Raw genomic sequence first — 57,671 nt, forward strand, 5'->3', positions numbered from 1 at the left:
GCTGTGCTTTTGACAGAAGAAGATGAACAGCATGGCGCGCACATTCAGCGTTCGATGCAAGTATATAAACGCATGAAAAAGGATCATCTCTTTCTTACAAGTACAAATGATTATCCGCTCGCAGTTTTATTAGCAGGACAATCAGAGCATGTAGAAACACTTATGGACCGAGTGGAACGTCTTTATCAGAAACTAGCGACAGCTGGTTTGCGTAAAGGGAATGATCTTCAATTCTTGAGTCATATTCTTTCATTAAAGAAGGAGGTCAGGGAAGAACTATTAGTTGCAAAATGCACAAATATATGGAATTTGTTAAAGCAAGAAAAGGTAAAAGTAAAACAGATGCATTACCCAGCTATCGGGCTACTAGCGTTACTCGAGGACGGAGAAAAAGAGATTCATTCTATTCGAGCATTTATTGAAAAATTGCAGGGGGATAAATTGTTCCGTTGGCATACAGATACAAATATTCTTATTGCTATTCAACTGTTCGTAAGTCAGAAAGGTGAGGAAAGTAAAGCTACCAACACAGGTTTACAAACAATGATAGAAGTCCTCATACAAGCACAACAGGCAGCCATGATGGCAACGATTGCTGCTTCATCTGCAGCAACATCTTCTGCTAGTAGTGGTTCATAATGTGCAACTGCTTATGCTCTTGTAAATTATAACTCCTTTGATAAGGTCGGTTTAAAAAATATTACTAAAAAAAGCCCATCACTCTCTAATGAGTGATGGGCTAATTGATTTTACATAATCAGCATTATCTTTTTGATTCCTTCAAATGTTTGAGCTGCGTGACAATCATAATGCTAATAACAACTAATAAAAACCATGAGCTAATTTTGCTTAAGTGAACGAGGTTCCATGCTTCCCGTTGATTTGGATATTGCCATGCACCGAAAAATGTTGCGATGTTCTCTGCAATCCAAATGAAAAATCCGATAAGGAAAAAGGAGAGAACGAGTGGTATTTTATATGTAACGCCTCGTAATGAAAATTCCACAAATGTCTGAAAGAAAACGATGAATAGAAGTAAAGTTAAGAACCATCTAAAATCGTATAGAAAATGATGCGTAAAAAAATTGAAGTAAATCATTGCTCCTAATGGCACGGTAAAAATAGCTTTCGGCCAATAATGCATTTGTAAATGCAACCTTCTCCACGCTTGGCATATGTAACTTGCGACACTTGCGTACATAAAGCCGCTGTAAAGCGGAACTCCAAAAATCTTTGAATACGCCTCTTCAGGATAACTCCATGAACCGAAATGAACTTTATATATTTCTAGTAAAAGGCCGATGAGGTGAAAGACAGTAATTACTTTTAATTCGTCTTTCGTCTCAAGTCCAGTCTTGTACATAATCCACTGCATAAGAAGACATGCGATGAGTATGAAATCATAGCGATATAACCCTGGAATAGAAACGATTTTTGAAAGGGCTAGTGTTAAGAAAATAACGACTGGGAATAAGCAAGATAATGCTTGCTCGTAAGTGAAGTGTAGTAGTTGTTTTATATAGAACATTGTGTCACCTTCGGAATTTTTATTAGAAAAATCAAAATAATTAATAAGTATACTACAATTTAAAAAATAATTCAGTAGTCTATTTTGCGTGTATTTGTAAGTCTTGGAAGGGAATTGTAATGAGTATTTTAATATTTAGCGAAGTGAAAAAATAGTTTGCTATTTAAAAAAAGTGGGGATATAATATCTAAATGAAAATGATAATTATTATCAATAATAATTACAAATAAAAAATAATTATAAAAAACAACTGAATATAAAGGATGAAATGAAACATGTTACATAAGTCTACTGTACATGCTGGTAGTAACCGCTGGATACATATTAAGTTCATATGTTTCATGAGCTTAACAATTTTATGTTTAATTGGATCTATATTTTTAGCCATTTCATTTGGTGCAAAGGATATTCATTTACAAACGGTGTGGGCAGCGGTTTTGAATTACGATCCGAAATTAACACAGCACCAAATTATTTATGAATTAAGGCTCCCGAGAGTAATTGGAGCAGCAGTTGTAGGGGCAGCTTTTGCGGTTGCTGGTGCTGTTATGCAAGGTGTAACACGAAACCCTTTAGCTGATGCAGGTGTACTCGGAATAAATGCAGGTGCGATGTTTGTAGTAGCACTTAGTTTTGCTTTTTTTCCGCATATGCCGTATTCCTATTTAATGATTGTTTCCTTTATTGGAGCAGTCTTAAGTACAGTACTTATTTTTGTTATTGGATCAGCAACATCAGGTGGGTTAACACCAATGAGGTTAACGATTGCTGGAGCTGTTATGGCAGCGCTTTTACATTCATTAAGTTCAGGTGTTGCGATTTATTATGATTTAAGCCAAGATTTAGCGTTTTGGTATGCTGGTGGTGTTGCAGGGGTTAAGTGGGAACACTTGAAATTTTTAGTCCCTATTATTCTTATAACGATTATTTTTGCAATAGTGTTAGGGAGATCTATTTCACTCATATCAATGGGGGATGATGTTGCTACAAATTTAGGAGTGAAAACGAACCGAACGAGAATACTAGGGATGATTATAGTAGTTATTCTGGCAGGTGTTTCTGTTTCAGCTGTTGGTTCTATTGGATTTGTAGGACTAGTTATCCCGCACATTGCTAGAAAATTAGTTGGTGTTAATTATAGACTCATTATTCCTATGTCAGCATTATTAGGAGCTATGTTATTAGTTGTAGCTGATTTAGGGGCAAGAACAGTAAATCCTCCTAAGGAACTTGCGATAGGGATTATGGTAGCTCTTGTTGGAGTTCCGTTCTTCCTCTATATAGCACGTAAAGTTGGGAGGGAGTTATAAGTGAAAGATCTTTTTAACACGGATAAAAAGAGAGCTATTACTGTAACTACAATCTTCGGATGTATAAGTATCGCTGTAATTTTAATTAGTTTAAATACAGGGACACTGAGTATAGCACCACTTAGAGTAATTGAAACACTTTTGGGTTATGGTGATTTTGAGAGTGCAACCGTGCTATATGATTATCGTATGCCAAGAATAATAATCACGATGTTAGCCGGTATTGGTCTTGGTATTTCCGGTGCGATTTTGCAAGGGTTATCACGTAATACACTTGCAGATCCTGGGATTTTAGGGTTGCATTCAGGTGCATCTTTCGGTCTTATCGTATTTGTTACTCTCTTTCATTCTATTAATGAGAGTGCATCCATTTTAATACCGTTATTTACATTTGGCGGAGGAGTATTAGCTGCATTTCTTATTATTTTACTTGCGAGTGATCGGTCAAAAGGTTTACTTCCCATTAGACTTATTCTCGTTGGTATTGCAGTTTCAGCTGGCTTTAGTGCAATTTCGTTATTTTTCTCTCTCAAGTTAAATGATGAGACGTATACATTCGCTTCTAGATGGCTAGTTGGTAACGTGTGGGGAAGGGATTGGATTCATGTCTTTGCATTATTACCTTGGATTTTCATACTAACCCCTTATGCGTGGCTAAAATCTAAAACGTTAAATGCATTGTCACTAGGTGATAGTGTAGCAGCAGGACTTGGTGTTTCTGTTCAAAAAGAACGGTTATTACTTTTAGCTACAGCGGTTGGATTATCTTGCACAAGTGTATCGATGGCAGGAGGAATTGGTTTTATCGGTTTAGTTGCTCCGCATATCGCAAGGAAGTTAGTAGGTACTACATATCAACACTTTCTTCCTTTAGCTGGCATTATCGGAATGATTATTTTAGTGCTAGCAGATACGATAGGTCGTTCTATATTTGAGCCAAACTCTATTCCGGCTGGTGTAGTAGTGGCAGCTTTAGGAGCACCGTATTTTCTTTATTTACTTACAAAAACAAAATAAATACTTCAAAGAGGAGAACATATGAAAAAGAAACTTACTATTTTATTTAGCATGATGTGTATTTTAGTATTAGCAGCATGTGGTCAAACGAAAGCTAATGAAGAGGCAACGAAAAAAACGGAAAAAAGTAATGATCCAAAAATTGCTTCAATGTCTATTCATTTAACAAATGATTTACTTGCATTAGGAATTACACCAGTAGGTTCTGTTATTGGTGGAGATTTAAAAGATTTCTTACCGCACGCTAAAGAGAAGTTGAAAGATACGAAGAAGCTTGGTGTTGTAACAGATCCGAATATGGAAGCGTTACTTCAATTAAAGCCAACTGACATTTATGTTGATGAAAAATATGCTGGTAAAGATGTAGCGAAATACGAAAAAATTGCAAAAACACATTCTTTCAATTTAGATGAAGGTACGTGGAGAGAGCATTTAAAACAAGTTGGTAAACTTGTAAACCGTGAGAAAGAAGCAGATAAATATATTCAAGATTACGAAGAGCAATCAAAACGAGTAAAAGGTTTAATAGATAAAGAGCTAGGTAATAACGAAAAAGTAATGGCAATTCGCGTTACTGCAAAAGAATTGCGTGTATTTAGTACGAAAAGACCGATGGGACCAATTTTATTCCAAGACTTAGAGTTACAGCCTGCAAATGGTGTAGAGAAAATTGATGGAAACCGCCCTTTCGAAGTCATTTCACAAGAAGTATTACCTGACTTTGATGCAGATGCGATTTTCGTTGTTGTAAATAGAGATGATAAAGCAAAAGCAGCATTTAAACAACTTCAAGAAACGCCAATTTGGAAAGACTTAAAAGCAGTTAAAGGCAAGCATGTATACATTATCAATGATCAACCATGGCTTGACTATTCTGCTTTAGGAAACAAAATGGCAATGGATGAAGCGGAGAAAATGTTTACGAAATAATATAGTTTTGTTATTAGGAAAGGCCCTCTAAATTTGAAGGGCCTTTCTATTATTGTTAGAATAAATAAAAAATTATACAATGAAGTTAATTCAATATGGAGGAGATGTGCCAATGTCAGTGCTTATTGTAAGTATCCCGTTTATGAAACAGTTTATGGAACAAGGGGATAAATAGGCTAAAATAAGTATCCCTGTTATTTAAAAGGGGGAGTTTGAAATGACAATGAATCTTTTTCGAAATAAAACGATTAAATTATCAGCTATGAGAGAAACAGATGCTGAAGTAATGGCTATGTGGCAAGAAGATAGTGAGTATTTAAGAAATGTTGATACAGATGTAGCATTCCCGCAATCTTTAAATGAAATAGCAAGTGATGGGTTATTAAAAGGACGGAGATCGAATAGTGTTTCTTTCATGGTAAGGACAGTTCAAGAAGATCGCTTAATTGGTTTTGTGGCGATTCATGGTATAGAGTGGAATAACAGAACAGGTTTATTAGCCATTGGTATAGGAGATGCGAATGATAGAGGAAAAGGATATGGGAAAGAAGCAATACATCTTATTCTAAAGTATGCTTTCTATGAATTGAATTTACACCGCATCGGTCTCGATGTTATTTCGTATAATAAACCTGCCATTGCATTGTATAAAAAGATGGGTTTTGAAATGGAAGGCTGTATGAGAGAAGCGGTTCAAAGAGATGGGAAGTGTTTTGACCGTATCATTATGGGGATATTGCGGGATGAATGGATAGAGCGGCAAGTTTAGAAAGTACATTCGAAATTATATATGTAGTATGCAGGAGATATAATGGTAATTGGCGAAAATTTACAGTGTGCTGATTGAATTTATAAGGAGTCATGCAAAATGAATTTAGAAAAGGAAAAACCAGTAAATGAAGAGGTCGCCGAATTAAAAGAACTTATTAAAGAGTTACACGGAAGTGTGCACCAACTTCAAAGTGAAGTGCAGCAACTAAGGCACGAAAGACCAGTTGTTGAAGTGAGAAAAGGTGTTCAATTATCACCAACAATTATTGGACAAATTGGTGGTATGATTTTAGGTGGTTTAGCAATTATCGGTATATTTTGGTGATGAAAAAAGGTTTGCAGCACGATGCTGCAAACCTTTTGTATTTGACGATATAATGTCATGCAATACAACTTTTACATTAAATAACGTAAATATATATAAGCATGTGATAACAAGAGTGCAACAATAGTTAATGGTAAACCAATTTTTAAGAAGTCCATATAAGAGAAGCCATGTCCTTCACGTTTTGCAATACCAGCAACGACTACGTTTGCAGATGCTCCGATTAGCGTTCCGTTTCCTCCTAAGCAAGCTCCAAGAGATAACGCCCACCATAGTACTTCGATTTGCGGAGAATCGACAGATAGTCCGAGTCCTGTAGCTAAGTCTTGAATAAGAGGGATCATCGTTGCGACAAATGGGATGTTGTCGATTGTTGCAGATGCGATGCCAGATACCCATAAAATAAGTATAGCCGCGAATCCGATGTCACCGTTTGTTACGTCGATTACTTCTTTTGCAAGTGAAGAGATAAGTCCGATATCAATTAACCCGCCAACGAGAACGAATAGTCCGGCGAAGAAGAAAATGGTTACCCATTCAACGTGGGCAAATACATCTTCAATATCATGTTCTTTCACGCCGATTAACATAAGAAGTGTAGCGCCTGTCATCGCTATAACGGCAGCGTCTACATGAATAATCGAATGAAGTACGAAGCCTAAAATAGTGAGTCCTAAAATCGAAATAGATTTTAAAAGGAGGCTTTGATCTTTAATGTAATCTTTTTCGTTTAATGCCATTAGTTTTTCGATTTGTTCAGGTGTTGTTTTTAGTTTGTTACGATACATGAAGTAAATAATGCCAAGTGTCACGATAGAAATAATAATTACGATTGGAGCTAAGTTAATTAAAAAGGCGTTAAAGTCTAAATGCTTGTTTGCTGATCCAATCATAATATTAGGTGGATCACCGATTAATGTTGCTGTTCCGCCTATATTTGAAAACAGCACTTCTGAAATCAAATAAGGTACAGAATTTACTTTTAAAATACGTGTAATGGATAATGTAACAGGAACGATTAATAAAACAGTCGTTACATTGTCCAAAAATGCTGATCCGACGGCAGTTAATAGGGATAGTAATAATAAAATGCGAATCGGTTTTCCGCCAGCTGCTTTTGCCGCTTTAATGGCCACAAATTCAAAGACGCCTGATTGACTCGTAATATGTACGAGAATCATCATCCCAATTAAAAGGGTAATCGTTTCCCATTGAATATGTGATGTGAAAGCAGTATGTAAATCTACAACTCCAAAAATAATCATAATAGCAGCACCGAATAGTGCGATTACAGCACGATTCAATTTCTCAGAAATAATAAATCCGTACGTGATTAAAAATACGGCAATTGCAAAATAATATTGCCAATTTGCTACTTCATGTGCTGACTGTTCCAATCATGTCACCTTCTTTAAATTATGTATTCAATTGTCGAAATGTATCTCGCTGCAATAATACGGGATAAAATATATTGTAGCAAATTCAAAAAAGAAAGAAAACTATTTAACAAAGTGAAGGAAAAAATGTATTTTTTACATATCATATAAAAAATATAAAAAACACAGTGCAAATTATTAGGAAAAGTGAGCGTTGTCCTCTAATATAGAGATAGCAATTTACATTATTTTTGCGTAAAATGGTTTAAAGAGGTGAATTCCGATGGAAATAGTAAAAGATAGTTCTCTTATTCAAAATGAAATTGAACGTTTTGTAAATAAAGATGTATATATTCATTTAGAAACGACAAACGGAGCGTATGCATCACACATAAATGAAAAGATGATGACAGTTGGTGCTTTCATTCGAAATGCGATTATCCGTTTTGAACGCGGGAAGATAACTGGAACAAATCCATACCGAGTTGGTCTGAAAATGGATCACGGTTGGGTATATGCTGAAGGTATTACGCACTGGGAAGTAGACGATCAAGAGCGTTTATTATTAGCTGGACATGATAATTTAGGTCGTCTAGCAGTTGCACTTGAGTTAAGCTTAACACCATTTAAGTAAGAAGGAGGGAAACTTATGGAGAGACATGTACTTGTTGTATTTCCGCATCCAGATGATGAAGCATATGCTGCGGGAGGAACAATTCGCTTATTAACAGATCAAGGAGTACCTGTAACATATGCATGTGGTACTCTAGGACAAATGGGACGTAACATGGGTAAGAACGTATTCGCTAACCGTGAAACGATTCCACATATCCGTAAGAAAGAATTGAAAGATGCTTGTGAAGCGATGGGTATTAAAGATTTAAGAATGCTTGGCTTCCATGATAAAACGTTAGAATTTGAAGATGTTGATTTCGTTGCTGACAAAATTGAAGCAATCATTCAAGAAGTAAATCCATCTCGAATTATTACATTTTATCCAGAGCACGGTGTACATCCAGATCATAATGCATTTGGCCGCGCTGTCGTTCGCGCTGTATCACGTATGCCAAAAGAAGAGCGCCCAGTTATTCATGCTGTTGCGATTACGAAAAATCGTGAAGCAGTATTAGGAGAACCGGATGTTGTAAATAACATTAGTGAAGTATTTGATCATAAATTAACTGCATTAGGTGCGCACCGTTCACAAACAGAAGCAATGCTTGAAGACACGCATGCAAAAATAAAAAACAAAGATGCAGCAACATTAAAATGGCTGCAACTTGAACAGTTTTGGACTTATAAATGGGAGTAGGCTAGAAGGATACCTTCTAGTTGCTCTTACATAGAAAAAGCGCCGTCACTTGTGATGGCGCTTTTTCTTGTTGAAGACTATACATTTTTTAGGGTGCTTCAAAATTTTTAAATTAACGTGCAGTATAGCCTCCATCAACAAGAAGTGTTGTACCGTTAACAAAACTAGCATCATCACTTGCTAAAAATAAGACAGCTTTAGCGACTTCTTCTGGTGTTCCAAGTCTGCCTTGCGGATGAAGTGAAGCTAAATATTCTTTCTGTTGAGGATTAACACTACCCAGTAAAGGGGTGTCAATATAACCAGGGCACACCGCATTAATACGTATTCCATATTTAGCGTAGGCAGTACATAAATTTTGAGTTAATAGTTTCACACCACCTTTTGCAGAGGAGTATGCTGTTGGGGTAGGTAATGAAACAAAACTATGAATCGAACCAGCGTTAACGATGACACCACCTGTACCTTGTTTAAGAAATTGTTCAATCGAATATTTATCAGAAAGGAATACCCCAGACAAATTAATATCAATAGTTCTTTTCCATTTTTCATAGGATAATTCGTTTGCCGGTGCATCATCAGCAACGCCGGCATTGGCATACATAATATCTAATTTACCGTATGTACTTACTGTCTCATGAATTAGCTGTTTAATATCTGCCTCTTTTGTTACATCAGTTTTAATAAATAACGTATTATATCCATGTGCATTCAATTCATCTGATAGTTCTTTTCCACGTTCAGAAAAGTCAGCAATAACTACTTTTGCACCTTCTTCGATAAAAAGACGAACAGTAGATTCGCCAATTCCACTTGCACCACCAGTTATGATTGCCACTTTGTCTTTTAATTTCATATAAACCTCTCCATTCATCAATGAATTTAAGTCGAATTTTTAAATCTTGTTACTAAACTATTAACCTTAAATAGTAAGTAGATAGAAGAAAAAGCTCGCGTTTACTTAATCGTGAGAGTGCTATTTTTTCTTTATCCCGCTATTTGCCAGGCAGTAAGACCCTCACCTCAAAATTCAGCGGAAGCAAAGACATTAGGTGAGGGCTAATAATCAGTGGGGGGGAACAGAACCCCCACTGATTAAAGTCTCACTTTATTGTACTTTTTGATACAGTGATGGGCGAAAATATTAATTTGGTCAATTTTATCATTAGATTGAATATTTGGTAAAGTATTCTCGAATAGAGTGAGTGCTGAAGCTAAACTACTGACCTACATAGGTATAACGAGGGGGATTTACATATAATTGCTCTTTTTTATTTTAGTAATTAACAAATTTTCAAACTTGCTGATGATGTAGTGGACTTAAATAAGTCACTTGTTTTTAAATTGAATCAAAAATAAAAACAGTAAAAATAAAACGTTTAATAATAATTATTTATTGAAAAACGATAAATAAAATGATATTATCAAATTGAAAATTAGTAAGAGAGGTGCTTTTTATAAAATGTAAAACGAATGTTATGTATTAAAAAGAAATTGATGTAAATTAGGAAAATTATATATTTTAATAGCGAAATAAAAAAAGGGAGTTAGAGCATGATTAATAAAACAGTAAAGAAAGTTATCTTGATTGCAGGTGGTTTGTATATTACATATTTAGTAGGTGTAGTTATTTTAGCGGAATCTATACCGTATCCTACATCTCAACAACTTAAAGAAGCCGAAAGAGTAGTTGAACGCTATGTAGGTGAAAATAATGGAGTGAAAATGATAAATACATCTAGTAGCTTCACGGCTGAGATGTTCGATCGGACAATTCAGATTGAAGGGAATTCAAAAGAGAATCCGGAACAAGTATATCGAATGGATTTAGATCAAGTTTCTAATGAAAGTGAAAAAATAACCGAAAAATCGATAAATACAGTTTGTAAATCAAATGATGGGGGAAAGAATTTTACTTGTGCTGATGCTGAATAGCTAAAAGTAGAATCCGTAGCAGCGGAGTAACAGTTGATAACCATTACTCTAGTTAAATAGGAAAAAGCCTCGCAGGGGGGCGAGGCTTTAAACAGGGTATTAAAAATTATCGATTCATTAAGAATAACTTCTATTGAATAAACTAATTTTAGCATGATAACTCATATATATGTGTTACGAATTTATGAACAAAAAATCAATAATAAGAATGTAGAAAAGATAATAATTTATTTAGAATTTGTATCATTACATAAAGTTTGAGTGGAGAAGAAATTATACTTTTGTATGGTGTAATAAAGATATAGTCCGCCTACAGAAATAGGCGGGCTATTTTTTATAAAGAAAAGACAACTTAAGGTAGAGATCTTGTTAAGAAATAGGATAAAAACAAGAATCTTTAAGAAGAGATAAGGTCGTTCAAAAGATAAAGGTATTGTATTTGAAACACGTTATTATTCGTGGATTAAGTTATATTTTTGATAAAAAATCTTTAAAAAGCATTATAATCCCTAGAAGAGATAAGACTTCAATTGAAAACCAAAATACACTTTTTTGAGGTTTTTTAAACTCCATTATTATGGAGAAAAATAAAAAGATAGCAATGAAAAAAATAATTAAGAGACGAAGTATATCAAACATCAATAGCACTCCTAATAGTTAATTTGTTTCACTATATAGTTATTTCCAATATTACAGAATTTAAGAAGTGACTTGTTAATATTAAAGCAAAAAGTTCTCAGAATCTATGAATTAAAAATAAAAAAATTTCGAACTACTGAGCACAGAGGGATTATATATTAATTAGTTTAGCAATTGAAAGAGTAATTTTTTAATCTTGTAAAAGTCCGATTGGTGAGGGCTGATTAAAGTTTCACTTTATTTGTTTTCTTTTTTATATAAAGCCTTAGAACTGGGATTTAGTAATGGTTTATAAGAAACATATATTTTGAATTATTTAATAGAATAATATATATTTATATTGATTTAGTGATTTTAGTTTGTTAAAAATGGGGAAATCGATATGAAGGTTAAATTTGCCGTAATAAAAGATGAGAGCTTTGATTGTAGTTTATTGGAAACAAAATTATTGAAAACTTTTAAAGAAGTAGATTGTGAAGCAGATATTGTAAAGGTTGAGGATGGAATTTTTGAAAACAATGATATACAAACGTATTTATCAGAAATAACCATTCATGTTACTGGAAAAAATATTGGATATAGATCCGTTTCAGCCAGTATATTTATTGTTCTAGAGAGTTTATCAATACAGCTATTTCGTATTCATATTAGTATACTTTAAGCAGTTCAAAAAGTGGCTTCTTCAGAAAATCATACTGATTATATGGAGTTGTAAATATGAAAACAATAGAAATTATCGTAGGTGCTCCCGAATAGTGGATTGCACCTTGTTTGTTGTTAAATAAACAAGGGATTCCTTTTCTAATTTTAATGTATCTCAGCGCTAATTTATAAATAGAAGAATGGAAACATGTGAGTAATTCAATTAGATTGTACAAAAATTTGGTATGCGGATATACGGAATGTATTCACAGGTAAGAGGGTTGTCTCATAATATATATAGATTTTTCTATTAAGATGAACAGAGGGTGTGAATAAATGGAAGATGTTTACGCTAAAATTGATAGTCTCAAGGCGGAGCAAAAAGAAATTATGAGAGACATTCGTAATTTAGAAACGCGTACCACTATTAATGAGAAAGACATAGCAACAATCAATAAGCAATTAGAAAAAATAAGTACAAACACAACTTGGATTTTGCGAATTATTATTAGTGCGATAATAATGTCAGTTTTAGGATTGATATTAAAAGGGATGATTTAAAAGAAAGAGGGGAGCTCCCTCTTTCTTTTATGTAAATGAGAAACTATAAATTTTCCGTTTCCTTTTCGTCTGCATACTTATCCTCTAAGGAAATTAATAGAGGGATTGATATAGTTACAAGAATGATTAAAGTGGTGATAAAAGATTTAGAAAGAGAAAAAGAACCTTCAATTAAAGGTGATAAAAACTTGAATAAGAGTATACTTGTTATTAAGGAAATTACTAAAAAGCTCAAAAGAGATATATTTTTATTCTTTATAGATGTCTCTATAAGGTCTTTAACACAGGTTATTATGACAAATATAGTTAATATGATAAGAGAAACAAAATAATGTGTTAAATTCGTCATACTAATAGTAGGGTCGTCTATTATGTAAGCAAGTAACTTAGATACTAATATTCCTCCAAACAATAAAATAATAAAAGCAAGTAATCCTTCCAATATATAAGTGCTCAAATTGTCTTTCTTGTTAAAGAGTTTATAGTTTAGAGTAGATTGGGTTATTTGAATTAGGAATAGGCTAATAATCCATACATAATATACAATTGGTAATTCTCCTGAGAATAGAGAAATTAGAAAGTTTACTACTGTCCTTAAAATTTCAATCATTACGAAAGTCCTCCTGTTTGTAAGCTTGTGACATTAAAATATGCTAGTCTATCGTTTAATAATTAAACTTACGAATTCAAACTATTTCTAATTATTTCATAAAAAGGTGGCTGCATCAAGTTATCTTTTTAACAATCCTCCAAGGCCGAGCGCTAGTAAAAGAAACGCAATATGTAATATAATTGAAAAAGTATATTTAAAAATCAATGTTAATATTACCCTCCTATAAGTATTAACATACGTAATTGAGGTGTTTTCTTTGTTGTTTTATGACCGGATTTCTATAATGGCCCCTCCTGTTCCGTAGCTAAGGAAAGTCTTTTTATTTCTGAGATTTTCAAAGTTATAGGAGGGTATGAAAAATGAAAAAAGTCTCAGTACCATCACTTTTGTTAATGATTATTCTTGTTGCATTTCCGCAAATTAGTGAAACGATTTACACACCGTCTTTACCGGACATTTCAAAGGCGTTACATGTAAGTAATAATGAGGTGCAGTTAACACTTAGTGTGTATTTTGCTGGATTTGCGTTAGGTGTATTTTTTATTGGGTGGTTATCAGATATAATTGGTCGTCGCCGAGCGATGTTACTTGGAATTGTCATATATGGCGCTGGGAGTTTCTTATGCTATATTGCAAATTCCATTGAAGTTTTATTGGTAAGTCGTTTTATTCAAGCGTTTGGAGCAAGTGCAGGATCCGTGGTTACACAAACGATTCTTCGTGAAAGTGTAGAAGGGCATAAGCGGCATGTTATGTTCGCTCAAATCTCGGCAGTCATTGCTTTTACACCAGCGATAGGACCGTTAATTGGGGGCTTTCTTGATCAAATGTTTGGTTTTAAAATAGTATTTTTAAGTTTAGTAGTTATGAGTGTCGGAATTTTTCTGTATACGTTTGTTTCTCTTCCCGAAACAAAGACGGGATCAGTAACGAATAAAATAAATGTGTTTTCAGTCTTGAAGAGGCTAATTACAAATCCGAAAGTGGTAACATATGGGCTATTAATTGGAGGAGCAAATGGTGTTTTATTTAGCTATTATGCAGAAGCGCCGTTTATCTTTATTGAATACTTTCAATTATCGCCTAGTATGTATGGATTTCTAGGAATTGTTGTTGCATCTGCTTCTATTGTTGGAGCGAAAATTTCAAAACGTTTACTTGCTACTTATAAACCAGAGAAAATTATATATATCGGTTGTCTCGTGATGACAGGGGGAGCTATCCTTTTATCTGTTATTACGTTTATTGGATCAAATCCGAATGTAATATATATGGTTGTATTTTTAATAGCAATGTTTATATTGTTATTAGGGATTGGAGTAGCGTTACCTAACTGTTTAAGTTTAGCGTTAGTAGATTTTCAAGATGTTATTGGTACAGCCGGAGCATTGTTTAGCTTAGGATACTATGTAATTGTAACGATGACAATTTTGGGGATGAGTCAGCTGCATACGGGCTCGTTACTGGTGATGCCACTTTATTTTCTGGCTATAGTAGTTATCATGATGGTGTTTACTAAAGTATTTATTCTAGGTAAACAAACTTCAAAAATGATTTAAATATGAAATGGTAAAAGGGTCTCATTTTTAATGAGACTCTTTTATATTTTGGCTGGGGTAAAGAAGTTAGTAGTTTATTAATATATTAAATTTCTCATTGGTATATAAATCGAATGTGTGGGAAATTACGTTATCAACTATAAAGGTTGAAGTATTTGACATATGAAACCGAGAAAGAAATGCTCTCCTCTGTTATTTATATTGTAATAATATACATGCCGGAATCATATTGAATAGATGTATTTTATTGTTAATTTAGTTAAAAATTAATCAGACTTATGTATAATAATTTATTGAAAAAATAATTGAATTTTTCAGATTAATGAATTAATATAAGGTAAGTAATTTTAAGATTTATAGAATATTGGAAGATGAAAGGTTTTGAGAATTTTATTAGGAGCACAAAACGATTTTAGGATAGCTTTAAAGCTAGTGTAAAATGACGTTTGCTTCATCATTTTCAGGGCCGAAAGGAATTAGGGGAAAGCATCTTGTGTTAAAATGCGGCTATGAATCATCTAAGAGGGGGAAGTGAAGTGGCAAACAAAGAATTGAAAAGAGGTTTAGAAGCACGTCATATTCAAATGATTGCTTTAGGCGGAACGATTGGTGTTGGTTTGTTTATGGGGTCAGCCAGCACAATTAAATGGACAGGTCCGTCAGTAATGCTTGCTTATGCAATTGCAGGTATTTTCATCTTCTTCATCATGCGTGCCATGGGAGAAATGTTGTATATGGAGCCAAGTACAGGCTCATTTGCGACATTCGGTCATAAGTATATTCATCCACTAGCTGGTTATATGACAGCGTGGAGTAACTGGTTCCAGTGGGTTATCGTTGGGATGTCAGAAATTATCGCGGTTGGAGCGTATATGCAATATTGGTTCCCAGATTTACCAGCTTGGATACCAGGTATAATTGCAATGGTTATTCTTGGTGCAGCTAACTTAATTTCTGTTAAGTCATTTGGTGAATTTGAATTTTGGTTTGCGATGATAAAAATCGTTACGATTCTATTAATGATTATTGCGGGATTTGGACTTATTTTCTTTGGAATTGGTAACGGCGGAGAAGCGATTGGTATATCAAATCTTTGGTCAAATGGCGGTTTCTTTACAGGTGGTTTTTCAGGATTCTTCTTTGCTTTATCACTTGTAGTTGGTGCATATCAAGGTGTGGAATTAATCGGTATTACTGCTGGTGAAGCGAAGGATCCGAAGAAGACACTTACAAGAGCGATTCAAAGTACAATTTGGCGTATTTTAATTTTCTATATTGGTGCTATTTTCGTTATTGTAACTGTGTATCCGTGGGATCAATTAAGTACAATTGGTAGTCCGTTCGTAGCAACTTTTGCGAAGGTTGGTATTACGGCAGCAGCTGGACTTATTAACTTTGTTGTTATTACAGCAGCAATGTCTGGTTGTAATAGTGGTATTTATAGTGCTGGTCGTATGCTTTATACGTTAGGTGTAAATGGACAAGCACCGAAATATTTTACGAAACTTTCTGGAAATGGTGTACCTTTATTTGGTACAGTTGGCGTAATTATCGGTCTGGCGGTTGGTGTTGTTTTAAGTTACATCGCACCGAAAAACTTATTCGTATATGTATATAGTGCGAGTGTACTTCCTGGTATGGTACCATGGTTTGTCATTTTAATTAGTCAAATTAATTTTAGAAAAGAAAAGGGAGCAGAGATGAAAGATCATCCGTTCAAAATGCCATTTGCTCCTGTAACAAACTATTTAACGATTGCCTTTTTAATTATGGTATTAATCGGAATGTGGTTTAACGATGATACTCGTATTTCATTAGTTGTAGGTATTATTTTCTTAGCTATCGTTACAATTAGTTTCTATGCTTTCGGAATAGGAAAGCGAGCTCCGTTAGACGTTCAAAATAATAAAGAGATTTCAAGTAAATAAAGAAAAGGCTGTTCATCTGGAACAGCCTTTTCTTATTGTTGTTATTTGTCGATAAATCGATATAATTTGATTTGTGATAGATATATTTGAAAAATCGTTGATATATTGTACGTTATGATAGATATATTTGAAAAATCGTTGATATATTGTACGTTATGATAGATATATTCGAAAAATCGTTAATATAATTTTACATACTATCTGTCACTATCATGATTAAAATTTCTCTAATACGATTTTCCCAATGGTGTGCCCGGTTTCAAGTAGTGCATGTACTTTCTTTAAGTTTTCAGCGTTAATCGGTGTTAATGTTTCATTTTTATGTAAGCTGTACTGATAGTCTAGAAGGAGTTTATTTCTAAAAAGAAGAATTTTTTACTGTATTACTTTATCTCAAACTAAATGTAAAGGTGGATACATAATGACAGTAAAGAAACTTTATTTCATCTCAGCAGGTCGTTGTATGTTGGATCATTCGTCTGTTAACAGTACGTTAACACCGGGAAAATTATTAAACTTGCCGGTATGGTGTTATCTTTTGGAGACAGAAGAAGGTCCTATTTTAGTAGATACAGGTATGCCAGAAAGTGCAGTTAATAATGAAGGGCTTTTTAACGGTACATTTGTTGAAGGGCAGATTTTACCGAAAATGACTGAAGAAGATAGGATCGTGAATATATTAAAGCGTGTAGGGTATGAGCCGGACGACCTTTTATATATTATTAGCTCTCACTTACATTTTGATCATGCAGGAGGAAACGGTGTTTTTACAAATACACCGATTATTGTGCAGCGAACGGAATATGAGGCAGCACTTCATAGAGAAGAATATATGAAAGAATGTATATTACCGCATTTGAACTACAAAATTATTGAAGGGGATTATGAAGTGGTACCAGGTGTTCAATTATTGTATACGCCAGGTCATTCTCCAGGCCATCAGTCGCTATTCATTGAGACGGAGCAATCCGGTTCAGTTTTATTAACGATTGATGCATCGTACACGAAAGAGAATTTTGAAGATGAAGTGCCGTTCGCAGGATTTGATCCAGAATTAGCTTTATCTTCAATTAAACGTTTAAAAGGAGTTGTGGCGAAAGAGAAACCAATTGTTTTCTTTGGTCATGATATAGAGCAGGAAAAGGGTTGTAGAGTGTTCCCTGAGTATATATAGTGCAAAAAGTCATGAGTTTGCGTGCTCATGACTTTTTCGTTTAAATAATTTTTTTAAATAAATTATAAACTTTTTTTGAACTATCTTCGTTTAACTGATAGTACGTAAGGTTTACATCATCAGGAGTATCTTGCTGAGCAATCATCACTTCGCTGCTGTGATGATCAACTATCCATATGAAATATTTTTTATAAGTTCCATCCTCGAAAGTAATCCACATATCACAATCTATTAAATCTGATCCTTCTTCATCCAATGTTAATTTGCCTTTTTTTGCGGTATTCATACTGTTAATAAATGTTTTTAATTCATCTGTTTTTGTGAGAAAGATATCCTGTTTTGTTTTAATTGATTCGACATGTATATCTTTTATTTCCTGTTTACCTAAAAAAACAGGAGGCTCATTTGGATCTCGCGAGCTTGAAATAATAGTAGCTTTCTTTTTCGGTTTATTTGCAGTATAGAGATCTTGAATAGATTTTCCCGAGTTTATAAACCATACAATTCCACAAATAATCAATACACTACCTAGCAATAAAATAATTTTTTTAATAAGATTTTCTCCTCTCTATTACTTCGTGTGAAGAGCTTTTCTATTAATATATGATAGGTAAGCGTAAAGTATTATAGTTGAACTTGGTTATGCTTCACAGTTTTTATCGGGCGATCTATGAGTAAATTGTAAGTGAGCCCAATTAATACGAAAATGCCACCGATAACTTTACCAATTGAGAGTTCATTTGTTAGGAAGAAATCAATAATAGTCCCCGCAAATAATTGTCCGATAAAGATGAGTAATGTTAAATAAAAGGCTGATATTTTAGGAGTAATATAGTTGGATAATGAAATAACGATAACGCCTACTAATCCGCCTAAGTATACGGCGATAGGAATAGATTGCAATTTATGAATAGGGATATACAATGAATCTGAACTGAAAATTAAAAATAACATAGAGAAAAATAATCCAGTAATATAATTGAAAAACGTGCCTTCCCAGTTTCCAATTTCCTTTGCTAAATTCGCGTTAATAATTCTAGCAATGACGATAGAAACACCAGCTAAAATAGCAATTGTAATATATAACATTTTCTTGCCCCCATTAATAAATTGTCATGATTATAATTCCAGAAGAGATGAAACATAATCCAATTAGTTTTTTCTTTTCAAACTTTGCAACTTTCATTCCTAATAAGCCGAAATGATCAATAACGATGGAAGCAATAGATTGACCGAGTAAACTTAATGCGATCGTAATAGAAGCACCAAGGACGGAGAAACTTATATTGTTAAAAAGAACAGTGAATACTCCAATCGCTCCAGCGCCATATAAAAAAAGTGGAATACTTTTATCGAAACGAATTTTATTTTTGTTTATGATTAAAATGAAGATAACTGCAATTAAACCGACAAGGTGAATGACCACGCTTGCTGTATACTTGCCAATTAACTCAGATAAAATCCCATTCAGTGGAAGCATAACGGCGATGAGCACACCAATAAACACAGAAAGAAAGTTATACAATGTAATATCCCCTTTGTATTTCATATTTGTAATGACTGTATCATGCTGAAATTGTGTATTACTATGACATATGTCATAGTGGAAGAAGAAAATTTTGATTACAATGGGGATGAGTTGTAAAGGTGGGGAACTATGAAGAAAGTATGTAATTCTATTAAATTAGCAGAGTATATGAAGAAAAATAATATTGATTCATTTTTTAGTCATGATATGAAGCCATATATGGAACTTATATTTTTTAAAAAGAATGAGTTTATTTGTAGAGAAAATGAAGAGATAGATTATTTATATTTCTTTGTTGAAGGAAAAGCGAAAGCGTTTAACACATTAAGTAACGGGAAATCCGTATTACTGTGTTTTTATGATAGTTTGCAGTTACTTGGAGATGTGGAGTTAATTCATTCCCAAAGGATTACTTCAAATGTACAAGTAATGGCAGATTCATATTGTGTTGGTTTACCATTAGGAAAAGTGAGAAATCAGCTATTTCATGATGCGAAATTTTTAAGATGTATTTGTGGATCGTTAGCACATAAGTTAAATCGACTTTCAAAAAATAGTACAATTAATTTATTGTATCCGCTTGAAAATAGACTTGCGAGTTACATGTTAGCAGCAGGGGAACGAGCAGTTCAGCATGAAAATAGAATTGTGTTTAGTGGGAATTTAACGGAAATAGCGGAATTGTTAGGAACGAGTTATCGACATTTATTACGTACTTTGAATCTCTTTTGTGATAAAAATATAATCAAGAAAAACAATGGTTGTTTTGAAGTAGTAAATGTAGAAGTTTTGAGGGAATTGGCTGCGGATGTTTATAAATAGGAGGAGAGTATAAATGATAACACCTATATTTAGAATTTTTGATATTGAAAAAGCAAAACTATTTTACTTAGGTTTTTTAGGATTTAAACTGGATTGGGAACATCGGTATGAGGAAAATATGCCATTATATTTGCAAATTTCGTTACAGGATGCTGTGATACATTTATCAGAACATCATGGTGATGCCTCACCAGGTGGTGCGATTCGAATCAAAATAGATGATGTAAAGGATTATCATTCTATATTATTAAGTAAAGAATATGCTTATTCGAAGCCGAATATAGAAAAAACACCTTGGGGTACAATTGAATTAACTGTAATTGATCCGTTTTCAAATAGAATTACACTGTACGAGGAAAAATTGTAGAAATGGAATGAAGAGTAGTTCATAGAGCAGTGAACTGCTCTTTTTTATTTTGAGTAGATATTGAATCATATAAAAAGAAAATGTTATGATTATGGAAACGTATGAATATATGAACAAGTATTCATATGTTTAAGAAGAGGAGGGATTAGAATGAAAGACCTAATTATTATTGGGGCGGGTCAAGCTGGATTAACAATGGGATATTACTTGAAGCAAGAAGGGTATAATTTTTTATTACTTGAGGCAGGAAAACAAGTTGGTGATTCATGGAGAAATCGATATGATTCTTTGCAGCTTTTTACCCCAAGGTCTTACAGTAGCTTGCCGGGTATGACGTTAATAGGTGAAAAAAATGAATTTCCATGTAAAGATGAAATTGCAACTTATTTAGAAGAATATGCCAGACATTTTCAATTACCGGTACAATTACAAACGGAAGTTCTAAAAATAAAGAAAGAAAAAGAAATATTTGAATTACATACTCCTACAGAAATTTTACAAACGAAAAAAGTTATTATCGCATCAGGTGGTTTTCAGCAACCATTTATTCCCTCAGTTTCAGCAAATCTATCATCACATATTTTGCAAATACATTCATCACAATATAAATCACCATCACAAATTCCTAAGGGAAAAGTACTAGTAGTAGGTGGTGGGAATTCAGGAATGCAAATTGCAGTAGAACTGGCAAAGACTCATGAAGTTACGGTGTCTATTAGTCATCCTTTAACGTTTTTACCGTTACAACTTTTTGGAAAAAGTATTTTTAATCTGCTAGAAAAAGTGGGTTTATTGTACGCTGAAATGAATACAAAGAGGGGAAGATGGTTTCAGAAAAGAAAGGACCCTATTTTCGGTTTTGAAGGTAAGAAACTTATTCGTAATGGAGCAATTAAACTGCAAGAAAAAGTAGTAAGTGCATCAGGAAATAACATTATGTTTCAGAATGGTGATACTTATAGTGCAGAAAGCGTTATATGGTCAACTGGTTTTGTACAAAATTATAATTGGATTGAAATTGAACAGGCAGTGAATGAGAAAGGATTTCCTAATCATATAAAGGGAATCAGTCCAGTAAAAGGATTGTATTATATCGGTTTACCATGGCAATCTCAAAGGGGTTCCGCACTTATTTGTGGTGTAGGAAAGGATGCAGCGTATGTACTTTCTGAAATCAAAAAAATAGATCAGTAGCAATAACTACTGATCATCCATATGTACATGAATTAGGAGAGGTCAAACATTTATTAACTTTATTATAATAGATTTTCATAGAATTAAAAACTGAAAATTCAAATTTCATGTTGAGAAAGTTTTTTGTATCGAAATATATGAAAAAATAGGGATTTTTATTAAAACAGAAAAAGATATTTCTATTTTAGTAAATTATGATATAGTCTAAATAATCGTGTTTTTCCATAAATGTAATTATTTTCATTTTAGTTTTGTTTATATGAGGGAAGGAGAAGTAATTATGAAGTTTGATGATCAACGCTTACTAGGAGTACGATTAGGTTCTGTGCTTGTGACAGAGGAAAATCAATATTTAGTAATTAAGAAAAAAGATCATTATGCACTATTAAATATACATAATTTAGAATGCACACATGTTGAAGTGCAGTTAGAACATTTGGAAGAAATGTTGCGGGAAGATTTCCAAGAAAGTATAACGGAGATTATCGCACCAGAACATATAAAAATTGTTGCGAAAAATGTTATATAAATAAAGAAGCTGGAAGGAACAGCTTCTTTATTTTCATTATAAGGATAACGTTTTTACAACCTCACCAATGATCCCTTCCATTTGATGAACACCTAAATCGGAATTAGTCATAATAACAGCACCATTCCCGCAGTATGGATAACAAACCATCATACATTGAAATCCAACGCCCCATCCAAGTGAATATATTTGTAAGTCTTCATTTGAATCATCTAGAAAAACACCTAATCCAGTCCATTTTGAGCAACCTTGAGAAGAAATCATGTCTATTACTAATTTTTGAGAAAGTTTTAGTTTGCCCTTTCCTTGTAAGGAATGAATGATTTCAATAACTAAAGCTGATAAGTCAGTTGGTGTTGTCCAAATACCTGAAGCAGCTGCAAATGGATAAAATGGATACTTCTCATTTGTTACAGTTCTATCTTTATTATGTCCGCAAGCAAAAACGTCGGTTTTATCTATGTCTTGTGGAGAGAAAAGTGTACTGTTTTTCATTTGTAGTGGCTGGAAGATGTGTTCTTCTAATAACTGACTAAATAATCTTCCTGTAATATCTTCAAGTAGTAGTTCGGTTATACAAAAGCTTGCGTCTGAGTAGTGAAATCCACTTTCTGGTTTATAAGTTACCTCTATAGGTACGGGACAATATAGTGTTTTACCAGAAAGGAGCTCAGACATATTAGGTAATCCTTTTGCAGGTGTATAATGTTCAAAACTATTAGGTGGATCAATGAGTCCAGATTGATGGCTTAATAAGTTTCTCAAAGTGATGCTTTTTTGTGAAGTAAATAGATTAGTAGGAATGTTCCAAGATGTGAGTTTATCATTTACGTCTTCATCTAAATGCACGATACCATGCTCTGATAATGTTAGTACGAGCATTGTAGTGATGAATTTGCTGATAGAACAAGAATTAAAGAGAGAATTTGTAGTAACAGCTCTAGTTGTTCCAGCTTCAAGTGTTCCAAAGGCAGTCGCTTCATCTAGTTTGCCATTACGTATAACAGCGAGGCTTAAACTTGCAACGGAATATTGATTCATTTTCTCGTATATATTGCTACTTTTTAAGTTCATGGTGACTCCTTTCTTTAAAGACAGAATATTATTTTTATTATACAGTAGTAAAAAAAAGAAAACACTTCTTCATTCACCAATGAAGTGTTTTCTTTTTTTGTTAGTTTGAAGTGAACTTTTGAAAAGATTTGTCTCGGTACATGTACATAACCGATGAGATTGTTATTAAAGAAATAATGATTTGTTTGTTTTTAATTGGTGCATTGAAAACAAGCCAACCAACTATATCAAATAATAAATGTAGCAAGATTGAAAGAACTACAAATTGAAGTAACGTATTTAAAAATCTTTTCATAAAGTGTCCCCCTAAAATAATAGGTTTTATTAACAGTTTGATATAGTGGCATTATACAGTAAATGTTTCATGTGGTAAAATTTACATAAGTTAGTGAAATAAAACAAATGAAAGTTAGTAAAGGGGAACATTTATGGAATTCTGGATGGTTATACTGATATTAGCCTTTGGTTTCATTTATATCGCTGAAAAATTAGCTACAATTGAAAAGAAAAATGATGCGCGTTTAAAGAGAATTGAAGATAGATTACAATTAATTACGAAAGAAATGGGAATTGTAGAAAGAGAACCTGAAATTAATAAAGAACTACGCCAGCTTGTAGAAGAAGGAAAAAAAGTTACAGCAGTTAAGAGAGTAAGAGAAGCTTTTGGTTTTTCCTTACTAGAAGCGAAGCAATATGTTGATAAATTATAAAAAAGATCATCCATTTGGGTGATCTTTTTCACTGCACCATGCGTGCATTTACATAAGCCGCGATTATAAAGTGTCCAATTATATGGAACAAACATTTGAGATAAATTGTCTAATATAGGTAATAACTATTTAGCTTGAAAGAAAGGGTTGATGACATGAAAAAGAATACGTTGTTAAAAGTAGGATTATGTGTAGGTTTACTAGGAACAATTCAATTTGTTAGCACAATTTCTTCTGTACAAGCATCACAAAAGGTAGAGAAAACAGTAATAAAAAATGAGACGGGAGCCATTTCAATATCTCAGTTAAACAAGAATGTATGGGTTCATACGGAGTTAGGTTATTTTAATGGAGAAGCAGTTCCTTCGAACGGTCTAGTTCTTAATACTGCTAAAGGACTAGTGCTTGTTGATTCTTCTTGGGATGACAAATTAACGAAGGAACTAATAGAAATGGTAGAAAAGAAATTTCAGAAGCGCGTAACGGATGTCATTATTACACATGCGCACGCCGATCGAATTGGCGGAATAAAAACGTTGAAAGAAAGAGGAATTAAAGCGCATAGTACAGCATTAACCGCAGAACTAGCAAAGAAAAGTGGATATGAAGAGCCACTTGGAGATTTACAAACAGTTACGAATTTGAAGTTTGGCAATACAAAAGTAGAAACGTTCTATCCAGGGAAAGGACATACAGAAGATAATATTGTTGTTTGGTTGCCACAATATCAAATTTTAGCTGGAGGCTGTTTAGTAAAATCTGCGGAAGCTAAAGATTTAGGAAATGTTGCGGATGCGTATGTAAATGAATGGTCTACATCGATTGAGAATGTGCTGAAGCGATATGGAAATATAAATTCGGTAGTACCTGGTCATGGAGAAGTAGGAGGCAAGGGATTACTTTTACATACATTGGATTTATTAAAATAAGAAATTGTAGAAATACAAAAGAGAGGAGAAATAATTTTCTCCTCTCTTTCTTCTAACTATATTTAAATGCTGAATCTGTCGATTACGTCAGCATATATTACTGAGATTTTAATTCCAAGTATACAAATACTAGTACTGTCATAATTGCAATAACAACGTAAGTAGCATCAAGCATTATAAGTGTTTTTAAAGTTTCAGTCATCGTAATTCACCCCTGTTATAAAAATATAACATGATCTTTTTATTGATTGGATAAGAGATCATAAAGATAAAATGTATATGAAATTTCTTAAGTAGCTTCTATATAAATATATCATATAAATAATGTAAGTAATGTTAAGATAATGTAAATGTATTGTAAATAAAGAGGTTTACAATGAAGGCTTTAATAAAAAAATGATAGTTCCTTAAAATAAAAAATACGCTATTTTCATATGAGATGAATTGCAATTATTTGTATAAGGGATTCAAAAAAATTTTTTCGGTGTATATATTTCTCCAAATTAATTATTTAGCTATTTAAAAGTATCGAAAGATGTGTGCACACTAATGTATATTTTTTGGATGTCAATAAAAGTATTATGTCAACAATATGAACTGTCACAAATCTTTATATATTATTGTGATTGATATCACATCACTTTTTTTCAATGGGTATTATGCTTAAGGTGTAATGAATGATTGGGAGAGGGTGGGATGATATGTTTTGTTATCAATGTGAACAAACGCCAACAGGCGGATGTAAAGTAATGGGTGTTTGTGGCAAGAATGAAACGATTGCGAGTTTACAAGATACGATTGTGTTTGGGCTAAAAGGAATTGCAGCTTATCGCACACATGCTGCTCAGCTAGGGTATACGGATGCATTTGTAGATGCTACAACACAAGAAGCTTTATATATGACATTAACAAATTCTAACTTTAACGAACAAGAGCATATTGATATGGCTATGAAAGTTGGGAAATCAGCTTTACGGGTGATGGAGTTATTGGATGAGGCACATACGAATCATTTTGGTGTGCCAGAGCCTGTACAAATTACACAAAATCGTGTAGAAGGTAAAGCAATTGTAGTTACGGGCCATAATTTATTTGCATTAGAAGAACTATTAAAGCAAACAGAAGGAAAAGACATTAATATTTATACGCATTCTGAAATGCTACCAGCACACGGATACCCGCAGCTGAAAAAATATAAACATTTAAAAGGAAACATCGGTAAGGCATGGTATGATCAAAGACGCCTTTTTGAAAAATTTACTGGTGCCATATTAGCTACAACGAACTGTGTTATGCCAATTAAAGGCTCGTACTCTGATCGATTCTTTTCATATGAAATTGCAGGTTTAGAAGGTGTACAAAAAATTGAAAATGATGATTTTACACCATTGATTCAAAAAGCGCTAGAACTTCCAGAAGTACATATGGAGTCGGATGAACAGTTAGTGACAGGGTTTCATCATAATACAGTATTATCATTAGCTCCAGAAATTATTGATGCAGTAAAAGAGGGGAAGATAAAGCGTTTCTTTGTTATCGCCGGTTGTGATGCACCGGGAAAAGGCGGAGAATATTATCGTGAATTAGCAACGTCACTTCCGCCAGAAACGGTTATTTTAACAACTTCTTGCGGGAAATTCCGCTTTAATGATGTGGATTACGGTGTTGTACCTGGTACGGAAATTCCGCGTTACATTGATTTAGGACAGTGCAATAATTCAATTTCTACAGTGAAAATAGCGGCTGCTTTAGCTGATGCTTTTCAATGTGAAGTGAATGAATTGCCAGTAAGTATTGTACTATCATGGTTTGAACAAAAAGCGGTTGCCATTTTACTCGGGCTATTTAGTCTTGGGATTCAAGATATTCGCATTGGTCCAAAGGCTCCTGAATTTATTTCACCTGGCGTGCTTGATGTATTACAAGAAACATTTGGTTTAAAACTAGTTACAAATGCAGCAGAAGACATGGCTATGATGTTATCGTAACGGAAAAGATGTTTTCACTTAATTGTGGTTTTATAAATCATTTGTATGTGTGTGAGTAAACGCACATACAAATGATTATTAATAAAGAAAATCGCTATATCTATAAATTTTATAGAGCTTTTAAAGTGTAACACCACATGCCCATCACCTTAAGATTTTAAGTATCCCCAAAACGAAATTTCTACATGAATATCTATAATTTTACCTCTTTTTCATTTGATTTGAAAATAAGCTTTCTATTTTTAAAAACCAACGATACCACCTCAAATTATAGGAATAAAATCCATTCATTTATTAGGAAAATGGATTGAAAATAATAAGGTAGACTAAAAAGTAAAATATTATTTATGATAATCATTCTTTTATAAAATTTAAATTGGAAATAGCCCTACTCATTTTGATTGCGCATTTTCAAAATGGAGGGGCTTTTTTTACTGTAAAATCAATAACTGCATCTTATTTTTGTTGAAAAAATTCTCATTCTTATTTTGAAAGTGATATGGGTACATTTACATGCACATCAATCTTTTATTATGAAGTGGCCCTTGAATATATTGTTTTTTATTGACAGACATAAAAATGATTTATTTGCTGTATTGATAATTTGTAGACGTTATAATAAAATGTTTATGTATATGTAAACTTAATTTATTTTTGTTTGGTTTTATTGTGAGGTTAGGCAGTGTTAATAACAATAAAATAATGAATATATCACCTGTAAAAAGAATGAAACCAATACGGAGAAGATGATTTTGTTAAAAATTCGAAAAATAAGCGTTATTAGCTCTTGAAGAAAAATGACTAGAAAAATTACAAGCATATGGAAAATAGGGTTATACAAAAAGTCCTAAAGGGGGACGGAATTATGGAGAAAAGAAAGTATTCAGTAACACCACAAGATCGAATGAATTATGTATTAGGTCTTTATTCTGCAGATCAACAAATTAATGCAGTTCTTTATTTTCCTGTAGGTATATCTAAGGAAATACTTGAAGAATCAGTAAGGATAACGTTGCAATTGCAACCAGTTTTGAACAGCCGGTTTGTAGAAAATGATATTCCTTACTGGGAGGAACATTCATCTGACACTAACTCATCTATTTGCTTTTTTGCAGAAGGAAATAATCAAGAACTTGAAATAATGGCAATAGATTTTATTAAGGAACCTGGTGATCGTATTCAGGGGCCTATGGTTCAAACGAAATTATTACGGGGCACTACAATAGATATGTTAGTTGTGAAATTGTCTCATCTATGTTCAGATGGTGCAGGAGTCAAGGAATATATAAAATTGCTTGGAACAATATATACTCACCTTTCATTGGGACGGTCTAAGAAGCAAATTATAAAGGAATTTGATGAGGGAAATGAGAGTTGTCGAGATCAATCACATGTATTCAAATACGCTGGAATATCGGACATAAAAAGTGCGTATCGTCCTAACCAAGAACAACAGGCATCGTTATGGTCTTTTCCATCTCAACCTAACAAAAATAAATTTCCCCAAATGTCCGTACGGCGATTGAGCCATAAGCAAACTCTACGTTTAACCCAATGGACAAAAGCACAACAGGTTACCTTGAATGATGTAATCATGACTGCTTACTTCCGAGTTTTATCACATTTCACTGTGTATGCAGAACCTCGCACTGCAGAAAAAATGATTGGTTTGACAATTGATTTACGTCGATATCTGCCTAATAATACAACCTGTGCTATTTGCAACTTATCCGGTATGGAAATGCCAGTGATTAAAATGGAAGACGATGAAACATTTAAGCAGACTCTTGTTCGAGTTAAACAATCAATGGATAAAATAAAGTCTCAAAATCCAGGTCTTTCTTCAGCAGCAGGAATGGAGTTACTGGCAGAAATGAAGCTATCTACAGTGAAGGAAATGTATAATCAGCAATATGAACAGGCTGTACAGATGGGGATGGCGTTGCCATTACTGACAAATTTGGGAGTGATTGCTGAGGAACCTATTCAGTTTGGTCAAATTCAAGCTGAGGACGGGTATATGGCATCACCTATTATGTATGCACCATTCTTTTCAATGGGAGCAAGCTCTTATAATGGAAGGCTTACATTTACGATCGGTTATCATGCGCCGGATACATCAAAAGAAAAGGTAGAAAAATTTTTAGATAGTGTTGCTAATCAACTATCAGAAATAAAATAAAAGAGAATATAGAGAACAGATTTCTAACAGAATTGTATTTTAGGGGCTCGTATCATGTACGGATAATCTCTGGAAATTTTCTCTGACCGCACTTGCCTTTATGCTTTATATGCAATGGGAATGGTAGTGAGAAACAATTTGTATCGTGAAAAAACAAGATATATCGGTATAAAAACAATAAAACAGAGCTGATTTAAATTACACTTTGAATCAGTTCTGTTTTGCTAGTGTGATGGTCCTTACAACAAAAAAGTAGGCTGTATCCGATTAGGGTAAAGCGGATTTTTAATTTTTTTGAAAATAAAGTTGACATCCATAACTACTTAGTCATACAATGTAGATGTAATAAGTGATACTGAATAGTTCGGATTCACAAAAACTGTTCAGTAAAAAATTCGCCTTAGTACTCTGTGATACTGAATATAAGTCAGACAGAATAGGGGGTAAAGGAGGATCAGGACATGGAAAATTTAACTGAAATGCTGAAAGGTTCACTGGAAGGGTGTGTACTGGAAATCATTAGTCGCCGTGAAACGTATGGCTATGAGATTACCCGCCACCTGAATGATCTTGGGTTTACCGAAGTTGTGGAAGGTACGGTGTATACCATCCTCGTACGATTAGAGAAGAAAAAGCTTGTGAATATTGAAAAGAAACCATCAGATATGGGACCGCCTCGTAAGTTTTATTCATTAAATGAAGAAGGCCGCCAGGAGCTTGAATTGTTTTGGGAAAAATGGGATTTTGTATCGTCAAAAATTAACGTCTTGAAGTCAAAATAGGTTCATAAGATAAAATGTTCCGGCCGATACTTTGGGAATTTCTTGTTCGGTTTTATAAAAAAGGAGGAAAATAAGATGTTAGAAATGTTCAAAAAGTTAATTGGTGATAAAAAAGAGTACAAAATGATGATGGCACGAGTTGAGGATCTGCCAGAGGACTACCAATTTGTATTTAAGAAAATTCAAAACTACATGTGGAATTTTTCAGCGGGTAACGGGATGGATATGTTACACATACAGTATGAATTAATCGATTTGTTCGAAGCGGGTGCAGCGGAAGGAAGACAAGTGCTTGACATTACTGGGGATGACGTGGCTTCCTTTGCTGACGAACTAGTGGCAAATGCTAAAACTTACGTCTCCAAGTATCGTGAAGATTTGAATGAAAGTATTATGAAGAAATTGAGAAAAAAATAAATGGAATAAGTAGTACCGACTGATTAGCTGGTTACACATATGAATTGCCATCATAGCTATTCAGTTATATTTTTAACTCGGTACTAAGTAATACAGAATATCAGTGATACTAAATAGATAGAGGTAAATAAATAGTCTTCGCAAAACATTTTTATAGGGAGGAAAAAAGTATGAGTCATGCAGCGATTTCTGTAAAAGGCTTGAAAAAATCCTTTAAAGATAAGGAAGTTTTAAAAGGGGTAGATTTTGAGGTGCAGCGTGGAGAAATTTTCGCGCTGCTAGGCTCAAATGGAGCGGGAAAGACGACAACGGTCAACATCCTTTCGACACTAATGAAGCAAGATAGCGGTGAAGTAAGTATTTGTGGATTTGATGTACAGAGTCAATCAGATCATGTTCGTCAAAGTATCAGTTTGACAGGGCAGTTCGCAGCTTTAGACGGTATGCTGACTGGGAGGGAAAACTTGATAATGATCGCCAAATTACGTGGTGTTTCCAATCCTGCTCAAGTTGCTGACAATCTACTTGCAAGATTTAGCCTGACTGATGCGGCAAACCAAAGGGCAGATCAGTATTCAGGCGGGATGAAGCGCCGGCTTGATATCGCGATGAGTTTGATTGGGGCGCCAGCAGTTATTTTTCTTGACGAACCAACGACTGGACTTGATCCTGAAGCGCGAATCGAAGTGTGGGATACAGTCAAGGAACTTGCTGGTAGCGGTACAACTATTTTGCTTACGACTCAGTATTTGGAGGAAGCAGAACAACTGGCAGACCGTATCGCTATTTTGCATGGCGGAAAAATTATTACGACAGGTACTCTTGCTGAACTAAAAGAGATGTTCCCGCCAGCAAAAGTGGAGTATATCGAGAAGCAACCGACATTGGAAGAAATATTCCTTGCGATCATTGGAAAAAAGGAGGAGATGTAAATGAAAAGTAAAACAGGTGTATTACTAGGTCGTTTAATGCGTAACATTATGCGCAGTCCGGATACAATTATTACAGTGGCGATTACACCGATTATGATGATGCTATTATTTGTCTACGTGTTTGGCGGCGCAATAAAAACTGGAACGGAAAACTACGTTAATTATTTATTGCCGGGAATTTTGCTAATGGCTATCGCATCCGGTGTAGCTTACACTTCCGTTCGACTATTTACGGATGTAAAGAGTGGGCTGATGGCACGTTTCATTACGATGCCTATTAAGCGCTCATCGATATTGTGGGCTCACGTTCTAACCTCTCTGGTTGCTAATGTACTTACTATCGTGGTGGTTATTCTTGTTGCACTCTTAATGGGTTTCCGTTCCAGTGCTAATATTCTAGATTGGCTCGCGGTAGCTGGGATACTTGGGATGTTTACGCTGGCGCTAACATGGCTAGCTATCATTCCAGGATTGAAAGCGAGGTCTATGGAAGGGGCGACTGCTTACTCGTACCCGCTAGTTTTTCTTCCATTTATTAGTTCGGCCTTTGTGCCTACCGAAACGATGCCAAAAATTGTTCGTGCGTTTGCAGAGAATCAGCCTGTAACTTCAATCGTGAATGCGATTCGTGCTCTTTTATATGAAGGAACTGTTGGAAACGATATTTGGATTGCGCTCGCTTGGTGCGTAGGTATAATGGTCATCTCTTACTTTTTCGCCAGTAAAGCATTTAAACGTCAGTTAGGGTAAGAAACGTGATAAACGAAACCTTCAGGAATAATATATATTTAGAAAAGCACGGGAGATTTTCCGTGCTTTTATTATTTATCATGCTCTCATTGTAGTAAATGAAATGGTATTTAAAAATAGGATAATTATCCAGTGATAAAGCTTAATATTTGAGGCTCACTGCTTATGGAATGTATAAGCACACTCGTTTTTGTAAATCTGCTAATACTTCATCGGGTATTTCTTTGATTTTAATATCCTTCCCTAGAAAAAGCAGCCAATTTATTATTTCCGTCACTTCATCGGGATTGTTAACATTGATAAAAGTTTTTAAAATGGCTGTGGATTGGTAAGGATTAGTATAAGATATTGAAATTTTTAAAGGATGGTATTTTTTGAACTGGGCAATTGCTTTTGGTCCAAGTTCAAGTACCAAGTTGATTATTTCGTCCTTCTTACTTAGTTTTTCTAAAATCTTTTTCTTATTTAGCCTTTTGTTCGTCGTGTATGGTTCGATATTAATGAGATCATCGACAGGAAACATCATCTTCTTTTCTTTTTTTAAGTCAAACCCTTCAATGATCCAATGGCTTTTTTCTTGATAAAGGTGCAATAGATAAATTGGATAAGTCTTGATTTCTTCATCTTCTTTAATGGTAATCAATAAATGGTTATCCAAAAGAAGGATTTGAATGAGTTTTTCTAACATAGGATGGGGGAGATCAGAAAGCTCAAGTAGATCGGGATTATGAGGGTTAGTCCCTTGGAAAAGCAAGAGTTGATTTAAAAGAACGAGATCATCTTGCTGGGTTTCTGAGATGAGTCCTAGTAGTTTTTCGGCTAAAGATTGACGACTCTTTAGGTAGGGAAGTTGTTGATTCCTCGTAGCCATAAAGGCAATAAAAAGAGCTTTTACTTCATTATCAGTAAAGCGAACAACGGGCAGGATAGAGTTGTGCATAACAAAATATCCCCCGGTCCTCCCAACTTCAGCGACAAGTGGCATTCCCATAGCTTCAATTTCTCTAATGTCTCTAATAGCTGTCGACCGTGATATGTTAAATTCTTGTATAATTTCAGAAATTGTAAAGTGAGAGCGGTTGTTGATATACCGCATAATTGTATTAATCCGTTCAACTTTTTTCATTTTAGTCTCCTAAACAGTATCATTTTTTGATATGGTTTAAAGGTATTATAAACGTATCAGATGAAAAGATAAATCGTTTGATTAATAAAAAAAGAGGCAGGTTTTGAATATGAAAAATTATACGATAGAAGAAAAAGATAGCTTTATTGTGTTAGGTATTGGAACTGAAATTAAGAGTGCATACACAGACTTTGCTGGAATAAATAAAGAAAAGGAAGAATTTTGGTCGGCTGTTAAAGAAGATGGAAGGCTGGACACTTTAAAAGCTTTAGCTACAAATGAATACATTTTTTCCGTGAGCGAAGCGGTGAATAACAAAATGATGTATTATGCGGGTGTCATGACAGAAGCACAAATAGAAGAAGAATCTAGAGTAATCCAGTTTCCGAGGGGAGAATACTTAGTAGTGAAAGGGGAGGGCAAAACGGCTGAAGAGCTAAGTAATAAGTTGACTGGTATCGCCTTCGGTCAAGCTTTACCAGATGCAAATGAGTTTGCTTATGTTGGTGGACCAAATACGACGGTTGAGATGGGGAAAAGAAACGGCTTAGTGTTTGGTGAAATGTGGATTCCAGTTGTTAGGAAGTAAAGTGATAAAAGGTACGAATATGGGAAGTAGAGGCTAACAATCTTGGATTGTTGGCCTTTTTAACATGAATATAATATTCATATGTCTATTGTATTTTTTGCGGCAAGATTAAATAGCTTTTTTGTTACTTTACAATAAAGTATACTTAATATCAGTAATTCATGTAATTAGGGGTGGTTTCTATATTTAGAGAAAATACAAAAAGGATACTTCTGTCATTAGTAACAAATCCAATACTAATAATTGTATATGGGATTTTTTGTTATGAGTTGGCCTTATACTGTAAGTACGGAAGAATGAATTATAATATTTACATTTTGTTATTATGTATAGTACTTTTTATATCCATAACTACATTTACTACAATGCGGGGGATAAAAAATAGAGAATATGAATCTAAAAAATTAACAAATTCAATAGCATGGAGATCCATTTCTATTATCATTATTGTTGCAATTACATCATTTTATGGGATGCAGATTTATAAAAGTGCAATAAATTACAATGGTAAATTGGCATGGTTTATAGAAAAGTTAAAACATGAAAGGTCAGTTAAACTTAAACATAATAATATATATAAGTCTGGAGTAGAAGGTATTTTTGAAGATATAAATAAAAAATATCCTTTGCCAAAGAAATTGTATATGGCAACTGATTTTGATCTTACATTTCATTCAGATGGAACAATCACAGCGTTTGATACATTTGTTTATGGGAAAAATGATGATGGGAAAGAAGAAACTTATTTAATCTCTTATAATAAGAAGAAGTCAGAAGATATTACTATAATACGAGACGGATACGCAAAGCCTGATTATAATGATGATAAATTAGTAGAACCTTTAATTGAAACGGTTAAGGCGATTCCAGTTAAGCAAACGGTTAGAAAATGGAATGAAAGTAAGTATGGGTTGATTTATTATGGAAAAAGAAATTGGGGATCCAATACAGAGGGAATTATTAATATTACTGAGGATGGTAAGGGGCAGAGTCTTAAAAAAGCAGTTTCTGATATCATTGGATATACTGTATCTATATTTGTCCCTGGAAAAGAGCAAGAGCTAGTCCCTGCTAGATATAATTTAATAAGTGACGCAAGTTGGAGTAAATCAAAGACGCCTCCAAAAGAAGATATGCTTAAAGAGAAGAAACAACAAGATTTAAAGAATGAAAAAGAACAGTTTTTCCTATCGAAAGAAGTTGGTTATAAACTAAATATGACAGATAAAGCATTAGGGAGCGCCTTTTATTCATTAAGCAAGACTAGTGATGAAGGGAAAACATGGGAGGTTATCAATCCAGACCCATTTAATGGGGGGATTGGTAGTGTATCAGGAATCACTTTTATAAATGATAAACTTGGGTTTTTAGGAGCAATTAGGCCTTCTGGTAATGAAGGAGAGTTATATCGCACAGATGATGGGGGAGTATCTTTCAAAAAGGTAGAATATCCGCCGCATGAAGTGAAATTAGATCATACACAGTCCACAATAAGTCCTTTTGATTCACCTAGTATGCCATATGAGAAAGATGGGGTTTTTAATATGTTAGTTGGACAAGGGGCAGATGGAGACTACAATGGCGATAGTAGTGCACTTTATCAATCAAAAGATAACGGAGAGACATGGGAATTTGTAGAAGAAGTGAAAAAGAAATAATCAGAATTTTTTTTTGGAAAATAAGGTAACTACTTAGCTATACATTTCATGACGGACAGGAAGAATTTACGAGTGAAATAATTAAAGTTCTTTCTCATGCTGGAGATTGGTTAATATGGTCTACTATTCTTGCATCTTCCATCATGTATACTGTTACTTTATATAAGAATCATCCAGATATCAGAAAAATTATACATGCTCGTTTTGAAGAAATAAAGCAACGAATAAAATATTAATGTAACTAATAAAAAACGTTATTCTTTCTAGTAATTTTGCTTATTTAGAAAGAATAACGTTTTTGTTTTTTAATACTCAAGTAATAGTTTACCTGCAGTTCCTATCATATAATTTATTGAATTTTAATATACGTTATGTATAACAGATATTTACCTTATAAAATAAGGGGGGAATATTATGACTGAGACAAACGAATCTTTAGAAGTTAATTTGAAAAAAGATGTGAAGTTTTCTATTATAATTCCTGCGCATAATGAAGAAAAGTACATTAGAAAATGTTTAGATTCAATTGCAAAGGCATCAGAGGCATATAAAGAGCAAACGGAAGTTATAGTTGTTTTAAATCGTTGCACAGATCAAACAGAGGAAATAGCAAAATCTTATAATTGTGTTACATTGAAAAATAACGATAAAAACTTATCTAAAATTCGAAATGCAGGGGCTAAAATAGCTAATGGAGAAATAATCGTCACTATAGACGCTGATACCATAATGACAGAGTCTATGTTGTCTAATGTAGATAAATATTTAGCTTCAGGTAAATACATTGGTGGTGGGGTAAATGGGAAGTTTGAAAGAATATCTTTAGGAATATTTCTCTCCGCAATGTTAATCATAATCCCCTTACTTTTTAAGTACGGAGCTATATCTGTAGGGATTTTTTGGTGCTATAGAAAAGATTTTATGGCAATCAACGGATTTAATGAAAACATGCTTATGGCAGAAGATGCAGATTTCGCTAAACGTTTAAAAGAGTGGGGAAAGAAAAATAATAAGAAATTCGGTACTATTAAAAATGGAATGATAACTTCATGCAGAAGATTTGATACATATGGAGACTGGACTTTACTTAAAAATCCAAAAGTAATTTTAGCTTATCTAAAAGGAAATGATAGAAAATACGCAGATAAGACATATTATGATAACCAAGAAAGATGAAAATGGAGAAAATCTGCAGGGGAGAGCTAGTACTTTTTTAGATATAATGAGAATCCAACTTAATTTAATAGATATTATAAGAAAACCATCAATTTGATTACCCTTTTTCAAATTGATGGTTTTTATTTTTGAAATAAATATGTATTTTTTTATAAAAATATTTTTTGACCCCCATAAAACTTTGTACTCCTCCGAATATGTATAGTGAAAAAAATAAATAGAAGAAAAATGACTATGAAAGAATATAGAAGTATTAATAAAATTACTAGATTAAGTGGCATCCAAAACGGAAGGATGAAATTACCAATTATATAGAGAAGAGTTATTCAAGGATTGCAGATAAAATAGAAAATGAATAAGCAAAACGAACGGTAGAAAATAAGAAAGTAGATAAAAATACAAACTTAACTTTAGTGCCGAGAGAAAAGGAAAAATCATTAAGAAAACGTTAGACTCTAAAAATATAACTAACAGCAAGAAAACAAGACCGAAGAAAAGTACCAAGAAAATCTGGTTAAATGGTCACTTGTGTAGTGGCCATTTTGCTATTTGAAGGAGGCTGGGAGATTACAAGTGTTGAGTTTAGTAATGAAGATCTTAAGAAAACCGAAAATAGAAGATATCGTATGTAACATACAAAACAACGAAGCAGATAAAGAAGCATTTATCGTACAGTATCAGCCTTTTATTAGAAAATCAATTTCATCTGTCTGCCGCCGATATATTACAGAACAGGATGATGAATATAGCATTGGATTGTTTGCGTTTAACGAAGCAATTGAACAGTATTCCTATACAAAAGGAAAATCCTTTTTAGCGTTTGCTGATCTTCTTATAAAAAGAGATGTAATTGACTATATACGTAAGGAATCTAAACATAACTTTGTCTTTTTAAAAGAAGATGAGCAAGAGGAAATGTTAGAAATGCAAGTGTCGCTTACGGAGTATATGAAAGAGATGGAAAATAGTAACCGTAAGGAGGAAATTCTTCATTTTCAAAGTGTGCTAGCTGAGTTTAAAATCACATTCTCAGAGCTTGCTAAAGAATCTCCTAAGCATCGTGATACGCGTGAGCACTTAATAGAAATTGTAAAAATTATTATAAAAGAAGAGGAAATGATGGAAGAGCTGTTCCGAAAGAAAAAGTTACCGCTTAAACATATTGAACCGCGTGTTAGGGTAAGTCGTAAAACGTTGGAACGACATAGAAAATACATTATTGCAATGTGTATTATTTTTGCAAACAACTATACATATATTCTGGATTACATAAGAGGGGAAAAGCATGATGAATAAAGGAATTGTGATGGATATAAAAAAGCATAGCGTAGTTGTTTTAACACCAAATGGAGAGTTTATTACGTGTAAAAGAAAGGGGGATTCTTGCATAATTGGGGAGGAAATCTCATTTGATGAGCAAGAACAAAAAGCATCGCATTTTTCGATTCCTTCCTTTTTAAAGCCTGCATCAATACTTGTTGCTTGTTTTCTATTTGCAGTGTTGTTTTTCTACAACCAACCAGAAGAAAAAGTATTTGCTTACGTCTCAGTTGATATAAATCCAAGTTTAGAGGTGAGCGTAACAAAGGATTTTCGTGTTATAGATTTGCAGGCTTGTAATGATGATGGAAGGCGTATTTTAAAAGAATTGAAGCAATGGGAAAATAAACAATTGCAAGAAGTAATACGTACTATTATAAAGCAAAGTCAAGAGGATAAGTATTTAACGAAAGATAAGCAAGTTATGCTAACAGCTGTTGCAAAGGACAAGGCACTAGAACCACTTTTGGAAAAGGCAATGAAAGAATTAAAGAAAGAATATGAGCTAAAACATATTACAGTTGAATATCAAAGTAGCACAATGCAAGTACGAGAGAATGCTAGAAAAGCTGGAATTGGCACAGGTGTCTATATAAAGCAAGAGAATGAGAAGAACAAATCACTTACGCCTCCTGCCACCCCGTCTAATCCGGTGGAAAACGAAGAAGAGGTGCAATCACAACCGGAGTTATCTCCTGATGCATCACTGGATTTGTCTCCTGTAAAAGAAAAAAAATATGAAAAGCAAGAGCAGAAAGAACAAAAGAAAACAGAGGAACAGCCATCGAAGCAAATAAAAGAAAACAATGGAAGAGGATCTCAGCAAGAAAATAGAGGGAATCAACAGGAGAATAACAGTAGAGAATCTCAACAAGGAAATAATGGGAATCAGCAAGGGAATAACGGAAGAGAATCACAACAAGGAAATAATGGAAATGGGCAAGGGAACAACGGAAGAGAATCACAACAAGGAAATAATGGGAACGAGCAAGGAAACAACGGAAGAGGGTCTCAACAAGGGAATAATGGAAATGGGCAAGGGAACAATGGAAGAGGATCCCAGAAAGAAAATGGTGGAAACGAGCAAGGGAACAATGGTAGGGGGTCTCAACAAGAAAATAGAGGTCACCAGCAAGGGAATGAAAAGAAGAATCAATAGAATATGGAAGTGAGAGATTCATTTCAAAGCTAAAAGGATTTCTCTCCCTATTGTGGGCAGTAAAACTCCCATCTCAAAATTTGGCTGGAGCAAAGAAGTTAGGTGGGAGTTGGGCTGCTTGTAAATGCCCAATTGGTGAGGGCTGATTAAAGTTACACTTTATTATTTTATAGTTCTATTAAGAAGGAGTATGTGAAAAATATAATGGAGAAAAACATTCAACAAGAGAAAGATAAAGAAAAACCTGTTTTTTATGATCCGAAAGGAAGAAGAAACATAGCCTTTATTTCGTTTCTATGTATCTCAATAGTTAGTGTAGGTGTTGTATTTTATTTTTTCTTTCAAAGTATTTTTTCAACACCAGAAATTCCAAATATGAATACCGCTGTACAACAAGATAATAAACTTGTACCAATTAATCAAAAACTTAGTGATCAGCAGTTAAAGAAGGAAGAATTTAACCCAAATACCGAAACGAAGGATAATAAAAATTTGGTGAATCCGCCGAAGGATAGTAAACAACCTAAAGAAGTGTATGGTTTTTACGTAAACTGGGATGAAAATAGTACCGCTTCTTTAAAAGAAAATATCGATTCCTTAACTACGTTAGTACCAGAGTGGTATCATTTAAAAGCAGATTTAACGATTAGAAGTGAGATCAAACCTGAGATAGTAAAGTTGGCAGAAAAAAATCAAGTGAAGATTATGCCTTTGCTTACTAACTATACTGAGGAAGCTTCTGGTCCTGATAGTGGGCTAATTCATAAGTTACTGAATTCCTCAAATGATGTAAAGACAAAGTTTATTAATGATTTAGTAAGCCAAGTTAAAAAGAATCATTTTTCAGGAATTAATATTGACTTTGAGGCCGTACCTGAAAGTGATAGAGAAAACTTAACAAATTTTATGAAAGAACTTACTACGGAATTTCATGAACATGATTTGCTCGTTACACAAGATGTTCCAGCTAATGATAAGGCTTTTGATTATAGTGCGTTAGCAAAAATAATAGATCGAATGATTGTAATGATGTACGATGAGCACTATGGAGCCGGGGAACCAGGACCAATTGCTTCAAATAAATGGTTCCAACATACATTGAAAGAACTGAATATTCCGTCTAATAAGCTTATAGTTGCTTTCGGTAACTATGGATATGATTGGGAAGTAAATAGTAAAGAAGCTGCGAAATCATTAACTTTTTCAGAAGTTATGGCAATGGCTCAAGGTTCAAATATGAAAATTCAATGGGATAAGAGTAGTGGAAATCCTTATTTTAGATATAAAACAGGAGAGAAAGAACATACTGCTTGGTTCTTAGACAGTGTTACTCTCTATAATCAAGTGAAAATTGCAATGGAGAACAATGCAAAGGGCTTTGCATTATGGAGACTAGGAGCAGAAGACCCTACAATATGGAAAGTTTTAAAAAATCCTATTGAGGTACAAAAAAATCCTAATGTATTACATAAAATCAATAGTTTAGATGAAGTAAATTATTCTGGACAAGGTGAAATTTTACAGATTGAGAATGAAAGAAAAAATGGATTGAGAGATTTTAAAGTAGGCAAAGATGGTTATATTACAGATGAAGTATATCAATCCTTACCATCTGCATATGAAGTGCAACGATATGGAAAACCAAATGGGAAACAAGTAGTATTAACATTTGATGATGGACCAGACCCGAAATATACGCCAGAAATTTTAGATATATTAAAAGAGAATCAAATAAAAGCTGCTTTTTTTGTACTTGGTGAAAACGCACAACTAAATACTAGTATTGTAAAAAGAATATACGATGAAGGGCATGAAATTGGGAATCATACTTTCAAGCATCCTAACATAGCTGATACGTCTTTACTACGAACGAAAGTAGAACTTAATACGACGCAACGTTTAATTCAGGAAGTAACTGGACATTCTACGGTTTTATTTAGACCGCCATATGAAGCGGATGCTAACCCGGATTCATCAAATGAAATATTGCCTATTTTACGTGCACAAAATATGAACTATACAATGGTAGCGGAAAAAGTTGATCCCGAAGACTGGGCAACACCATCAACAAATGAATTAGTAAGACGTGCTCTTAATCCTATTTATAAGGGAGAGGGAAATATTATTCTTCTCCATGATGCGGGAGGGGATCGTACCCATACAGTAGAGGCGCTCCCAATCATTATTAAAGACTTAAAAAAGCATGGATATAGTTTTGTAACAATTTCAGATTTAATGAATAAAGAACGAGATGAAATTATGCCTCCTGTTTCTTCTGAGGGGAAGCAATATTTACTTTACAATAAAGCTGTCTTTTCAGGAGCTGGATATTTTAAGCATATATTAACAACTATTTTTTATATTGCTATTGGATTAGGGATTTTTCGATTTTTATTCTTAATTTATTTTGCATGGAAGCAGAAAAGAAAAACGTTATCTCGCTATATTAATTTGTCTTATCAACCTTTTGTTAGTGTTGTCATAGCGGCATATAATGAAGAAAAGGTGATAGCCAAGACGATTCACTCAATTTTGAATAGTAATTATAGAGAATTTGAAGTTATTGTTGTGGATGACGGATCGACAGATGGTACGTCAAAAGTAATGAAAGAAACATTTTATAAACACCCTAAAGTTCGTTTCATTCAGAAAGAAAACGGCGGGAAATCATCGGCAATGAACCTAGGGTTTCAACAATCGCGAGGAGAAATCATTGTCACTTTAGATGCGGATACTATTATTGCGCAAGATGCTATTTCTTTAATGGTTAGACACTTTGAAGATCAGAATGTAGCTGCAGTTTCAGGTAATGTCAAAGTGGGGAATAGACGGAATTTGTTAACTACTTGGCAACATGTTGAGTATATTACAGGGTTTAATTTAGAACGTAGAGCTTTTGATGAGTTAAATTGTATTACAGTCGTTCCAGGAGCTATTGGGGCGTGGCGCAAGAAGAATGTAGTTGAATCTGGATATTTAAGCGAAGATACATTAGCAGAAGATACGGATCTTACTATTACATTTTTACGTCAAGGGCATAGAATTGTATATGAAGAAAAAGCGCATGCTTTTACGGAATCACCTGAGGATGTGAAAAGTCTCATTAAACAGCGATATCGTTGGTCATATGGTACACTTCAATGTCTTTGGAAACATCGAAAAGCGTTGTGTAATTCAAAACATAAAACATTAGGGTTTATTGCACTGCCTAATATGTGGTTATTCCAATATGTTCTGCAATTCATTGCTCCTTTTGCAGATATATTAATGATTATAGGACTATTTAGTAGTAATCCGCTAAAAGTTTTAGGGTTTTATCTTGTATTCTTTTTAATGGATCTTCTCGCTTCTCTGTTCGCATTTAAATTAGAGGAAGAGAACCCAAAACCATTGGCATGGTTAATTTTACAACGTTTTATTTATCGTCAATTTATGACTTATGTTGTCATTAAATCTATATTCTCATCGCTTCGAGGAGTAGCGGTAGGGTGGAATAAACTAAAGAGACTGGGGAGTGTTAAACATTCCACGGAACATAAGGAGGCATCATAAAAGAGCAGACTATTTGCTCTTTTTTCATTGATTTTAGTTAGTTGAATGTAGAGTTGTAGCATAAAAACTGCTGCTTCTATAATGAGATTCCTATTCCTCATTAATGGTGAGACATTATGTTAAGCTAATCCTTTAGTTTCGGATTAAATTTTTTTTATATTTTTTTAAAATGACGGACACAAAAACGCATATACCTTCGAATTATATATATGGATAACATAAATATGTATATAAAAGGGGAGAAATAAGATGAAAGAAAAAAAAGAAATGTTTCAAGAAATCGCTGAGGTGTTAAAGGTATTGGCGCATCCAGTTCGTCTATCTTTAGTAAAAATAATGCTTGCAAAAGGTCCTACTAATGTAACAACAATGTATGGGGATTTACAAATGCCTCAAAGTACAATTAGTCAACATTTATCTAAACTAAAAGCTGCTAAAATGGTTACAGGTACTCGGAAAGGATTAGAAATTTATTATGAGGTAACTGACAATCGCACAAAATCAATATTAGCATGTTTAGTTTAAATAATGACTTCTATTTCAAAATAAAAAACGCTATTCTTTTCTATGATTTTACAGAGAGAATAGCGTTTTTTATTTTGAAGGAGTATCTTTTTATTAGCTTGATGGTGATATGGTATTATCTCTAAAATACAAAAATATTGATTTCGCTTTTATTCTTTCTCAGGAGTTTGAGCTCAAAAGGCCGACTATCACTTTGTTTCCAATGAACTGGACAGTGGAAGAACTTATATTTTTGAATAGAGGGCATTCTATGTTTTTGATATATTAATAGTTGGGGAACAAAAATAAGGGGGGATATAGAAATGGAATTATTTGATTACTATAAGCGAAAAGGAAAGATGAAACTGTTAATTGGGACGGGTATTTTTATTCTTGCTTTATGCGCTGTATATGAAGATTGGGGACATATTAATTGGGGGCAGTTTATCTTTTTTGTTATCGCTGCTTCTATCTTTTTTGGAATTGGATTTTGGCAGTTAAGAAAAGGAAAGTTGATACAAAAGAATATGATAAAAAGTAATGCAACATTTTGGGATGTTGATACTTTAGTTGTATTAGAATTACCTAAACGAAACAAGCAATTTGGTTTATATCATCCTGATGGTAAGTATATAGCAGGAACAAAGGTGGTTTCATCAAATATTCTTTTTTCAGTAATACCTTTTTTACATAATAAAGATGTTTACGGATTAGAAACGAGTAGCGGGGAAATTCTAGCTTATTTTCATACTGAAGTGGACGGATATGATTGGGTAATTTATGACTCGAATTATAACCAAATTGGTATGTTTAAAGAAAAAATGATACAAGGATTTACTATGATACGAGGTACTTTGATGACAGATAAAGCCACAAAATTGTCAGATGTAGAAGTTGAGTTTGATTTTATTCAAAGTACTCTCCGTACAATAGATGGACGTACATTAGCAATTGGTAAGCAGGGATATATGCCTATAGAATGGAGTGAAAGGTTTATGGGTTTAAATGTACCTACTATTACCTTAGGTTCTAATGCGTCTAATAATGAAAAAATTCTCGGTTTAGGGGTGCTTCTTTATAGCTTACGTACAATTGAGATTAGAAAAAGTAGAGCGAGCGTTTAATGAGGCGGAAGTAGTGTTTATATGCGAAACTTTATAGAAATCTCATTTTTCTAATTGTATCTTTTTAGATTGATGGATGTGGGGTCACGTCCATCAATCTAAGAAAACAAGTTAGCTAAAAAATGATGAAAATAAACTTTATAAAAATAAAAAATATGAATGTAGAGGATTAAACAAAGTATATAGTGCTTTTTTAGTCATGTAATCTTTTAATCTGATGATCTTTTCCCCATTCAAACAGATCATTCATTATTTGCATTAAAGATTTTCCGTATTCACTTATGGTGTACTCAACCTTTGGTGGTACTTCTTGATATACGGTACGATAGATAATCCCATCAGCTTCAAGTTGCCGAAGTTGTTGTGTAAGAACCTTTTGTGTAATGTTTGGGATTTCTCGTTTAATTTCATTTGTTCGCATTTTTCCATCCGATAAAATACATAAAATATGAACTTTCCATTTTCCACCGATTACATCGAGTGTTGTTGCAATTGGGCAATCATCATTTTGATTCATATAACACCTCCAAAGGTACTTCAAGGTTCCTATAGTACCTGAAAGTACGTACTTTTCAATTATATGTAACTCATTCATACTAATACGTAAAGGATTGATTAATTTATAAAGGGGCTGGAAAATGATGAGAACACTTGTAATTGTAGCACACCCTCATATTGAAAAATCAAAAATTAATAAAAGATGGATAGAAGAACTTGAGAAACATTCAGATGAAATTACGGTGCATGAATTATATAAGGTGGCACCCGATTGGGAGTTTAATATTGAAGAAGAGCAAAAGTTATTAGTAGAACATGACAGATATATATTTCAATTTCCGCTTTACTGGTACAGCACACCACCATTATTAAAAAAATGGTTCGATGATGTATTAACATATGGATTTGCGTACGGATCACAAGGAGATAAAGTGAAGGGGAAAGAATTTGGTGTAGCTATTTCTATAGGTGGATTAGAAAAAGACTATGAAAATAGTGGGATTACAATGGATGAGTTGACGAAACCATTCCAAGCTACATGCCTATATACAGGTATGGAATTTATACCTTCCTTTTATTTATATGGTGCAGAATATAAACTAAGTGATGAAGAGATTGATAAAAGTGCACCTGAGTATGTGCAATATGTAATGAACAAGAAGTATTCTAATATATAATGAAAAATAGCCATTTACTTGTGAAGTAAATGGCTATTTTATATTCTTCTTATATTCACTAAGTGTAATCTTTAGTAAATTAATAATTAATCTGGTAAAATAAAAAATCTAACATATATAAAGGGGAGTTTTACTTGAGAACGATGCGACAATTATTACAAAAGAGAGCAATGCAGTCACCAAATTTGGAAGCGCTTGTAGGAGGGAAGAAAAGATATTCGTTTCAGCAATATAATGAACGAGTAAATCAGCTTGCACATTATTTGTTACATAATGGTGTGCAAAGAGGAGATCGTATAGGAATACTATGCAAAAATAATCACCCATTTCCAAGCGTTATGATGGCAAGTTTAAAAATTGGAGCGGTATTTATTCCGCTAAATCATCAGCTTACTGTATATGAATTAGAAACGATTGTAAAAGAAGCGAAATTAAAAGTGTTAGTTATTGATGAAGAATTTAGTGAAGTGTTATTAAATGTTGATGCTGTTAAAGAAATTCCTTATGTAATTCAAACGACAAAAGAAGGTTTTGGTTCATTTGAATTAGAGCTGCAAAAACAGCCAACGACAGAACCGAACGTAGAAGTTCATGAAGAAGACGACGCCATTTACTTATTTACTTCAGGAACGACTGGACAGGCGAAAGCATGTGTAATTGGACATAAAAACTTACATCATTATTTTGCTGAAATTGCGGGACAAAGAGAAATCCCAGCAGGTGAACGCTTTTTATCTGTGCATCCATTGTTCCATATGAGTGGCGTGCTTTCTATTTTAAATTGTATTTATCATGGCGTTACGATGATTTTCTTAGCTGATTCGAATCCTACTCTTATTTGGGATAAGATTGAAGAAGAGAAAATTACTACGATGCTTGCGTTCCCTGCTGTTTATAGTTACATGCTTGATGAATTAAATAAAAAAGAACGTAATATTTCAACCTTTAAAGTAGCACAAAGCGGTGGTACAAAAGTGCCAGAAACACTCATTCAAAAATATATGGAAAAAGGAATATATATGGTGCAAGGTTATGGTAGTACAGAAGGTTGGGTTGTAACCTCATGGCATCCAATGATGGGAAAAGAAAAGATGTCTTCTGTAGGAAAGACCTTGAAAAATGTAGAGGTGAAAATTGTTCATCCGGAAACAGGACATGAACTAACAACAAATGAAGTTGGAGAGATTCATGTGAAAAGTCCATACATGTTTAAAGGATATTGGAATAATGAAAAGGCGACAAAGAAGGTAGTAAAAGATAATTGGTTTAACATGGGTGATGCTGGCATGATAGATGATGATGGATTCCTGCATATTATGGGAAGATATAAAGATGTTATTATACGCGGTGGTGACAACGTATATCCAGATCAGGTAGAAGATGTTATTCATGAAATACATGGTGTTTTAGAAGTTGCAGTAGTTGGAGTTCCGGATGATTTTTGGGGTGAGGTTCCAAGAGCTTATCTTGTGAAGGATGGCGAAACAACATTAACAGAAGAAAGTATTACTCAGTATTGTAAAGAGAAATTAGCAAGTTATAAAATACCAGAAGTAGTATTCATAGATGAGTTACCGAAAAACGCTTTAGGAAAAGTGTTGAAGAGGGAATTACGAGATGCAGTTCTTGTGAAATAGAAAATTATGAAACGATGGAGAACCCAGTTATGTATAAGGCATGACTGGGTTTTTATGTATCAAAAACATAATGATTTACTAGATTTTGTATTTTGTGTAATATAATAAAGAATATTCAAAAAACAATTGAGGGAAGAGATATAAATGAAGCTACCGCTATTACAGGTAGAGACAGAGAGACTGATGATCCGTCCGTTCCAAAATGATGATTATGAAAGTTGGTTAGATCAATTTTCTTATTGATTATAAAAATAAAGAAATGGACAAATAAGGGGAAAAGAAAATGAAGACTATAAACGTATTTCATTACGACGCATTTACGAATAAACCAAATAAGGGAAATCCAGCAGGTATTGTATTAGAAGCAGATGGATTAACGGAAGAGGAAATGCAAATTATTGCTGAAAAAGTTGGATATAACGAAACAACTTTTGTTCTTTCCTCAGAAGTAGGAGATATAAGAATGCGCTATTTTACACCTGGTTTTGAAATGGATTTATGTGGTCATGGGACAGTAGGGACGATATATGCCTTGCGCGAAAAAGGTTTATTAGAAGAGAAAAGTAACCTTACGATTGAAACGAAGGCTGGGATTTTACCGATACAAATAGGTGTAAATAAAAATGGAGAACCCTTTATTAAAATGAGACAGGCAGCACCTCAGTTTAAAGAATTTACAGGTTCAAAAGAAGAATTAGCTCATAGTATCGGTTTAGAAGTAAATGATTTAGATGTAAGTTTACCGATTGTATATGGAAGTACTGGTAATTGGACTGTAATTGTACCGATTAAAAATCTTAATGCATGTGAGAGAATGAAACCTAATAATGCTGCATTTCCATCAGTATTAAAAGAAATACCTAATGCTTCTATTCACCCAATTTGTCTAGAAACTTATGATGAACTAGCACAAATGCACGGCCGTCATTTTTCATCAGCTTACGCTGGGACGATTGAAGATCCAGTGACAGGAACAGCTTCAGGTGTAATGGGAGCGTATTATGCGGAGTATTTAGAGAAAGATTTTGAACATGAATTGGGTTTAATCGTTGAGCAAGGACAGGAAATAAATAAAGATGGTCGTGTAACTGTTTATGTAACGAAAGGGATAGAAAACGAAAAGTTACAAATAGATATTGCTGGAACAGCGGTGTATGTGAAAGAGTTTGAAATTTCGATATAAAGTGAAATTTTAATCAGTGGGGCTCTTACTGCCCAGTGAATAGCGGGATAAAAAGAAAGCCCGGAATACATCCGGACTTTTATTATCTGTTCAATACTTCAATGTACGAAGCATTTCCAGTTGTTCTTAAAGCGGAGCGGAAATTATTATTTTCTAACGCCACAGCAACTTGTTGTAATTGCTGTGCATCATCATGATGAATAAGTAAGCTGTCAGCACCGCTTTCTTCTATATGAATGTGTTCAATATTTCCAATGGCATCATGTACAGCTTTTAAAAATTCAGGTTTCATATGTGTCCTCCTATATGTATGTAACGTTGTAATTTAGTATTTCCTTATTTATGAAATATAAAAGTAAATGAAGGGAGAAATAAAATGAATATAAAGCAGTTTAACGAACATATAACATCACTATTTGGAGAGGACCTTCATAAATACGGCGATGATGAATATGGTTTTACTCATATAAGTAAAGATGAATTTCACAAAATCGGTTACACAACAAATTTGACATTAGAGACGATTGAAGAAGCGTATAAAAATGGAGTCGATATGATAGTTACACATCATGCACCATGGAGTTTTTTATTTGGTATGGAAGAGGCTTGTATTGAGAAATTGAAGCAATATGAAATGAATCATTTTTGGATTCACTTGCCGTTAGATTTTGTAAAGTTTGGCACGTGTACATCGTTATTTAACGGAATTGGGATAGATAAAATACTGGAATATTCCACGTATGAGGAAGAAGAACTACCGGGAATAGGAGAATATAAAGAAGCGATTCCTTTTTCAAACTTAGTTGGAAAACTTGAAGAAAAAATGGAAGAGAAAGTGAAGAGCTGGAGAAATCACGATAAACCAGTAAAACGGATTGCGATTTTAACCGGTGCAGGAAACAATACAAATTTGATTGAACGTGCATTAGAAAAAGGGTGTGACACGTACATAACAGGTGAAAAAACATTATATACAGTGCAACATGCGAAATTTAAAGGGATTAATTTAATTGTAGGCAGTCATACGTTTACAGAAGTGTTTGGTGTAGAAAGTTTGGCTCATAAATTACAAGACATAGACCCTGCAATAGAAATTATTAGAGTATATGAAGAGCATTTAGAGTGATAAAATCACGTTATCATAAATGAGATATGGAAGAAAGCCATTGTAATAAAATAAAATTGTTGTTTGTTATATTAGGATGGTTGGGAGGATTTCCCTTGCGTTTGTCAAATAATAGTAAAGTTGTCTTTTGAATTAAGGGAATCTTCCGAATTAAAGGGTGAGAGAATGGACATTTCAATAATCACTGCACAACTAGTTAAGGAAAAAGTTATTTCACATTATCCAAATAGCGTAAAAGCATTAAACGGGGGAACGGCAAGTACTATATATTTGTTAGATGAACAATACGTTGTAAAGTTGAATGAATCGGATGTCATACGTGAAGAAGCTTATTTTCTTCAGTTTTATAAAAAGGACGAATTATTTCCAAAGCTTTTATATAAGGAACCTTTAAATCGCTATATTGTTTACTCATTCCTTGAGGGCACAACTTCTTGCAAACTAGGCTATAAACGGAGTGTTCTTTGTAAACTTGTAAAAGAAGTTATCAATGAGTATGAAGTAGCTACAGAGGTTGATGGCTGGGGATGGAAAGAAAATCTCGTTCAATCTTGGAGTGAATTTTTAACAACAAATGTGATAGAAGCTCATGAAAATGTAAGGCGTTACATAAGTGAAGAAGAGTATAGAACGGTTCTTAAGTTAGCGAATAGGGACGCTGGAATAAATCAGCCATTTTTATTGCATGGTGATTTCGGATTTCATAATTTTATATTTCAAGAGAATAAACTGCACGGTGTAATTGATCCTTTACCAGTGTTAGGAGATCCTATATACGATTTAATTTACGCGTTTTGTTCGACTCCAGAAGATTTAACAAAAGAAACAATTCATTATGCGATGAAACAATGTGTATTTCATAAGAAAGCCCGTGATTTATATGAAGAAATAGTCATAGGCTTATATTTGCGTATAGATACATGTTTACGGCACCACCCGAAAGATTTAGAAGGTTACTTAGCAGCTTGGCGTTATTGGATGGGCGAAGTTAAGACGACTATATAGCACTAATATTTTTAGGGGAGATGGTGAGATGAATGTTGCAGAAGCGAAAAAGGATTTAGCAATAAAAACGAAGAGAGGCCTACCGATTATATTAGCCGGCGTTTTATTTTGGGTAGTTATGAGTATAACGGGATTTGTTCTTTCTGAAAAACAAGTAGTGTGGGTATATTTAATCGGTATGGGCTGTGTGTTTCCTTTTGGCTTAATGATAGCTGCTATATTGAAAATTGATATGTTTGCGAAAGGAAATCCGTTAGGGATTTTGGCTGGATTAATTGGTGGGATAAATGTATTGAATATTCCACTTGTATTACTTGCCTATTTTCAATTTCCAGAATGGTTACCTTTTGTAGTAGCAATGTTAATAGGTGTTCATTTTATCCCGTACGTATGGATTTATGAAAGTAAAAGTTATGGTTTATTGTCGGTAGGGACTGTATTTGTAACGTCAGTTTGCGGGATTCTTTTTGCAGAAAAAGTATTTACTGTAATTCCATTATCGGTTACAGTTGTCTATTTACTTACTTTTATAAGTTTAATGATTGAAAATAAAAAAGCAGATCATTATCAACAAAAGTCAGCTTAATAAAAATATAGGGATAGGGGAAATTATGATGAAAAATTTCGTTTGTACAACGTGTGGCGTGCAGTATGCAGCGAGTGTAGAAGAACCGGTGAGTTGTCATATTTGTGATGAAGAGAGGCAATATGTGAATCCAAAAGGACAATCTTGGACGACACTAGAAAGCTTACAAATTGGTGATACATATAAAAATGAAATAATCGAAGAGGAAAATGGACTTTATAGTATTACGACAAAACCAGGATTTGCGATCGGTCAAACGGCATTTGTAGTGAAAACAGAGTCATATCGTTTACTGTGGGACTGTATTACGTATTTAGATGAAACGACAATTATGAAAATAAAAGAGCTTGGCGAATTAGATGCGATTGCATTGTCTCATCCTCATTATTATTCAACGCAAGTAGAATGGGCAGAGACATTTGATGTACCAATTTATATACATGAAGATGATAAAGAGTGGGTGATGCGTCCGAGTAGTCGTATTATTTATTGGTCTGGTGAGTCTTTACAATTAGCTGATGGATTAGTCATTCATCGTTTAGGGGGACATTTTAAAGGTGGATCTGTCTTACATTGGGAAGAAGGTAATGACGGAAAAGGAATTTTGTTAACAGGTGATATTATTCAAGTTGTAGCAGATGAGCGGTGGGTAAGCTTCATGTACAGCTATCCAAACTTAATTCCACTACCAGCGAGAAAAGTGGAAGAAATGGTGAATCGAGTGAAGCCGTTACAGTTTAATCGTTTATACAACGCTTTTCATCGAGTAGTAAAAGAAAATGCAAATGAAGCAGTTGAACGTTCTGCTGAAAGATATATTGGAGCATTAGAAGGTAAATTATTTCATACGTAAAAAGGGGAGCAAGCCTAATGAAAACGTTAGTATGTTTTGGCGATAGCATTACAGCTGATGAGACGTTTTTTGATGGAACACCGAGATTAACGCCAAGGTTACAAGCAATGTTTCCAAATTGGAAAGTAGTGAATGCAGGTGTTCCAGGGGATAATACATTTGATGCGTTAAATAGGATTGAAGAAGATGTAATATCATATAAACCAGATTTCGTAACAGTTTTTCTTGGTACGAATGATGCAGTTTCTTTTTCTCAAGTGTCATTACAAGCATATAAAGAAAACTTAGAGAAGATTGTGAACCAGGTTTCCTCAGATAAAATACTACTTATTAGTCCTGCACCAGTTGATGAAGAAAGACAGTACAATAGAACCAATAAAGTGCTCGGTCAGTATACAGACGTAGTAGAGGAAGTGGCGAGGGAAACAGGAAGTTATTTTCTAAATGTATATGCTGAAATGATTCAAGAACGGGATTATAAAAGGTTTGTAGAAAATGATGAAAAAGATGGGTTACACTTTGGGCCAGAAGGTTATGAGTATGTAGCGAAGTTAATTGGTGAAAAGTTAAAAGGGATTTTATAAGGAGCAAAGCACTTAGTGCTTTGCTTTTTCGTATTTCTTTCGCAGTCCATAAACTTAATGATCGCTGTAATTTGGACAGATATTTTGCGTTTTTATCCCGCATTAACTGTCCGTAAACGCCCCATTAGTGAGGGCTAATAATCAGTGGGGGATGAACAAAAACCCCACTGATTAAAGTTTCACTTTATGTGCTTAAAAGGCGAGTTCTGTTTTAAAGTAATATAAATTTATTTTTAAAAATTTATATTTCGTAGTTGAAAATCAATAAAGGTGTAACTATAATAGTTACAGTGAGTTTGTTATTTTGAAATGTACACATTGAATTACAAGAATGAAGGGAGTTTTTATGTAAATCAAAAAGTTATAAAAATCTATTAATTTTTATAATAAGATAAAATGCTTTTCGGTTCATACACATTATGAAATATGTTATTTCTAATAGAAAACTAGAGGTGGAAAAATGAAAAATTTTAAAGGTATGTTGATATCATCACTTGCAATTACAACTTTTGCTGGGGTAGGTACGACATTTGTAACAAATACAGTACATGCTGCTAATGACGATTCTAGTAAAATACAAGTTCGTTCTAATAAGAGTATAAATACAACAACTGGCTCGAGATTCCCTGTATTATCATCAGTCAATCCTTATGATGAACCTAGATTTTCGAGACAGGGATATCTTGAAGAGGCACCTTTAGGAATTAATGCTCCTTATGCTTGGGGAATTAAAGGAGGGAATGGTCAGGGGGCAACTTTTGTAGATTTGGAAGAAGGCTGGTTATTAAATCATGAAGATTTAGTCGGTCAAAATATTGAATTTATGTCTGGAAAAATGAGTAATGATCTTTCTCATGGTACTTCAGTTCTAGGTGTTGTTTCTGCAGCTGACAATGGGATTGGGAACATTGGAATTGCACCAAAAGCAAAGGCAAAAGTAATTTCAGTGATCCGAGACAATGGGAGAATTGATGTAAGAGATGCTATTTTAAGTGCCGTAGATTCTTTACAGGCTGGAGATGTTTTATTAATAGAAGAATCCTTTAAATATGATGGATATGGAGATGACCCTTTACCAGTAGAAGTATACCCGAGTATATTTAACGCAATTCGCAAAGGTACAGATAAAGGCATTATTATTGTAGAAGCAGCTGGTAATGGTGGGATTGATTTAGATGAATTTAAAGACCGTAATGGTAAACAGATTTTAAATCGAAACAGTCAAGACTTTAAAGATTCAGGAGCTATTATAGTGGGAGCATCTACTGCAAGAGTTCCTCATAAACGTTTAGCTTTCTCTAACTATGGTAGTAGAATTGATGTATATGGTTGGGGAGAGTATGTTGATACATTAGATACATATCAAAATCAAAATAGTAAAGGACAAAAAGTTACAGATCAGAACATAACTAATCGTTATACTTCTAATTTCCGTGGTACTTCTAGCGCTTCGCCTATAATTGCTGGGGCTGCTGTATCGATTCAAGGGATTGCTAAAGAACATTTAGGTAAGGCATATACACCAAAAGAATTGAGAGCAATTTTAAGTAATCCTAATACAGGCACAAAGTCTAATAACCCATCATCTGATAAAATAGGGGTTTTACCAGATTTAAAAGCAATTTTGTCTAACCTTGGATTTCATAGTGATTTGACTACCAATGATCCTATGGTATTTCCAGATAACGTAGAAAAAAATGAAGGAAAAGAAAATTCAACTTTCGTATTTCCAGGTGAAGAAACAAAAAGAACAGGTGATAAAAATTCAACTGTAACCTTCCCAGAAGAAGATTTAAAACAGGAGGAAAAAGAAGAGGGATTAATTGTTTTTCCTGATTAATAAAAAAATACTACCTTCCATTTGGAGGTAGTATTTTTTATTTCTTGTCATTAACAAGCAGGCATGAAATTTGTATTTGTTTATCTTTTATAATGGATTTAACTAAAAAAATCGAATATTTGACTGTTAATTTACTTTTTTGTCTCAATCAATTACATGAATCAATCTAGAAATGCTTGCTGTAATGCTTTCAGTCCATCGCTGTAAATACCATGAAACAGATTTATTGCCTCTTCATCACTAACCTCAACAGGAGTGAACGTACCAGACCACTCTACTAACGATGTGTTACTTTCAGTACCTTCTTTAACCTGGATTGTAGATAAATAATTAGTGACTGGGAACGGTGCATTCATGATTGAATACGTGTAGTAGCGCTCTTTATCATTGAATACTTCTAATCGTTCTATAATTGTATCGCCATCTGGATTAGCTAGATGACGTACACGACCGCCTTCAGTTAATTTACTGCTAGGTATATAAGGTAACCAGTCTGGAAGGGAGTTGAAACCTCCGATTAATTGCCATACTTGTTCAGGTGAAGAAAAAATTTCCATAGATGTAGTAGTATGTGCCATGTTCATTACGCTCCTTTTTATCTCGATATTTGCGAGCAAATAATCAGTGGGGATGACCCCACTCATTAAGGTTTCAAATTATTTTACGTTGATTGGTAGTGGTGCATTAGGTGCTACTAGTTTTTGTTCGCGCATTTCTTCCCAGAATGCTGCTGGAATTACTGTATTTAAGGCATTTTGGTCTTCTACAATGCGTTCCGGTTTACTTGCACCAGGAACAACAGCAGCAACTGCTGGATTGGCTAGTGAAAATTGTAATGCAGCAGCTTTGATGCTGATTTCGTGACGATCTGCAAGAGCTTTGATTTTCTCAACTTTTGCAATAATTTCTGGCGATGCTTTTTGATATTCGAAGTGAGCGCCTCCAGCAAGAATACCTGAGCTATATGGGCCACCAACAACAATATCCATATTATGCTTTACAGATGCAGGCATTACTCGTTGCAATGCACGTTCGTGGTCTAATAATGAATAGCGACCAGCTAATAAGGATATATTTGGTTTCGCTTCTTCTAAATCAAGCATAAGTTCAATTGATTCTACTTTGTTTACTCCAAGCCCCCAGCCTTTAATGACTCCTTCTTCACGTAAACGTGTTAGCGCACGGAATGCTCCTGTTCGAGCAATTTCAAATTGTGAAATCCACGCATCACCATAAAAGTCTTGTGCTAAATCATGAATGAAAACAAAGTCTAGACGATCTGTTTTTAAACGTTTCAAACTTTGCTCGATAGAACGAAGTGTTGCATCTGCGCTATAGTCATTGATCATTTTATTTTTGCGACCAAATTCGAAAAGTCCGCCTTTTTCACCTAAATCACGTGCAGATGGATCTTCTAATTCATCCGAAATAGTTCGACCTACTTTCGTACTTAAAAAGTAATCATCACGATTTCTTTTTGATAGTGCTTCACCAAGACGAATCTCCGCTAAGCCAGATCCATAAAGTGGAGCTGTATCAAAGTAACGAACGCCATTCTCCCAAGCAGCATCCACTGTAGCGATTGCTTCTTCTTCAGGAATATTACGGTACATGTTTCCTAGTGGTGCTGTACCAAAACCGATTTTTTCTTTTAGTAATTTACTCATTATAGATATCCTCCTAAAATGTATTTAAAAATGAATTCATCATTGTAAATGGATGTGAAAATGAAAACATGTCATTTCATCGTCTGACAAAATGTATGATAAAAATACTCACTTTAAAGTACGGGTACCAAAAGGTTATTTCTAATACTGCATGACTTACTCAACTCTTACAAATGCTATTATGAAATGTATTTTACATAATGAAAAGTACGTACTTTAAAGTGATATAGATACTAAAAAGTAATACAGGTACTTTTTGGTGCCGTACTACTCATCTGCTGTTTACGTATGCTATTATGAAACATGTTTAATACAATAAAAAGTACGTACTTTAAGGTGCTATAGATACTTAAAAGTAATATTTAAATATTTTAGCTTATTTGTCTTATAAAATTATTAAAGGAGATTTTTATATGAAAACATACAATATTCCTGTAGAGGCAACTTTAGAGGTTATCGGTGGAAAGTGGAAAGTAGTTATCCTTTGTCATTTAAAGAAAGACAAAAAGAGAACGTGCGAATTAAAACAATTAATGTCTGGTATTACACAAAAGATGTTAACGCAACAATTACGTGAATTAGAAGAAGATGGTGTAATCGAGAGAAAAGTGTATAACCAAGTGCCGCCAAAAGTAGAGTATTCGTTAACCGAATACGGTCATTCTTTAGATGCTATACTCGATTCTCTTTGTAACTGGGGAGAAAATCATCTTGAAAAGAATGGTAACACGTCTATGCTTATAACAGCAGCTAAATAAAGAAAGAAAAAACGAACGAGAATATGTTCGTTTTTTCTTTTTGTATAGAGGGAGATTTTTAAGCAGCATAATTACTTTTTTGTAATATAGGTACTTTTTTGTGCTGTAGGAACTAAAATGTGCCGTATAGAAAATTATTTATTTTTACGTAACAATAGAGAAGGAATTTATAAAAAAGGAGAGGAGATCGCGTGAAACAATATAATATACCTATAGAAGCAACTTTAGAAATTATCGGGGGAAAGTGGAAGGTCGTTATTTTATGTCACTTAACAAAAGGGAAGAAGCGAACGAGTGAGTTACAACGTTTGATGCCTGAAATTTCTGTTAGAATGTTAACGCAGCAACTACGTGAGCTGGAAGAAGATGGTGTGATTACACGTGAAATTTACAAAGAAATTCCCCCTCGAGTAGAATACTCCCTAACCGATTATGGGTGGTCTTTACAAAATGTATTAAATCAATTAACCGCGTGGGGAGAACGATGCATAGATAGAAAAAACACAGAAGTTAAGTGAAATCTCTATATGTAATATTGAAAACACCACCTAATGACGAGGTGGTGTTTTTCGTTTTAAAACTTTAGAAAGTTGTTATGATGAAAAGTAAAATTTTTGAGGACCTGTTTCAGTCATAGGTACTTAAAAGTGCCTACATCACTTTAAAGTACGTACTATGCTTCATAATATAACCGTTTTATAATGACACTCGTAGCAAGAAGTCATAAAGATTTTAAGCTATGTTCAAAAAGACTTATTAACTAGTATAGTTTTTTGTTCAATTTTTTAGTAGGAGATGTTTTTATGGTTGAAGAACTTTTTTATAAAAAAATACTCAAAAATCTTTTTTCAGATCCAGTTCAAATTACACTTTGGAATGGAGAAACAATACAATATGGCGAAGGGGAACCTCAATTTCATCTAACATTCCATAAGCCACTTTCAAAAAAAGAAATCGCTAAGGATCCTTCTATTGCATTCGGTGAAGCATATATGAATGGGGATCTTGAAATAGAGGGTAACCTTGAAAAAGCAATTCAATCTATTTATAAAAGGCAGGATAGCTTTTTAGGTGATAGTAAGTTGCAATATTTCAAAAGTAAATGGAATTTCTCAAAACAAAAAAATAAAGATGATATTGCTCATCATTATGATATTGGGAACGATTTCTATAAATTATGGCTTGATGAAACAATGACATATTCTTGTGCATATTTCCAAAATGA

At 33.8% G+C, this 57,671-nt stretch carries 60 protein-coding genes and 2 pseudogenes (2 of these 62 cut by a window edge); 48 read left to right on the plus strand and 14 right to left on the minus strand.

The window, feature by feature from the left end:
• Nucleotides 1-639: the 3' portion of a DUF4003 domain-containing protein gene (locus DN404_RS06810; RefSeq protein ID WP_139849032.1), read on the plus strand. 399 nt of this gene lie to the left of the window's left edge; only the last 639 of its 1,038 coding nucleotides appear in the window; its start codon lies off the left edge, out of view; it ends in the stop codon at nt 637-639.
• A gap of 124 nt (nt 640-763) precedes the next feature.
• Here DN404_RS06810 and DN404_RS06815 read toward each other — a convergent pair whose 3' ends face one another.
• Nucleotides 764-1,528, minus strand: coding sequence for a DUF817 domain-containing protein (locus tag DN404_RS06815; protein WP_000499387.1), 765 nt, complete (start codon nt 1,526-1,528; stop codon nt 764-766).
• 275 nt (nt 1,529-1,803) lie between these two features.
• Between DN404_RS06815 and DN404_RS06820 the strand changes: the two genes are divergently transcribed.
• The 5 genes from DN404_RS06820 to DN404_RS06840 all read left to right on the plus strand — a co-directional run bounded on the left by DN404_RS06820 (nt 1,804) and on the right by DN404_RS06840 (nt 5,881).
• On the plus strand, nt 1,804-2,838 hold the full coding sequence (locus DN404_RS06820; protein ID WP_088361995.1) for a FecCD family ABC transporter permease: 1,035 nt from the start codon (nt 1,804-1,806) through the stop codon (nt 2,836-2,838).
• Nucleotides 2,839-3,855: a FecCD family ABC transporter permease gene (locus tag DN404_RS06825; protein WP_049107846.1), complete on the plus strand. Its 1,017-nt coding sequence runs from the start codon at nt 2,839-2,841 to the stop codon at nt 3,853-3,855.
• 21 nt (nt 3,856-3,876) lie between these two features.
• Nucleotides 3,877-4,785: an iron-hydroxamate ABC transporter substrate-binding protein gene (locus tag DN404_RS06830; protein ID WP_000728217.1), complete on the plus strand. Its 909-nt coding sequence runs from the start codon at nt 3,877-3,879 to the stop codon at nt 4,783-4,785.
• Between the two features lie 217 nt (nt 4,786-5,002).
• Nucleotides 5,003-5,554 (plus strand): GNAT family N-acetyltransferase, encoded by a 552-nt coding sequence (locus tag DN404_RS06835; protein WP_000178508.1) that lies wholly within the window; start codon nt 5,003-5,005, stop codon nt 5,552-5,554.
• A 99-nt stretch (nt 5,555-5,653) separates the two neighbouring features.
• Entirely contained in the window at nt 5,654-5,881 is a 228-nt protein-coding gene (locus DN404_RS06840; protein ID WP_001047311.1) for a coiled-coil domain-containing protein, read from the plus strand.
• A gap of 71 nt (nt 5,882-5,952) precedes the next feature.
• On the opposite strand, the gene DN404_RS06845 is transcribed toward DN404_RS06840, so the two are convergent.
• Complete coding sequence (locus tag DN404_RS06845) at nt 5,953-7,278, minus strand: ArsB/NhaD family transporter (RefSeq protein WP_102956730.1); 1,326 nt, start codon at nt 7,276-7,278, stop codon at nt 5,953-5,955.
• Nucleotides 7,279-7,540: 262 nt separating this feature from the next.
• On the opposite strand from DN404_RS06845, the gene DN404_RS06850 reads away from it, so the two are divergent.
• Complete coding sequence (locus DN404_RS06850) at nt 7,541-7,891, plus strand: YojF family protein (protein WP_000407045.1); 351 nt, start codon at nt 7,541-7,543, stop codon at nt 7,889-7,891.
• A 15-nt stretch (nt 7,892-7,906) separates the two neighbouring features.
• Complete coding sequence (gene bshB2 / locus DN404_RS06855) at nt 7,907-8,569, plus strand: bacillithiol biosynthesis deacetylase BshB2 (protein ID WP_000439483.1); 663 nt, start codon at nt 7,907-7,909, stop codon at nt 8,567-8,569.
• A gap of 112 nt (nt 8,570-8,681) precedes the next feature.
• Here bshB2 and DN404_RS06860 read toward each other — a convergent pair whose 3' ends face one another.
• Nucleotides 8,682-9,425, minus strand: coding sequence for an SDR family NAD(P)-dependent oxidoreductase (locus DN404_RS06860; RefSeq protein WP_000768018.1), 744 nt, complete (start codon nt 9,423-9,425; stop codon nt 8,682-8,684).
• 698 nt (nt 9,426-10,123) lie between these two features.
• On the opposite strand from DN404_RS06860, the gene DN404_RS06865 reads away from it, so the two are divergent.
• The 3 genes from DN404_RS06865 to DN404_RS06880 all read left to right on the plus strand — a co-directional run bounded on the left by DN404_RS06865 (nt 10,124) and on the right by DN404_RS06880 (nt 12,346).
• Nucleotides 10,124-10,504, plus strand: a complete 381-nt coding sequence (locus tag DN404_RS06865) for a hypothetical protein (RefSeq protein ID WP_006925339.1) — start codon at nt 10,124-10,126, stop codon at nt 10,502-10,504.
• Between the two features lie 1,021 nt (nt 10,505-11,525).
• Entirely contained in the window at nt 11,526-11,804 is a 279-nt protein-coding gene (locus tag DN404_RS06875) for a hypothetical protein (protein WP_000865019.1), read from the plus strand.
• Nucleotides 11,805-12,121: 317 nt separating this feature from the next.
• On the plus strand, nt 12,122-12,346 hold the full coding sequence (locus DN404_RS06880; protein WP_000390462.1) for a hemolysin XhlA family protein: 225 nt from the start codon (nt 12,122-12,124) through the stop codon (nt 12,344-12,346).
• A gap of 43 nt (nt 12,347-12,389) precedes the next feature.
• Here the strand turns inward: DN404_RS06880 and DN404_RS06885 are convergent, their stop codons facing one another.
• Nucleotides 12,390-12,956: a DUF5823 family protein gene (locus DN404_RS06885; protein ID WP_149214887.1), complete on the minus strand. Its 567-nt coding sequence runs from the start codon at nt 12,954-12,956 to the stop codon at nt 12,390-12,392.
• Between the two features lie 362 nt (nt 12,957-13,318).
• Here DN404_RS06885 and DN404_RS06890 point away from each other — a divergent pair, with 362 nt between their 5' ends.
• The 3 genes from DN404_RS06890 to aiiA all read left to right on the plus strand — a co-directional run bounded on the left by DN404_RS06890 (nt 13,319) and on the right by aiiA (nt 17,620).
• Nucleotides 13,319-14,518 (plus strand): multidrug effflux MFS transporter, encoded by a 1,200-nt coding sequence (locus DN404_RS06890; protein ID WP_006916449.1) that lies wholly within the window; start codon nt 13,319-13,321, stop codon nt 14,516-14,518.
• A 536-nt stretch (nt 14,519-15,054) separates the two neighbouring features.
• The gene (locus tag DN404_RS06895; protein WP_001284404.1) at nt 15,055-16,446 is read left to right on the plus strand and encodes an amino acid permease; all 1,392 of its coding nucleotides are present in this window, start codon (nt 15,055-15,057) and stop codon (nt 16,444-16,446) included.
• Between the two features lie 421 nt (nt 16,447-16,867).
• On the plus strand, nt 16,868-17,620 hold the full coding sequence (gene aiiA / locus DN404_RS06900; RefSeq protein ID WP_000216602.1) for a quorum-quenching N-acyl homoserine lactonase AiiA: 753 nt from the start codon (nt 16,868-16,870) through the stop codon (nt 17,618-17,620).
• 40 nt (nt 17,621-17,660) lie between these two features.
• On the opposite strand, the gene DN404_RS06905 is transcribed toward aiiA, so the two are convergent.
• The 3 genes from DN404_RS06905 to DN404_RS06915 all read right to left on the minus strand — a co-directional run bounded on the left by DN404_RS06905 (nt 17,661) and on the right by DN404_RS06915 (nt 19,169).
• The gene (locus tag DN404_RS06905; RefSeq protein WP_000901692.1) at nt 17,661-18,155 is read right to left on the minus strand and encodes a YhfM domain-containing protein; all 495 of its coding nucleotides are present in this window, start codon (nt 18,153-18,155) and stop codon (nt 17,661-17,663) included.
• A gap of 89 nt (nt 18,156-18,244) precedes the next feature.
• Nucleotides 18,245-18,709, minus strand: a complete 465-nt coding sequence (locus DN404_RS06910) for a DMT family transporter (RefSeq protein ID WP_086388724.1) — start codon at nt 18,707-18,709, stop codon at nt 18,245-18,247.
• A 13-nt stretch (nt 18,710-18,722) separates the two neighbouring features.
• Nucleotides 18,723-19,169: a DMT family transporter gene (locus DN404_RS06915; protein WP_140159212.1), complete on the minus strand. Its 447-nt coding sequence runs from the start codon at nt 19,167-19,169 to the stop codon at nt 18,723-18,725.
• Between the two features lie 108 nt (nt 19,170-19,277).
• Here DN404_RS06915 and yeiL point away from each other — a divergent pair, with 108 nt between their 5' ends.
• From yeiL to DN404_RS06935, 4 genes are all read left to right on the plus strand, one after another.
• Nucleotides 19,278-19,970 (plus strand): transcriptional regulator YeiL, encoded by a 693-nt coding sequence (gene yeiL, locus DN404_RS06920; protein WP_074595571.1) that lies wholly within the window; start codon nt 19,278-19,280, stop codon nt 19,968-19,970.
• A gap of 13 nt (nt 19,971-19,983) precedes the next feature.
• Nucleotides 19,984-20,337 carry a glyoxalase superfamily protein gene (locus tag DN404_RS06925; RefSeq protein WP_086388722.1) on the plus strand — a complete coding sequence of 118 codons (354 nt, stop codon included), beginning with the start codon at nt 19,984-19,986 and terminating at the stop codon, nt 20,335-20,337.
• Between the two features lie 150 nt (nt 20,338-20,487).
• Entirely contained in the window at nt 20,488-21,531 is a 1,044-nt protein-coding gene (locus tag DN404_RS06930; RefSeq protein ID WP_149214888.1) for a flavin-containing monooxygenase, read from the plus strand.
• A gap of 280 nt (nt 21,532-21,811) precedes the next feature.
• On the plus strand, nt 21,812-22,060 hold the full coding sequence (locus tag DN404_RS06935) for a hypothetical protein (protein WP_000666948.1): 249 nt from the start codon (nt 21,812-21,814) through the stop codon (nt 22,058-22,060).
• A gap of 36 nt (nt 22,061-22,096) precedes the next feature.
• Here DN404_RS06935 and DN404_RS06940 read toward each other — a convergent pair whose 3' ends face one another.
• Both DN404_RS06940 and DN404_RS06945 read right to left on the minus strand, forming a co-directional pair.
• The gene (locus DN404_RS06940) at nt 22,097-23,134 is read right to left on the minus strand and encodes a serine hydrolase domain-containing protein (RefSeq protein ID WP_113303174.1); all 1,038 of its coding nucleotides are present in this window, start codon (nt 23,132-23,134) and stop codon (nt 22,097-22,099) included.
• 100 nt (nt 23,135-23,234) lie between these two features.
• Nucleotides 23,235-23,429 (minus strand): hypothetical protein, encoded by a 195-nt coding sequence (locus DN404_RS06945; RefSeq protein WP_000819654.1) that lies wholly within the window; start codon nt 23,427-23,429, stop codon nt 23,235-23,237.
• Nucleotides 23,430-23,562: 133 nt separating this feature from the next.
• Between DN404_RS06945 and DN404_RS06950 the strand changes: the two genes are divergently transcribed.
• From DN404_RS06950 to DN404_RS06985, 8 genes are all read left to right on the plus strand, one after another.
• Nucleotides 23,563-23,844, plus strand: coding sequence for a hypothetical protein (locus DN404_RS06950; protein WP_006929472.1), 282 nt, complete (start codon nt 23,563-23,565; stop codon nt 23,842-23,844).
• A 155-nt stretch (nt 23,845-23,999) separates the two neighbouring features.
• Entirely contained in the window at nt 24,000-24,773 is a 774-nt protein-coding gene (bla2, locus tag DN404_RS06955) for a BcII family subclass B1 metallo-beta-lactamase (RefSeq protein WP_046392920.1), read from the plus strand.
• Between the two features lie 701 nt (nt 24,774-25,474).
• Complete coding sequence (hcp, locus tag DN404_RS06960; RefSeq protein ID WP_002183800.1) at nt 25,475-26,761, plus strand: hydroxylamine reductase; 1,287 nt, start codon at nt 25,475-25,477, stop codon at nt 26,759-26,761.
• An 865-nt stretch (nt 26,762-27,626) separates the two neighbouring features.
• Complete coding sequence (locus tag DN404_RS06965; protein WP_149214889.1) at nt 27,627-28,943, plus strand: condensation domain-containing protein; 1,317 nt, start codon at nt 27,627-27,629, stop codon at nt 28,941-28,943.
• A 461-nt stretch (nt 28,944-29,404) separates the two neighbouring features.
• Entirely contained in the window at nt 29,405-29,725 is a 321-nt protein-coding gene (locus DN404_RS06970) for a PadR family transcriptional regulator (RefSeq protein WP_000429487.1), read from the plus strand.
• Nucleotides 29,726-29,800: 75 nt separating this feature from the next.
• Complete coding sequence (locus tag DN404_RS06975; RefSeq protein ID WP_113304147.1) at nt 29,801-30,142, plus strand: DUF1048 domain-containing protein; 342 nt, start codon at nt 29,801-29,803, stop codon at nt 30,140-30,142.
• A 170-nt stretch (nt 30,143-30,312) separates the two neighbouring features.
• The gene (locus DN404_RS06980; RefSeq protein WP_000017473.1) at nt 30,313-31,074 is read left to right on the plus strand and encodes an ABC transporter ATP-binding protein; all 762 of its coding nucleotides are present in this window, start codon (nt 30,313-30,315) and stop codon (nt 31,072-31,074) included.
• A complete protein-coding gene (locus tag DN404_RS06985) occupies nt 31,075-31,824 on the plus strand; it encodes an ABC transporter permease (protein ID WP_000837816.1) in 750 nt (249 codons plus the stop codon).
• Nucleotides 31,825-31,987: 163 nt separating this feature from the next.
• On the opposite strand, the gene DN404_RS06990 is transcribed toward DN404_RS06985, so the two are convergent.
• Nucleotides 31,988-32,950: a helix-turn-helix transcriptional regulator gene (locus DN404_RS06990; protein WP_044306819.1), complete on the minus strand. Its 963-nt coding sequence runs from the start codon at nt 32,948-32,950 to the stop codon at nt 31,988-31,990.
• 109 nt (nt 32,951-33,059) lie between these two features.
• Between DN404_RS06990 and DN404_RS06995 the strand changes: the two genes are divergently transcribed.
• From DN404_RS06995 to DN404_RS07040, 9 genes and pseudogenes are all read left to right on the plus strand, one after another.
• Nucleotides 33,060-33,539 (plus strand): GyrI-like domain-containing protein, encoded by a 480-nt coding sequence (locus DN404_RS06995; protein ID WP_000801022.1) that lies wholly within the window; start codon nt 33,060-33,062, stop codon nt 33,537-33,539.
• 173 nt (nt 33,540-33,712) lie between these two features.
• Entirely contained in the window at nt 33,713-35,197 is a 1,485-nt protein-coding gene (locus DN404_RS07005) for a WD40/YVTN/BNR-like repeat-containing protein (RefSeq protein ID WP_370512798.1), read from the plus strand.
• A 41-nt stretch (nt 35,198-35,238) separates the two neighbouring features.
• Nucleotides 35,239-35,433 (plus strand): annotated as a pseudogene (locus tag DN404_RS07010) (hypothetical protein); the annotation flags it as partial.
• A gap of 178 nt (nt 35,434-35,611) precedes the next feature.
• A complete protein-coding gene (locus DN404_RS07015; RefSeq protein WP_000140997.1) occupies nt 35,612-36,373 on the plus strand; it encodes a glycosyltransferase family 2 protein in 762 nt (253 codons plus the stop codon).
• 573 nt (nt 36,374-36,946) lie between these two features.
• Nucleotides 36,947-37,669, plus strand: coding sequence for an RNA polymerase sigma factor SigI (gene sigI / locus DN404_RS07020; protein ID WP_002093524.1), 723 nt, complete (start codon nt 36,947-36,949; stop codon nt 37,667-37,669).
• Entirely contained in the window at nt 37,659-38,852 is a 1,194-nt protein-coding gene (locus DN404_RS07025; protein WP_149214890.1) for an anti-sigma factor domain-containing protein, read from the plus strand. The genes sigI and DN404_RS07025 overlap by 11 nt, the downstream gene beginning before the upstream one ends.
• A 204-nt stretch (nt 38,853-39,056) precedes the next feature.
• Nucleotides 39,057-42,404, plus strand: a complete 3,348-nt coding sequence (locus DN404_RS07030; RefSeq protein ID WP_149214937.1) for a trifunctional glycoside hydrolase family 18/polysaccharide deacetylase/glycosyltransferase family 2 protein — start codon at nt 39,057-39,059, stop codon at nt 42,402-42,404.
• A gap of 249 nt (nt 42,405-42,653) precedes the next feature.
• Nucleotides 42,654-42,929 carry an ArsR/SmtB family transcription factor gene (locus tag DN404_RS07035; RefSeq protein WP_000660066.1) on the plus strand — a complete coding sequence of 92 codons (276 nt, stop codon included), beginning with the start codon at nt 42,654-42,656 and terminating at the stop codon, nt 42,927-42,929.
• 302 nt (nt 42,930-43,231) lie between these two features.
• Nucleotides 43,232-44,032: a hypothetical protein gene (locus tag DN404_RS07040; RefSeq protein WP_006924244.1), complete on the plus strand. Its 801-nt coding sequence runs from the start codon at nt 43,232-43,234 to the stop codon at nt 44,030-44,032.
• Between the two features lie 193 nt (nt 44,033-44,225).
• Here the strand turns inward: DN404_RS07040 and DN404_RS07045 are convergent, their stop codons facing one another.
• Entirely contained in the window at nt 44,226-44,549 is a 324-nt protein-coding gene (locus tag DN404_RS07045) for a winged helix-turn-helix transcriptional regulator (RefSeq protein WP_001072958.1), read from the minus strand.
• Between the two features lie 124 nt (nt 44,550-44,673).
• Here DN404_RS07045 and DN404_RS07050 point away from each other — a divergent pair, with 124 nt between their 5' ends.
• From DN404_RS07050 to DN404_RS07060, 4 genes and pseudogenes are all read left to right on the plus strand, one after another.
• Entirely contained in the window at nt 44,674-45,207 is a 534-nt protein-coding gene (locus DN404_RS07050; RefSeq protein WP_016123075.1) for an NAD(P)H-dependent oxidoreductase, read from the plus strand.
• 143 nt (nt 45,208-45,350) lie between these two features.
• Complete coding sequence (locus DN404_RS07055) at nt 45,351-46,844, plus strand: class I adenylate-forming enzyme family protein (protein ID WP_094194628.1); 1,494 nt, start codon at nt 45,351-45,353, stop codon at nt 46,842-46,844.
• Between the two features lie 144 nt (nt 46,845-46,988).
• A pseudogene (locus DN404_RS30735) lies at nt 46,989-47,081 on the plus strand (GNAT family N-acetyltransferase); the annotation flags it as partial.
• Between the two features lie 46 nt (nt 47,082-47,127).
• Nucleotides 47,128-48,027, plus strand: coding sequence for a PhzF family phenazine biosynthesis isomerase (locus DN404_RS07060; protein WP_006924229.1), 900 nt, complete (start codon nt 47,128-47,130; stop codon nt 48,025-48,027).
• 82 nt (nt 48,028-48,109) lie between these two features.
• On the opposite strand, the gene DN404_RS07065 is transcribed toward DN404_RS07060, so the two are convergent.
• Nucleotides 48,110-48,319 carry a hypothetical protein gene (locus tag DN404_RS07065; protein WP_000801642.1) on the minus strand — a complete coding sequence of 70 codons (210 nt, stop codon included), beginning with the start codon at nt 48,317-48,319 and terminating at the stop codon, nt 48,110-48,112.
• Nucleotides 48,320-48,403: 84 nt separating this feature from the next.
• Here DN404_RS07065 and DN404_RS07070 point away from each other — a divergent pair, with 84 nt between their 5' ends.
• From DN404_RS07070 to DN404_RS07095, 6 genes are all read left to right on the plus strand, one after another.
• Complete coding sequence (locus DN404_RS07070) at nt 48,404-49,153, plus strand: Nif3-like dinuclear metal center hexameric protein (protein ID WP_006924228.1); 750 nt, start codon at nt 48,404-48,406, stop codon at nt 49,151-49,153.
• A 165-nt stretch (nt 49,154-49,318) separates the two neighbouring features.
• Nucleotides 49,319-50,158 (plus strand): phosphotransferase, encoded by an 840-nt coding sequence (locus DN404_RS07075; RefSeq protein ID WP_069604223.1) that lies wholly within the window; start codon nt 49,319-49,321, stop codon nt 50,156-50,158.
• A 28-nt stretch (nt 50,159-50,186) separates the two neighbouring features.
• The gene (locus tag DN404_RS07080; RefSeq protein ID WP_149214891.1) at nt 50,187-50,744 is read left to right on the plus strand and encodes a DUF7010 family protein; all 558 of its coding nucleotides are present in this window, start codon (nt 50,187-50,189) and stop codon (nt 50,742-50,744) included.
• A gap of 25 nt (nt 50,745-50,769) precedes the next feature.
• Entirely contained in the window at nt 50,770-51,597 is an 828-nt protein-coding gene (locus tag DN404_RS07085) for an MBL fold metallo-hydrolase (protein WP_012593290.1), read from the plus strand.
• 17 nt (nt 51,598-51,614) lie between these two features.
• Nucleotides 51,615-52,181, plus strand: coding sequence for an SGNH/GDSL hydrolase family protein (locus tag DN404_RS07090; RefSeq protein WP_016098750.1), 567 nt, complete (start codon nt 51,615-51,617; stop codon nt 52,179-52,181).
• A 460-nt stretch (nt 52,182-52,641) separates the two neighbouring features.
• Nucleotides 52,642-54,021: a S8 family peptidase gene (locus DN404_RS07095; protein WP_000787685.1), complete on the plus strand. Its 1,380-nt coding sequence runs from the start codon at nt 52,642-52,644 to the stop codon at nt 54,019-54,021.
• 161 nt (nt 54,022-54,182) lie between these two features.
• On the opposite strand, the gene DN404_RS07100 is transcribed toward DN404_RS07095, so the two are convergent.
• Both DN404_RS07100 and DN404_RS07105 read right to left on the minus strand, forming a co-directional pair.
• Nucleotides 54,183-54,599 (minus strand): SRPBCC family protein, encoded by a 417-nt coding sequence (locus DN404_RS07100; protein ID WP_000951538.1) that lies wholly within the window; start codon nt 54,597-54,599, stop codon nt 54,183-54,185.
• Nucleotides 54,600-54,677: 78 nt separating this feature from the next.
• Nucleotides 54,678-55,688, minus strand: coding sequence for an aldo/keto reductase (locus tag DN404_RS07105; protein ID WP_000040527.1), 1,011 nt, complete (start codon nt 55,686-55,688; stop codon nt 54,678-54,680).
• A gap of 413 nt (nt 55,689-56,101) precedes the next feature.
• Here DN404_RS07105 and DN404_RS07110 point away from each other — a divergent pair, with 413 nt between their 5' ends.
• From DN404_RS07110 to DN404_RS07120, 3 genes are all read left to right on the plus strand, one after another.
• The gene (locus DN404_RS07110; RefSeq protein WP_016123069.1) at nt 56,102-56,446 is read left to right on the plus strand and encodes a winged helix-turn-helix transcriptional regulator; all 345 of its coding nucleotides are present in this window, start codon (nt 56,102-56,104) and stop codon (nt 56,444-56,446) included.
• Nucleotides 56,447-56,637: 191 nt separating this feature from the next.
• Nucleotides 56,638-56,964 (plus strand): winged helix-turn-helix transcriptional regulator, encoded by a 327-nt coding sequence (locus DN404_RS07115; RefSeq protein ID WP_006924211.1) that lies wholly within the window; start codon nt 56,638-56,640, stop codon nt 56,962-56,964.
• A gap of 285 nt (nt 56,965-57,249) precedes the next feature.
• Nucleotides 57,250-57,671: the start of a cyclopropane-fatty-acyl-phospholipid synthase gene (locus DN404_RS07120; protein WP_149214892.1), read on the plus strand. 751 nt of this gene lie beyond the right edge of the window; 422 of the gene's 1,173 nt are visible here — the first part of the coding sequence; its start codon is at nt 57,250-57,252; the stop codon falls past the right edge of the window.

The sequence above is a fragment of the Bacillus sp. TE8-1 genome, assembly GCF_008368855.1.
GTDB lineage: Bacteria > Bacillota > Bacilli > Bacillales > Bacillaceae_G > Bacillus_A > Bacillus_A cereus.

Excerpts from the sequence above, each read along its gene's own strand:
- bshB2 (WP_000439483.1), top strand. The coding sequence starts at position 7,907 with ATGGAGAGACATGTACTTGTTGTATTTCCGCATCCAGATGATGAAGCA.
- DN404_RS06915 (WP_140159212.1), bottom strand. The coding sequence starts at position 19,169 with ATGAAATACAAAGGGGATATTACATTGTATAACTTTCTTTCTGTGTTT.
- DN404_RS07090 (WP_016098750.1), top strand. The coding sequence starts at position 51,615 with ATGAAAACGTTAGTATGTTTTGGCGATAGCATTACAGCTGATGAGACG.
- aiiA (WP_000216602.1), top strand. The coding sequence starts at position 16,868 with ATGACAGTAAAGAAACTTTATTTCATCTCAGCAGGTCGTTGTATGTTG.
- DN404_RS07060 (WP_006924229.1), top strand. The coding sequence starts at position 47,128 with ATGAAGACTATAAACGTATTTCATTACGACGCATTTACGAATAAACCA.
- DN404_RS07055 (WP_094194628.1), top strand. The coding sequence starts at position 45,351 with ATGCGACAATTATTACAAAAGAGAGCAATGCAGTCACCAAATTTGGAA.
- DN404_RS06970 (WP_000429487.1), top strand. The coding sequence starts at position 29,405 with ATGGAAAATTTAACTGAAATGCTGAAAGGTTCACTGGAAGGGTGTGTA.
- DN404_RS06990 (WP_044306819.1), bottom strand. The coding sequence starts at position 32,950 with ATGAAAAAAGTTGAACGGATTAATACAATTATGCGGTATATCAACAAC.
- DN404_RS06945 (WP_000819654.1), bottom strand. The coding sequence starts at position 23,429 with ATGAAAAGATTTTTAAATACGTTACTTCAATTTGTAGTTCTTTCAATC.
- DN404_RS07050 (WP_016123075.1), top strand. The coding sequence starts at position 44,674 with ATGAGAACACTTGTAATTGTAGCACACCCTCATATTGAAAAATCAAAA.
- DN404_RS06980 (WP_000017473.1), top strand. The coding sequence starts at position 30,313 with ATGAGTCATGCAGCGATTTCTGTAAAAGGCTTGAAAAAATCCTTTAAA.
- DN404_RS07105 (WP_000040527.1), bottom strand. The coding sequence starts at position 55,688 with ATGAGTAAATTACTAAAAGAAAAAATCGGTTTTGGTACAGCACCACTA.
- DN404_RS07095 (WP_000787685.1), top strand. The coding sequence starts at position 52,642 with ATGAAAAATTTTAAAGGTATGTTGATATCATCACTTGCAATTACAACT.
- DN404_RS07070 (WP_006924228.1), top strand. The coding sequence starts at position 48,404 with ATGAATATAAAGCAGTTTAACGAACATATAACATCACTATTTGGAGAG.
- DN404_RS07065 (WP_000801642.1), bottom strand. The coding sequence starts at position 48,319 with ATGAAACCTGAATTTTTAAAAGCTGTACATGATGCCATTGGAAATATT.
- bla2 (WP_046392920.1), top strand. The coding sequence starts at position 24,000 with ATGAAAAAGAATACGTTGTTAAAAGTAGGATTATGTGTAGGTTTACTA.
- DN404_RS06835 (WP_000178508.1), top strand. The coding sequence starts at position 5,003 with ATGACAATGAATCTTTTTCGAAATAAAACGATTAAATTATCAGCTATG.
- DN404_RS06930 (WP_149214888.1), top strand. The coding sequence starts at position 20,488 with ATGAAAGACCTAATTATTATTGGGGCGGGTCAAGCTGGATTAACAATG.
- DN404_RS06910 (WP_086388724.1), bottom strand. The coding sequence starts at position 18,709 with ATGTTATATATTACAATTGCTATTTTAGCTGGTGTTTCTATCGTCATT.
- DN404_RS07075 (WP_069604223.1), top strand. The coding sequence starts at position 49,319 with ATGGACATTTCAATAATCACTGCACAACTAGTTAAGGAAAAAGTTATT.
- DN404_RS07035 (WP_000660066.1), top strand. The coding sequence starts at position 42,654 with ATGAAAGAAAAAAAAGAAATGTTTCAAGAAATCGCTGAGGTGTTAAAG.
- DN404_RS06965 (WP_149214889.1), top strand. The coding sequence starts at position 27,627 with ATGGAGAAAAGAAAGTATTCAGTAACACCACAAGATCGAATGAATTAT.
- yeiL (WP_074595571.1), top strand. The coding sequence starts at position 19,278 with ATGAAGAAAGTATGTAATTCTATTAAATTAGCAGAGTATATGAAGAAA.
- DN404_RS06880 (WP_000390462.1), top strand. The coding sequence starts at position 12,122 with ATGGAAGATGTTTACGCTAAAATTGATAGTCTCAAGGCGGAGCAAAAA.
- hcp (WP_002183800.1), top strand. The coding sequence starts at position 25,475 with ATGTTTTGTTATCAATGTGAACAAACGCCAACAGGCGGATGTAAAGTA.
- DN404_RS07110 (WP_016123069.1), top strand. The coding sequence starts at position 56,102 with ATGAAAACATACAATATTCCTGTAGAGGCAACTTTAGAGGTTATCGGT.
- DN404_RS06940 (WP_113303174.1), bottom strand. The coding sequence starts at position 23,134 with ATGAACTTAAAAAGTAGCAATATATACGAGAAAATGAATCAATATTCC.
- DN404_RS07015 (WP_000140997.1), top strand. The coding sequence starts at position 35,612 with ATGACTGAGACAAACGAATCTTTAGAAGTTAATTTGAAAAAAGATGTG.
- DN404_RS06830 (WP_000728217.1), top strand. The coding sequence starts at position 3,877 with ATGAAAAAGAAACTTACTATTTTATTTAGCATGATGTGTATTTTAGTA.
- DN404_RS06925 (WP_086388722.1), top strand. The coding sequence starts at position 19,984 with ATGATAACACCTATATTTAGAATTTTTGATATTGAAAAAGCAAAACTA.
- DN404_RS06820 (WP_088361995.1), top strand. The coding sequence starts at position 1,804 with ATGTTACATAAGTCTACTGTACATGCTGGTAGTAACCGCTGGATACAT.
- DN404_RS06875 (WP_000865019.1), top strand. The coding sequence starts at position 11,526 with ATGAAGGTTAAATTTGCCGTAATAAAAGATGAGAGCTTTGATTGTAGT.
- DN404_RS07030 (WP_149214937.1), top strand. The coding sequence starts at position 39,057 with ATGGAGAAAAACATTCAACAAGAGAAAGATAAAGAAAAACCTGTTTTT.
- DN404_RS06815 (WP_000499387.1), bottom strand. The coding sequence starts at position 1,528 with ATGTTCTATATAAAACAACTACTACACTTCACTTACGAGCAAGCATTA.
- DN404_RS06995 (WP_000801022.1), top strand. The coding sequence starts at position 33,060 with ATGAAAAATTATACGATAGAAGAAAAAGATAGCTTTATTGTGTTAGGT.
- DN404_RS06840 (WP_001047311.1), top strand. The coding sequence starts at position 5,654 with ATGAATTTAGAAAAGGAAAAACCAGTAAATGAAGAGGTCGCCGAATTA.
- DN404_RS07040 (WP_006924244.1), top strand. The coding sequence starts at position 43,232 with ATGGAATTATTTGATTACTATAAGCGAAAAGGAAAGATGAAACTGTTA.
- DN404_RS07085 (WP_012593290.1), top strand. The coding sequence starts at position 50,770 with ATGATGAAAAATTTCGTTTGTACAACGTGTGGCGTGCAGTATGCAGCG.
- DN404_RS06850 (WP_000407045.1), top strand. The coding sequence starts at position 7,541 with ATGGAAATAGTAAAAGATAGTTCTCTTATTCAAAATGAAATTGAACGT.
- DN404_RS06935 (WP_000666948.1), top strand. The coding sequence starts at position 21,812 with ATGAAGTTTGATGATCAACGCTTACTAGGAGTACGATTAGGTTCTGTG.
- DN404_RS06950 (WP_006929472.1), top strand. The coding sequence starts at position 23,563 with ATGGAATTCTGGATGGTTATACTGATATTAGCCTTTGGTTTCATTTAT.
- DN404_RS06975 (WP_113304147.1), top strand. The coding sequence starts at position 29,801 with ATGTTAGAAATGTTCAAAAAGTTAATTGGTGATAAAAAAGAGTACAAA.
- DN404_RS07080 (WP_149214891.1), top strand. The coding sequence starts at position 50,187 with ATGAATGTTGCAGAAGCGAAAAAGGATTTAGCAATAAAAACGAAGAGA.
- DN404_RS06885 (WP_149214887.1), bottom strand. The coding sequence starts at position 12,956 with ATGATTGAAATTTTAAGGACAGTAGTAAACTTTCTAATTTCTCTATTC.
- DN404_RS07045 (WP_001072958.1), bottom strand. The coding sequence starts at position 44,549 with ATGAATCAAAATGATGATTGCCCAATTGCAACAACACTCGATGTAATC.
- DN404_RS06860 (WP_000768018.1), bottom strand. The coding sequence starts at position 9,425 with ATGAAATTAAAAGACAAAGTGGCAATCATAACTGGTGGTGCAAGTGGA.
- DN404_RS06985 (WP_000837816.1), top strand. The coding sequence starts at position 31,075 with ATGAAAAGTAAAACAGGTGTATTACTAGGTCGTTTAATGCGTAACATT.
- DN404_RS07100 (WP_000951538.1), bottom strand. The coding sequence starts at position 54,599 with ATGGCACATACTACTACATCTATGGAAATTTTTTCTTCACCTGAACAA.
- DN404_RS07025 (WP_149214890.1), top strand. The coding sequence starts at position 37,659 with ATGATGAATAAAGGAATTGTGATGGATATAAAAAAGCATAGCGTAGTT.
- DN404_RS06865 (WP_006925339.1), top strand. The coding sequence starts at position 10,124 with ATGATTAATAAAACAGTAAAGAAAGTTATCTTGATTGCAGGTGGTTTG.
- DN404_RS06890 (WP_006916449.1), top strand. The coding sequence starts at position 13,319 with ATGAAAAAAGTCTCAGTACCATCACTTTTGTTAATGATTATTCTTGTT.